The organism is Variovorax boronicumulans (genome assembly GCF_040544675.1).
Lineage (GTDB): Bacteria > Pseudomonadota > Gammaproteobacteria > Burkholderiales > Burkholderiaceae_C > Variovorax > Variovorax boronicumulans_D.
The window spans coordinates 500,961-552,563 of record NZ_JBEPKK010000003.1; the positions used below are offsets into that span (position 1 = coordinate 500,961).

The following is a 51,603-nucleotide window of genomic DNA, read 5'->3' on the forward strand; positions in this document are numbered from 1 at the left end:
TCGGTCGTGCGCCAGCTGATGAGCGGCAAGGAAGCCATGGTGTACGTGGTGCGCCGCGGCGAGGAAACACTCTGCGCCAAGGTCTACAAGGAGGCCGACAAGCGCAGCTTCCGCCAGGCCGTCGACTACACCGAGAACCGCCGCGTCAAGAACACCCGCGAGGCGCGCGCCATGGCCAAGGGCACGAAGTTCGGCCGCCAGGTCACCGAAGCCATCTGGCAGAGCGCCGAGGTCGATGCGCTCTACCGCCTGGCCGCTGCCGGCGTGCGGGTGCCGACGCCGCACAACTTTCTCGAAGGCGTGCTGCTGATGGACCTGGTGACCGACGCCAACGGCGACGCCGCCCCGCGCCTGAACGACGTGGCCTTCTCGCCCGAAGACGCGCTGCGCCACCACGCGAGCCTGCTGCGCGAAGTGATGCGCATGCTGTGCGCGGGCGTGGTGCACGGCGACCTCTCGGAGTTCAACGTGCTGCTGGCCGAAGACGGCCCGGTCATCATCGACCTGCCGCAGGCGGTGGATGCGGCGGGCAACAACCACGCCAAGCGCATGCTGCTGCGCGACGTGGAAAACCTGCGCAACTTCTTCGGCCAGTACGCGCCGGGCCTCTTGCGCACGCACTACGGCGACGAGATCTGGCAGCTCTACGAGCGCGGCCTGCTGCGGCCCGAATCGGAGCTCGCGGGCACCTTCGTGCGCGAGACCGGCCCTGTCGACCTCAGCAACGTGCTGCGCGAGGTGGACGACGCGCGCGCGGAAGAAGCGGCGCGCCTGGTGCGGATGCAGACGCCACGACAATAGCGGGCCGACGACGCCCGCCCGATGACTTCTCTTCACGCCCCGCCGCACCCTGCCCAGCCCAGGCGCCACACGGTTTCCACCACAGTCCGCCAGATCGCCAAGGCCGCGGCCTTCGTGGCGCTGGGCCTGGGCCCGGCGGCCCACGCAGCGGGCATCCGGCTCGAAGATGCCCGCGGCACCACGCTCGAACTGCAGGCGCCGGCCAGGCGCATCGTCTCGCTGATGCCCTCGCTCACCGAAACCGTCTGCGCGCTCGACGCCTGCGACCGGCTGGTGGGCATCGACCGCCATGCCAACTGGCCGGCCTCGCTCAAGGGCCTGCCGCAGGTGGGCGGCATCGACGACGCGAACGTCGAACGCATCGTTGCGCTCAAGCCCGACCTGGTGCTGCTGCGTCCGCGCAGCCGTGCCGCCGAACCGCTGGAGCGCCTGGGGCTCAAGGTGCTGGCGCTGGACGCCAAGACCCATGCCGACATGCGCCGGGTGATGGAAACCCTGGCCCGCGCCACCGGCCGCGCGGGGGCCGGCGAGGCGTTCTGGAAAAAGATCGACGCCCGCCTCAATGCCGCGCGCGCGCGCGTGCCGCTGGACTGGCAGGGGCGGCGCGTTTACTTCGAGGTGCACGGCGGCATGGCGGCGGCCAGCGAAAGCTCCTTCATCGGCGAGACGCTGGCGCGCCTGGGCTTGGCCAATGCGGTGCCGGGCACGCTCGGGCCCTTTCCCAAGATGAGCCCCGAATTCGTGGTGCGCGCCGATCCTGACGTGCTCATGGTGTCGGCGCTGGGCGAAATCTCTGCCATGGCCACCCGACCCGGCTGGTCGGCCATGTCCGCGGTGCGGCGCGGGCGCATCTGCAGCTTTGCCTCGGCGCGCTTCGACCTGATGATGCGCCCCGGCCCCCGGCTGGACGAGGCGGCCGATGCCATCGTGGGCTGCCTCGAATCCCTGGGCAGTCCGCGGCCTTGAGCCCGGGCATGGGCTTCCCGTCAGGGGCCTGACGTACCATCCGCCTACCTTGAATCCCCCGTCCCTCCACACCACGCCGCCCAGCCCGGTCGACTCCGCCGAGGCCATCGCGCGCGATGTGGCGGCCGTGGGCCGCATCAGCGCGGTGCCCTCGCTGCTCAAGATCATCTGCCAGAACACCGGCATGGGCTTCGCCGCCGTGGCCCGCGTGACGGACGGCACCTGGACCGCCTGCGCGGTGGAAGACACCATCGCGTTCGGCCTCCTGCCTGGCGGCCAGCTGCAGGTGAACAGCACGCTGTGCATGGAATCGCGGGCGGCCCGGCTGCCCGTGGTGATCGACCACGCGAGCACCGACCCCCAGTACCGCGACCACCACACGCCGCGCATCTACAACATCGAGAGCTACATCTCGGTGCCCATCGTCTTCACCAACGGCGATTACTTCGGCAACCTCTGCGCCATCGACCCCCGGCCGGCGAACGTGTCCGACCCGCGCACCGTAGCCATGTTCGCCGCCTTCGCCGACCTCATCGCGCGCCAGCTGGAAAACGAAGACCGCCAGGAGCGCGCCGAGGTGGCGCTGCAGTCCGAGCGCGCCAACGCCGAGTTGCGCGAGCAGTTCATCGCGGTGCTGGGCCACGACTTGCGCAACCCGCTGTCCGCCGTGGGCGCAACGGCCGACCTGCTGATTCGCCGCCAGTCCGAGCCCGACCTCGTGAAGCTCGGCACGCGCCTGAAGTCGAGCACGCGCCGCATGTCGGGCCTGATCGACGACGTGCTGGACTTCGCGCGCGTGCGGCTGGGCTCGGGCATGAACCTGGCGATCCGCGAGGCCGACTTTCTGGCCTCGGGCCTTCGCGACGTGGTGGACGAGGCGCGGGCGTCCAACCCGCAGCGCGACATTCGCGACGAACTGTCGATCAACGGCGTGGTGCGCTGCGACCCGGCGCGCATCCAGCAGGTGCTGTCCAACCTGATCGGCAATGCGCTCACGCACGGCGGAACGGACGACCCCATCGTCGTGCGCGCCGCGATCCAGGACGACCGGCTGGAGCTGTCGGTGAGCAACGGCGGCGACCCCATTCCCCCTGACGATCTGCCGAAGATCTTCCAGCCCTACTGGCGCCCCGCCAACAGCAAGCCCGGCGGCGGGCTGGGGCTGGGCCTGTACATCTGCGCGGAAATCGTCGCCGCGCATGGCGGCATGCTGGAAGTCACCTCGAGCGCACCGGAAGGCACCCGCTTCGTGGTGACCCTGCCGGTCGCCTGATTCATTTTTTTTCGACAGTCAGCAGCAGGTCATGAGCAAGCCCGGCATCGCGGTCGTCCCCGCCACGGAATTCACGCGCGGCGAACTCACCGCCCTCTGGAACCGGGCCTACGAGGCCTACTTCGTGCCGGTGCAGTTCGACGAGGAGCGCTTCGCCCGGCATCTGCGGCGCGCCGAGGCGGACCTGGCGCTGTCGCGGGTGATGGCGGTCGACGGCGTGGCCTGCGGCATCTCGCTCGCCGGCCGGCGCGGCGAGCGCGGCTACCTTGCGGGCTTCGGCATTGCGGGCTCCCACCGGCGCCAGGGACTGGCCGGCCGGCTCATCGCCGCGCAGGCCAGCGCCTGGTCGGAGGCGGGGCTGCATCGCGTCTGGCTCGAAGTCATCGAACAGAACCCGGCCCGCGCGCTCTACAGCAGTGCAGGCTTCGAGGAACTGCGCACGCTCGACGTGCTGGAAGGCAGCTTCGAGGCAAGCGCCGACGCCGTACAGCCGCTGAAACTGGCGCTGCCCCGCGGCGATCTCGCGGCCGTGCACGCGATGTGCGCCGAGGTGTCCCGCCCCACATGGCGCCGCGAGCTGCCAACCGTGCTGGATGCCATCGACCGCGAAAACGCCGTGGCGTTCGGCGTGAGCCGGGGCGCCGCCATCGTCGGCTATGCCGTGATGCCACCGCCCGCCGGGGACAACCCCGGCGCGCTGCTCGATGCCGCCGCCATCGACGAGGCCGCCGCGCACCAGCTGCTCGACGCCCTGGCCGCCGCGCGCCCCGGCATCCGCTGGCGGCTGGTGGACGAGCCCACCGGCAGCCCGCTATTCAAGGCAGCCACCGCGCGCGGCGCGACGGCTGTCATCCGACAGATCGACATGGCATTGACCTTGCATCGGCCGGTCAACGCCGCACCCTCCCCATGAAATCCCGCCACAAGCAGAACACCTCGTCCACCCCCTTCATCCGGGTGGGCCCCAGCGGCGTCCACGGCCTGGGCGCCTTCGCAACGCGCGACCTGCCCGCGCAGGCCTTCCTCGGCCTCTACGAGGGCCGCCGCTATTCAAAGGAAGAAATCGCCACCAAGGTCTGGAACGACCAGCTCACCTACCTGTTCACGCTGTCGAACCACGAGACCATCGACGGCGCCAAGGGCGGCAACGGCACGCGCCACCTGAACCACGCCTGCGAGCCGAACTGCGAGGCGGTCGAGGAATACGACGAAGCCGGCGAGCTGGTGCTCAAGTTCCAGACGCTGGTGGACGTGGATGCGGGCGACGAGCTCTTCATCGACTATTCGCTCACGGCGGACGACGGCTCGCCGCCGTCGAAGTACCCCTGCCATTGCGGCTCGCCGAGCTGCCGCGGGACGATGCTGGCGCCGGTGGAAACGCCGGAACCCGAAGCGGCCGGCGCGGTGGATGCGATGGGTGCGGCGGGGTCGGTCAGCCCGGCTGGTTCCTGAGGCTGCGCAGCTGCTCCTCGGCGCGATCGAGCTCCGAGCGCAGCGCGCGTATCTCCTGCTCCAGCTTTTCGATGTGTGCTGCGCGGCTCTGTGCCGGCGCGGTGGTCTTGCAACGCACTTGCAGCGCCTCCAACGCTTCGCCCAGTTGGTGGCGCCGCAGCATCTGGCCCCTGGCGCGCGCGAGGTCCATGTCGCGCTCGAGCGCGGCCTCCTGCGCCTTGCAATCCGCGCCGTCCGACGGCTCGGCCGGCTGCATCGTCGGCGTGCTTGGCGCGGTTTGCGCGAAAGCGGGCATCGCCAGCGTCAATGCAAAGGCCAGGAGGAAGGTTTTTGGAGACATGCCGTAAGGTACCCGAACTCTCGCGCGAGAAACCCGCGGGTCCGTGGTGGCTCTGGCAGTGCACCGACGGCCCTGCTTGAGCTCAGGCCGTCCGCTCCGCAGTGAGGTACCGCGCCTCCCACCGCACGGCCAGCTGCTGCGCGCGGCGCAGCGGCACGCGCGCGGCTTCGAAATCGACCACGCACACGAAATCGGCGGCTTCGGGCCGCGCGGGGGTTTCGTTGCTCCGGCCATCGGTCAGCAGCCACAGCCAGCGTTGGCGTGCCGCGCTGTGGGCCAGCAACTGCTGGGCGCGCTGCACGCCGAGCGCGAGCGGCGTGCCACCGCCGGCCGCAATAGGCGCGACCCAGTCGTCGTTCCAAGCGCTCGCGCGGCGCGGCGGCAGGCGCAGCTCGACCACATCGCCCGCAAAGCACAGCAGCGCCACATGGTCACGCCGTCGGTAGGCCTCTTCCATGAGCGACAACAGCAGGCCCTTGGCGCGTGCCAGGTTGCCGTCGCTGCGCATCGAGGCCGAGCAGTCGAGCAGGAAGCAATGCAGTGCGCCGCTGCGCGCCTGCAGCGGACGGCGGCGCAGATGTTCCGCGCGCAGCGTGTCGGCGCCACGGGCCGCGAAGGTGCGCGGCCAGTCGAGCGCAGACCCCGGCGATGCGGCGCCGTGCCATGCGTCCCTTTGCCTGCCCTGCCTCCAGTCGCCCTGGCGTGCGCCAGCGGGTTCGGCGTGCCGGAGGCTCAGGCTTTTTTTGGGGTGGCCTGCGATGCGGTTTGCGCGGCTTGTGCAGGGATCAGCGGCCGCAGCGGCTTGACGCGTTCGATGCCCACGGGCTCGGGAGGCAATGCGCCCCAGTCGCCATCGCCACCGCCGTCCCCCTCACCGGCTGCGGTGTTGCCCTGGCCCGCGCCGCGCGCATCCGGCCGGCTGGCTGCGTCCTGTTTCTGCGGAACCTGCGCGGGGGCCGCGCCCTCGGCCTGCGGCTTGCGGCGATGCAGCAGCACCGCCTCGGCCACGCGCTGCACATGGTCGGCGGTGATCGCCGCAGCGCCGTCCCAGGCCGCGAGCGCACGCGCCGAGCGCAACATCACGAGGTCGGCGCGCAGCCCGTCGACCTGCGACGCGATGCACAGCGTGCCGACGGCTTCGTGCACCTCGTCGCCGTAGGGCAGCACCTTTGTGTCCGCCACGATGGCGCGGGCTGCGACGAGCGCTGCCGCGAGCTCGGCTTCGGCCTGTGCATGGGTTGCACGAAAGCCTTGCGGATCGGCATCGAACGCGAGCCGCGCGCGCACGATGGCCTGCCGCTCGGCGGCATCCTCGATGTTGCGCAGTTGCACGCACAGGCCGAAACGGTCGAGCAGCTGCGGGCGCAGCGTGCCCTCTTCCGGGTTCATGGTGCCGACCAGCACAAAGCGCGCCGCATGCCGGTGCGAGATGCCGTCGCGCTCCACCACGTTGACGCCGCTGGCCGCCGCATCGAGCAGCGAGTCGATCAGCGCATCGGGCAGCAGGTTGATTTCGTCCACGTACAGCACGCCGCCGTGCGCACGCGCCAGCAGGCCCGGCGCGAACTTGAGCGCATGGCCCGCGAGCGCCTGCCCGAGGTCGAGCGTGCCGACGAAGCTTTCGAGGCTGGCGCCCAGCGGCAGCGTGACGAAGGGCGCGCCGGGCAGCAGCTCGGCCAGCGCGCGCGCCGCCGTGGTCTTGGCCGTGCCGCGCGGGCCTTCGATGAGCACGCCGCCCAGGCCGGGATCGACCGCGGCCAGCAGCAGCGCCTGCCGAAGCTGCGGCTGGCCGGTGATCGCGGCAAAGGGAAAAGGCACCGGCATCGGGGCGGCAGTGGTCATCGCAAGCTTCCTTCCATCTGCTGCTCCTGATCGAGCAACAGGTTTTCCAATTGGGTCCGGTAGTCGCCGGGCGACTGCCACAGGCCGCGCTGCATGGCCTCGAGCAGGCGACTGAGCATGTCGTGCAGCGCGCGCGGATTGTGTTCGTTCACGAAGTCGCGGGTGTGGTCGTCGAGCACGTAGGCATCGGCCACCATCGCGTACTGGTGATCGCCGACCACGCGCGCGGTGGCGTCGAAGCCGAAGAGATAGTCCACCGTCGCGGCCATCTCGAAGGCGCCCTTGTAGCCGTGGCGCTTCACGCCGGCTATCCACTTCGGGTTGACCACGCGCGCGCGGATCACCCGGCTGATTTCTTCCTTCAGCGTGCGCACGCGCGGCGCCTGCGGGTTGCCGTGGTCACCGTGGTACATCGCGGGCTGCCGGCCGCTCAGGTGGCGCACGGCGGCGGCCATGCCGCCCTGGAACTGGTAGTAGTCGTTGGAGTCGAGCAGGTCGTGCTCACGGCTGTCCTGGTTCTGCATGACGACGTTCATGGCGCGCAGGCGCCGCACCAGCGCACCGCCCGCCGGCACGCCGTCGCTGCCCTGCCCGTAGGCATGGGCGCTGCCGCCGACATAGGCGTTGGAGAGGTCGCTGTCGGTCTGCCAGTCGCCGTGGTCGAACAGCGGCTGCAGGCCCGAGCCGTAGCTGCCGGGCGCGGAGCCGAACACGCGCCAGCCGGCCTGCGTGCGCGCGGCCTCGGGGGCAAGGCCTTCTGCTTCGAGCGCCGCGCTTTCGCGAAGGATTCGGGCACGGATCGGGTTGCGCTCGGCGTCTTCGTCTTCCTGCGATGCGACGGCTTGCACCGCCGCATCGAACATCTGCACGGCGTTGGGAAAGGCATCGCGAAAGAACCCCGAGATGCGCAGCGTCACGTCTATCCGCGGACGCCCGAGCCCGACCGTGGGCAGCACCTCGAAATCGACCACGCGCTGGCTGCCTGGCGCCCACTTGGGGCGCACGCCGATCAGTGCGAAGGCCTGCGCCAGGTCGTCGCCGCCGGTTCGCATCGTAGCGGTGCCCCAGACCGAGAGGCCCATCGCCAAGGGGTAGTCTCCGTGCTCCTGCATGTGCCGCTCGACCAGCTGGGCAGCGGACTTCAGGCCCAGCATCCACGCGGTGGGCGTGGGGATGGCGCGTGTATCGACTGCGTAGAAATTGCGGCCAGTCGGCAGCACGTCGGGCCGGCCGCGCGAGGGCGAACCGCTGGGGCCGGGCGGCACGAAGCGGCCTTGCAGCGCGCGCGAAAGCTGAAGCAGCTCCTGCGGGCCGCAGGCGTCGAGTGCCGGTGCGAGGCTTTGTTCGATGCGGCGCATCACGGCCGCACTGTGCGGCATGTCGTGCGGGCAGGCGTTGTCTTCCAGCAGGCGCTGTGCAAGAAGCTCCAGCCGCTCACGCGTGTCGCCGTGATGCCGCCACGGGTCGGTGCTCACCGATTGCAGCAGCACCGGCCGCGCGCCTTGCCACGGCTTGGCCGCATCGATGTCCAGCGGGTCGAAGGCTTCGCCCGGCAGCAGGTCCTGCGCCATCGCGCCCAGCAGCCCGGCATTCGCACCTGCACCGTCCGCAGACGGGTAACGCGCAAGCGCGAGCAGCGTGTCGCGCCGCAGCCGCTCTTGCGGCGAAGCGCCGAACACATGCAGCCCGTCGCGGATCTGCGTTTCCTTCAGTTCGCACAGGTACGCATCGACGCGCGCGAGCACCGCATCGTCTTCCGCACCCGGCATGCCCAGCTCCTCGACCAGGTGCTGCGCGCGCACCGCAGCGAGGATCTGCGCGCGCAGCACTTTCGCGCGCCGCGCATCGACCAGCAGCGCGTCGTAGTACTCGTCGACCTGCCGCTCCAGGTCCTGCAGCGGGCCGTGGTTCTCTGCGCGCGTGAGCGGCGGCATCAGGTGGTCGATGATCACCGCCTGCGTGCGCCGCTTGGCCTGCGCACCCTCGCCGGGGTCGTTGACGATGAAAGGGTAGACGTTCGGCAGCGGCCCGAGGATCGCGTCAGGCCAGCAGGTCTGCGACAGCGCCAGGCTCTTGCCCGGCAGCCATTCGAGGTTGCCATGCTTGCCGACATGCACGACCGCATCGATAGCGAACACGTCGCGCAGCCAGAAGTAGAAGGCGAGGTAACTGTGCGGCGGCACGAGTTCGGCGTCGTGATAGCTCGCATAGTCGGCGGCGCCCAAGGTGCCGAGTGCGCGTGCCGGCTGGATGCCGACGAACACGCGGCCCAGACGAAGCCCGGCAATCATGAAGCGGTCCTGCCGCAGCATCGGGTCTTGCTCGGGCGTGCCCCAGCGCGCGTCGATGGCTGCGGCCATGCCTTCGGGCAAGGCAGCGAGCCGGGCACGGTAGTCGGCGAGTGCGTAGCTCTGCCAGGCGGGCCGCGCGGCCCATTGCGCCGGATCGTTCGCGATGCCTTGCTGCAGCTTCTGCATCAGCGCATCGCCATCGACCGGAATCGTATCGTCGAGCACATAGCCCTCGGCCTGCATCGAGCGAAGAATCGCGATCACCGAGGCCGGCGTGTCCAGCCCCACGCCGCTACCGATGCGCCCCTCACTGCCGGGGTAGTTCGCCAGGATCAGCGCAATGCGTTTGTCGGCCGCCTTCAGGCTGCGCAAGCGACACCAGCGCCGCGCCAGTTCGGCGACAAAGGCGATGCGGTCCGGCTCGGGCTGGTAGTTCACCACCTCGGTCTGCGTGAGTTTGCAGCGGTGCGAAAGGCCCTTGAAACTCACGGCGCGCGTGATGATGCGGCCGTCCATTTCGGGCAGCGCGATCTGCATCGCGATGTCGCGCGGCCGCAGGCCCTGGCTGTCGGCCAGCCAGTCTTCGCGGTTGCCGCCGCTCACGATCACCTGCAGCACCGGTGCATCGCCGGCCAGCGCGAGGGCTTCGCCTTTGTCATCCTGCGCGCCCTGCCCCAGCGCGGCGAAAGCGGTGGTGTTGAGCACCAGCTGCACATCGTGCTCGCTGCACAGGCCCCGGAATGCAGAGAGGCACAGCGGGTCTTTCAACGAATCGAGCGCGACCGGCAAAGCGTTCAACCCTTCGGCATGCAGCGCAGCAGCAAGCGCATCGAAGGCCGCCGTGTTGCCCGACAGCAGGTGCGAGCGATAGAACACCAGCGCCACCACCGGCGCATCCGCATGCCAGCCGGCGCGCAGGTCGTCGATGCCGACGACCGTGTGCGCGGCATGAATGCCGCGCGGCACATGCAGCGCCACCTGCGGCAGGCTGCGCGGCGGCAGCGGCGCCTCGCCATGGCCCAGGCCATGGAAGGCCACCGCGCGCAGGAACTGCATCGCATTGCCCGCGCCGCCCGTCCGCATGTACTGCCAGAGCTGCCGGCTCACCGCACGCGGCGCGGTGCTGCGTGCGAGCAGGTCTTCGTCTTCCTGCAGGTCGCCCGAAAACATCGCAAGCTGCTGGCCCTTGCGCCTGGCGAGCTTCTCCAGCTGCTGCAGGCCGTAGGCCCAGGCCGATTCCGCGCCCAGGTGATCGACCACCACCACGCGCGCATGCTGCAGCACCTCGTCGATGTACAGATCGAGCGAGGCCGGCTGGCGCAGGTACATGAGGTTGGCCAGCCGCAGCGACGGATAGCCGGGGTCGGTGGCCGCCAACGCCGTGCGCGCGGCTGCGAGCAGCGCGAGCGTGGTGTCGGCCGAGCTGAGCACCACGATGTCGCCCGGCGTCTGGTCGAGCCGGGTGACGACGCTGTCGTCTTCGACGAAGCGTCCGGGCTGGGTGCTCAGCAGGTGCATGCGTTCAGGCCGTCAGACGGTCGCGGCCATTGCGCGTTCCAGCGACTCGCGCAGCACGGCCTCGTTCAGGTCTTCGCCGATGAACACCAGGCGCGTGCGCTGCGCTTCGCCGTCGCGCCAGCGGCGGTCGAAGTGATGGTCGAAGCGGCGGCCCACGCCCTGCACCAGCAGGCGCATCGGCTTGCCCGGAACCGCGACGAAGCCCTTCACGCGGTAGATGGTGTGCTGCTCAACCAGCGCAGCAAGCGCGGCCAGCAGCACCTCACGGTCTACCGGCGGCAGCTCGATCACGAGCGAGTCGAACTCGTCGTGGTCGTGCTCTTCCTCGTGGTCGTGGTGGCTCTCGCGCAGGTGGATGGTGGTTTCGGCCGCACGGCTTTGGCCCAGCAGCAGCGCGAGCGGCAGCCGGCCTTCGGTGGCGGCGACGATCTTCACTTCGGGCGGCAGCTCTTCACGCACCAGCGCCTCGACCTGCGCGCGCATGGCGTCGTCCATCAGGTCGGTCTTGTTGAGCACCACCAGGTCGGCGGCCGAGAGCTGGTCTTCGAAGAGCTCGTGCAGCGGCGATTCGTGGTCCAGGTTGGGGTCTGCGCGGCGCTGCGCATCGACGGCTTGCGGGTTCGCGGCGAACTGGCCCGAGGCGGCGGCCGGGCCGTCGACCACGGTGACCACCGAATCGACGGTGAAGATGTTGGCGATGTCCGGCCACTGGAAGGCCTGCACCAGCGGCTTGGGCAGCGCGAGGCCCGAGGTCTCGATGATCACCGCATCGATGTCGCCGCGGCGCTCGGCCAGTTGCAGCATCACGGGCAAGAACTCTTCCTGCACGGTGCAGCAGACGCAGCCGTTGGCCAGTTCGTAGAGCGCGCCTTCGCGCTCGTTGCCCTCGTCGTCGCAACCGATGCCGCAGCCGCGGAGGATCTCGCCGTCGATGCCGAGCTCGCCGAACTCGTTGACGATGACCGCGATACGGCGGCCTTCGGCATTGCCCAGGATGTGGCGCAGCAGCGTGGTCTTGCCGCTGCCGAGGAAGCCGGTGACGATGGTGACGGGGATCTTGGCGTTGCTTGCTTGGGGGGTCATGAGAGTGTTCTTTCAGGCGCCAGTGGCCAGGAAGTGGGTAACGACGAAGCGTCGGCGCAAGGCCGACGATGCCGAAGAAGCCGACGAGCAAGGCGCGCAGCGGCGCCCTCGCAAGCGTGGAGACGGGCTCGGATCAGACGCCGCCGTACAGACGGCGCTCGACGAAGGCCGTGCCCTGCAAACGGCGCCAGCCCTTGGCGGCTGCCAGCACACCCAGGTCGACCAGCGGCTCGACGAGCACGACGGTCATGTAGGCGGCGCCGAAGCTGGCGATCTGGCTCAGGTTTTCAAGGCCGGTGCCGCGACCGTAGAGCGCCCAGAACCCGACCCAGACCACGATGCCGCCCTGGTAAGCCACCGACAGCTTGAAGGCCTGCTGATAGCTGAGTTCCACATAGGCCAGGTTCTTCGGAATGATCCGCTGCGCCAGCGCGGCCGTTGCGAACAGGGGCACCAGCAGGGTGGTGACGTTCATGCCGTACTGCGGCAGGTCCTGCTGCGCGAAGAACACGCTCTGGATGAGCAGCCCGCCGGCCAGGCCAATGGCCGCGGGCGCGAGCCCGAACACCAGCAGCAGGGTCGTGCCCAGGATCAGGTGCACCTCGGACACGCCCACGGGATGGTGCGGAAAGACCTCGAAGAAGCAGAACACCAGCGCCACCGCAATGGCCGAGCGCAGCACCAGGGCCGCAGGGCCGTCCTTGACCACGGTGTCGAAAGCCACTTTGGCGGTGTAGGCCAGCGCGGCGGCTGCCGTCGCGTAGCTGAGGAAAATCTTGGATCCGTCGACCAGACCGGGTTCGATGTGCATGGTGCACCTCCTGAAATGCACCGCAGTGCGAAAGTTGATTGTTGGGGGATGGGCCGGCTCGCGCAAGCCCTTGTCATGAACGCTGGAGCGTGCGCTGCACTCCTCTGGCCGGCGCCGGCCGACGCTTGCGCCGCAGCCGGCGCCAGCCGATCACCACGCCGCTGGCCGAGGCGACCGTGCCGACGATCGACAGCAGCCACACGACGATGTCCCAGGCCGGCCGGTGCTGGATGAGCCACGGAAAGTCCAGGCTGTGCGCGGCGTTGAAGAGCCAGCGGCGCAGGCGCGAATTGCTGTCGTTGCTTCCGGCAACCTGCCCGCTCGCGGGATCGATGTAGATCCAGCTGCGCGCGGCATCGTCGAATTCGAGCCGCCAGACGGGCACGGTGCGCGCGCGGTGGTGGCCGTACCAATGGAAGTCTTCGCGCGCCTGCAGCGTGGTTCGAATCACGTGGACACCGGGACGCAGGCGTGTTGCGGCGCGCACGATGTCTTCGCGGCCGATCACCGCCGGCGTGCCGGAGGCGGCCTCCACCACGCGCACGCGGGCCTGCGCATCGCGCAGTTGCAGCAGCGGCTTGCCGTCGAACCACATCAGCAGCGCCTCGCGGGGTGCTGCGGCGCCCTCGCCCGCCGGCCCTTGCGCGGGAGGCCACGGGAACGGCGAGGCACCGGCACCGGCGTAGCGCGCCATCGCCGCCGCATCGCCAGTGCCGCGCTGGAACCAGCCGTTCGGGTTCATCGAAAGCCAGCCGCTCACGATCCAGGTCAGCAGGAAGAAGCCGCCCACCAGCCCCGCGATGTGGTGCCAGGCCATCCAGCCGGTGTACGGCGTGACCGCGCCGTGGCGATAGCGCCCGCGCAGCCGGATGCGCAGGACGCCGATGACGATGCCCGTCACCGCCGAGACGATGCTGGCCGCCGAGAGGTACACCACCACGTCGTGCCACAGCGGCGGATCGGCACGGATCGGCGTGAAGTAGATCCAGTGCGGCACCGAGCCCAGCCAGTTCCAGAAGCGCTCGGCGCGGTGGGTGTCGCGCACCACTTCGCCGGTGCGCGAGGACACGTAGAGCTCGGTGCCGGCCGCGTCGCCGATCTCGATGCGGTGCAGCGGGCGCATCGGGTCGAGGCCCTGCGGCACGGTCCACTGGTCGCGCTCGAGCGTTTCGGCCCAGCGCGCGCCGGGCTGGCCCGAGACATCGCGGGCGATGGCTTCGGCCTGCGCCGCGTCGACGCCACCGAGCAATCGGCCATCGCGCGCGGACACCGCATGCCGGCCGCCGCGCGCATCGACGATGCGCCACACCGGGAACGGCTCGGCGCCGCCGCCCTGCATCTCCAGCGCCATGCGCCGCGGCGGCTGCGCGCGCAGTGCCTCGGGCAGCGCGGCAAGCGCCTGGGAAGGCGTGACCACCGTCTGTTCGAAACGCACCGGGCCGAGCCCGGCAAGCCGCTCCGGGTCTGTGAGGTTGGGATACCCCACGTACATCATCACCACGCCCGAGACGAACCACATGACGAACAGCAGGCAGCCGCCGATGCCCAGCCACCGGTGCGTCCAGTAGAGCCAGGGGCGGATGCGGGGCCAGGCGCGGCGCCATGCGGTGGTCATGGAGCGGTGCCAGTCAGAAGCTCACCAACGCCGACAACTCGACCGACCTTGGCCGCCCCAGCAGCCACTGGTTGCCGCTGTTGGAGAACGACACCGGGTAGATGCGGTTGGCCAGGTTGTAGGCGCGGAAGGCCAGCTTGAGCGAAGGGTTGGCCTGCCAGCTCAGGCCCGCGTCGGCCACGGTGTACGAGCCGATCCTGCGCGAGTTGGCCGCATCGACCTGGCGCGGGCCGACGTAGCGCACGCCGAACTCGGCTTCCCACTGCGGCAGAAAGCGCCAGTGAAGCCAGAGGTTGGCGGCCTCCTCGGGCACGCCGAAGGGCGTGTTGCCGTTGCGCGAAACCAGGCGGCCGCCGACCAGCTCGTTGAAGTCGTCATAGCGCGCACGCAGCTTGGCGACGTTGGCTTCGAGCCTGAGCGTGGAACTCAGCGCCAGGTCGAGCGTGGCCTCGATGCCCTCGGACGACTGCCGGCCGACCTGCTGGCTCACGGTGGGGTCGTTCGCATCGCGCGAGAGCAGCTTGCTCTTCTCGATGCGGTAGGCCGCCACGGTCCATGCGCCGCGGCCCTCGGCCAGCTGGCGCTTGTAGCCGATCTCGACCTGCTTGCCGGTGCTCAGCTCGAAGGCCGCCTGCGCCACCGTCGTGGTGGCCAGCGAGCCCAGCGGATCGGCGGCCCGCGCCACCTGCGCATAGAAAGACTGCGATGCATCCGGCGCGTACACCACGCCCAGCCGGCCCGTGCCATAGACAAAGGTCTTCTGGAAGTTGTTGGCCGCATTCAGCAGATCGGCGCGCGCAATCTTCGCGTGGTCCCAGCGCAGGCTGCCCACCACCGACCACTGCGCGTTGAATGCCAGCTTGTTTTCGGCGAAGAAGGCGTAGGTGCTGGTCTGGGTGGTGTAGCGCGGCGTGTAGGCCACCGGCGAGGTGTAGACGCCGGGGTTGAAGACGAAGGGGTCGACCACCGAACGGCCGCCGTACGGCGAATCGTTGGTGTGCAGGAAATCGATGCGGTTCGCGTCGAAGCCCACCAGCACCTGGTTCTTCAGGCCGAACAGCGAATGCCTGAAGGTGGCGTCGGTGCGGTTGCCGATCTGCTCCTGGTCGTGGCCGATTTCCAGGTAGTCGCCGCGCGTCACGCGGCGCGTGGCGGCGTTGTAGCTGTAGGTCTCGCTGTTGCGCCAATGGCGCTTGCTGTCCAGGCGATAGAGCTGGCTGCGCACGGTGACGGCGTCGGTGGGCGTCCACTGCGCGTCGAGGCGGGTCCAGCGGTCGCGGTACTTGATCTCCGCGTCGTCGAGGTTGTAGTTCTGCTCGCGGTTCAGGCTGCTCACGCGGCCGTTGATGAGCGGCACGCCGAAGTAGCGCTGCGGTGCCTGGCGGCCCTCGTCGTGCGAGAGCGTGAACTGCAGCCGCGGCGACACGTCCAGCCGCACCGCGCCGCCGACCGCCAGGCTCTCGGCTTCGCCGCGCACCATGAAGCCGTCAGTCTTGCGGTGGCTGATGTCCAAGCGGTACGACAGCCTGTCGTTGATCGCCCCGCCGCTGCCGAAGGCGAGCTGGCGCGTGGCATCGGAGCCCACGGTGACCAGCGCCTCGTTCTGGATGGCACCGCGCGTGGGTTTCCTGGGCACCACGTTGACCGCACCGCCAATGGCGCCTTCGCCGAACATCACCGACGCGGCGCCGCGCAGCACCTCGATGCGGTCGACCGACCAGGTGTCGAACGGAAAGGTGACGGTGCCCGCGCCAGCGTACAGGCGCGTGCCGTCGAACAGCTGCATCACCGAGCCGTGGCCGGTGAAGCCGCGCGCCGCCAGCGCGCTGCCGCCGTTGCCGGGGCCGGGCGAGCCGGTGATGCCGGTGGCGCGGGTCACGGCCTCGACCACCGACACGTCGCCGCGCGCGCGGATGGTGTCGCCCGTCAGCACCTCGATGCTCGCGGGGGTTTCCAGCGGCGTGAGGCCCAGGCGGCTGGCGGTCTGCGAGGGCTCGTCGATGGCCAGCGGCGTGTGGCGGCTGGCCTCGACCTGGACCGGCGCGAGGCTGTTGTTGTGTCTGTCGGGGTCCGTCGCTTCAGCCGGCTGCGCCAGGGCACCGGTGGACCCGAAGGCCAGACCCAAACCCAAACGCAACCCCAGTGAAAGACCCGAAAGACGCGCCCCTTGCCGCGGCGCGCCCGTGCGATCGCGCGCAGGCGATGCTTGTAGCCCCATGTGCTTTCCCCTCCGGCCTGCGTCCCCGCAGGCTCCCGACCGATTGAGGACGCAGAAGGAGGCGGCACAGGGCGGACCGCCTCGCGCAAGGGCAAAGCGGCATGCCCGGAGCCGCACTCCCGCAGCGTCCGAAGGCGGTTGCGAAGGCCGGTATCCGGGCTTGCGGAGCGCTTCGATGGCACTGTGCGTGCGCATCGGAGCCGAAACCCTCGCCTTCCCACGCCATGAGAGGCGCAGTGGCTGCCGACGCCGCGAGGGGCATCGACTTGAGGGTTTCCAGATCCGCTTACCGTTGCGGGGGCAGCGCAGGCATGGCGTTGTCGTTGAAGACGTAGCGCACCTGCTTCCCGTTTAACCCCGAGGCCACCAACTGGCGTGGCATGCGGGGCACCTTCGAACCGTGCGGGTGTTGCGGCTACAAGAGCCCGCGCACCCGACCGGCGGGATTATAGGGAGCGCCCCGCCGGCAAGGCCGCGCACCGGGCCTCGTCGGTCGCCTTGCCATCGGCGCCGCACAGCCGCCGCATTGCCGCCACGCCGGCCACCAGCGCGTTCGAGTAGGTGGCATACGGCTCGTGGGCGGCCTCCAGCGGCTCGTAGACGTGGCGCTGGTCGTCGGGGGCGCCATGGTGCAGCGCATCGCCGTCGGCCGCCGCCGCCTCCATCAGCACCCAATAGAACTCCCCCTGTTCCAGCTCGTGGACAGTGAGTGCGATGTTTCTGGGTGCGGGCATGGGGAGGGGCCGGTGAAGAGAGATGGGCAGCGAGCAAGGAGGCTTACTTTGAATGAAGTGGAGCCCAGGGCGGTTGACAGCTCCCGGGCCTGTCCTACAGAGCCTTCGTGAAGTGCGACCTAATGTTGTCCTAATAAATTCTTCTTCCGGACCCAGGAGACCTCACCCATGAAGCACTTCACCCTTGACTCCAGCATGCAGGCCGCGATTGGCGGGGCGTTCTATCCGACCGGCTTCTCGATGGTGATGTTCCCCAGCGCCGAAGACGCGGAGCGCATCGGGCGCCAGCTCGTCGACAGCGGCGTGAGCGGCGACGACATCTACCTGCTTCCCCCGGCCACGGTGCTGGCGCAAATCACCCCCACCGTGAGCGATGCCGACAACCCGCTGCCCTCCGCAGGCACCGAAGGTGCCACGGTGCGCGCCTACACCAAGCTCGCGCGCGAAGGGCATGCCGGCCTTCTGGTCAAGACCGAGGACGAAGATGCCGCAAGCCGCCTGATGGAAGTGGTGCGCACCGTGCCGTACTCCATTGCGCAGCGCTACCGGATGCTGGTGATCGAAGACCTCTGAAGGCGCCGTCGGCCACCCTATTCTTTGTTCAGACCGGCATGGCCGTCGCAGCCGCGCGCTGCACCACGTCGCGCGCCATGGCTTGCGCAAGTTCATGCTCGCCGAGAAACACGGTCACGGCCGTCTCTTGCGTCAACAACTGGGCCTCCTGCTCGTTGTGGCTGCGGATCACCGTTTGAATCGCGGGGTTGAGGGTGCGTGCGGTCTCGATCATCTGGCGCACGTTCATGGCGTCGGGCGTGGCCACCACCAGCACGCGGGCGCGCGCAACATGCGCCTGGATCAGCACGGCCGGGTCGGCCGCATCGCCCCACACGGCGGCAACACCGGCCTCGCGCAGCTTTTCGACCAGTTCGCGGTTCTGGTCGGCCACCACGTAGGGAATGTCGTTGGCCTCCAGCGCGGCCGCGATGCGGCGCCCGACCCGGCCGTAGCCCACCAGCACCACCTGCCGGGACAGGTACCGTGCCTCGGTGCTGATCGGCAGCTCGGCCAGCGGGTCGTCGCGCGATTCGAGCCCGCGTGCGAACGATGAACGGGCGTGCAGCCATTTCTGCACCGGCACGATCAGGCTGAACCACAGCGGATTGGTTGCAATGGAGATCAGCGCGCCCGCCAGCACCAGGCTGCGCCCCTCGACCGGCAGCAGCCCGAGCGCCACGCCCAGCCCCGCCAGGATGAAAGAGAACTCGCCGATCTGCGCCAGGCTGGCGCTCACCGTGAGCGCCGTGCCCAGCGGGTAGCGAAACACCAGCACCAGCGCGCAGGCCGCGAGCGACTTGCCCACCACGATGACAAGCACCACCGCCAGCACCTGCAGCGGGCGCTCGATGAGCACCGAGGGGTCGAACAGCATGCCCACCGACACGAAGAACAGCACCGCGAAGGCGTCGCGCAGCGGCAGGGATTCCTGCGCCGCCCGGTGGGCGAACTGCGACTCGCGCATCACCATGCCGGCAAAGAAGGCGCCCAGCGCAAAGGACACGCCGAAGAGCGCCGCCGACGCGAAGGCGATGCTCACCGCCGCCGCCACCACGCACAGCGTGAACAGCTCGCGCGAACCGGTGCGCGCAACCTGCCAGAGGATCCACGGGAACACGCGCCGCCCCACCACCAGCATCAGCGCGACGAAGCCCCCAACCTGCAGCAGCGTGAGGCCCAGCGTCTGCCACAGCGGGTCGGCGGGGCCGCCGTTGTTGTCGGGGGTGCCGCCCAGCGCGCCGGCCAGCGGCGGCAGCATCACCAGCACCAGCACCATGGCGAGGTCTTCGACCACCAGCCAGCCGACCGCGATGCGGCCGGTGAAGGAATCGAGAATGCCCAGGCTCTCGAGCGCGCGCAGCAGCACCACCGTGCTGGCCACCGACAACGCCAGCCCGAACACCAGCGCCGCGCCGGGGCTCCAGCCCCACCACAGCGCGAGGCCGCCGCCCAGCAGCGTGGCCACGGCGATCTGCGCCAGCGCGCCGGGCACCGCGATCTTGCGCACCGCCAGGAGGTCGTCGAGAGAAAAATGAAGGCCCACGCCGAACATCAGCAGCATCACGCCGATTTCGGACAGCTGCGCGGCAATGCCCGCGTCGGCCACGAAGCCGGGAGTAAACGGGCCGATGATCACGCCCGCCAGGAGGTAGCCCACCAGCGCCGGCAGCTTCAGCCGGGCCGCGAGGAAGCCGAACACCAGCGCCAGCCCCAGGCCAGCGGCGACTGTGTTGATGAGCGAGACGCTATGGGGCATCGCTGCATTTTGCAGGAACGATGCCCGTCCTTTGTTTCACACGGCCTTCCGGGCGGCCGTTCGCAGCGGGCCTGGCGATGTGCCTGCCTGCCGCGCGAACCGGCTGCCGGGTTGGGCGGGCCTCAGCCGGCCATCTTGCTGTCGCGCGCGGCTTCCAGCACCTCGGGCTCCTGCGACTCCACCCAGCTCTCGTTGTTGAGCCCGGCCTGCAGCCGCTCGGTGTCCAGCTCGTTGGTCCACTTGGCCACCACGATGGTGGCAACGCCGTTGCCGATGAGATTGGTGAGCGCGCGCGCCTCCGACATGAAGCGGTCGATGCCCAGGATGAGCGCAAGCCCCGCCACCGGCACATGCCCCACCGCCGACAGCGTGGCCGCCAGCACGATGAAGCCGCTGCCCGTGACGCCGGCCGCGCCCTTGGAGGTGAGCAGCAGCACCGCCAGCAGCGTGACCTCCTGCATGAAGGTCATCGGCGTGTTGGTCGCCTGCGCGATGAACACCGCCGCCATCGTCAGGTAGATCGAGGTGCCGTCCAGGTTGAACGAGTAGCCCGTCGGAATGACCAGGCCCACGCAGGTCTTCTTGGCGCCCAGGTTCTCCATCTTTTCCATCATGCGCGGCAGCACCGATTCGCTGGAGGAGGTGCCCAGCACGATCAGGAGTTCTTCCTTGATGTACTTGATGAACTTCCAGATGCTGAAGCCGTGGAACCGCGCAATGAGCCCCAGCACCACGAAGATGAACAACAGGCACGTCAGGTAGAACGTGCCCATCAGCTTGCCCAGCGAGAACAGGCTGCCCACGCCGTACTTGCCGATGGTGAAGGCCATGGCGCCGAAGGCGCCGATGGGCGCAAGCTTCATGATGTAGTTGACCATGCCGAAAAGCACGTGCGAGCCCTTCTCGATCACGTCGAACACCAGCGTGCCGCGTCCGCCGAACTTGTGCAGCGCAAAACCGAACATCACCGCGATCAGCAGCACCTGCAGGATTTCGCCCTTGGCGAAGGCGTCCACCACCGTGTTGGGGATGACGTTCAGGATGAAGTCGACCGTGCCGGTCATCTTGCCCGGGCCGGTGTACGCGGCAATGGCCTTGGTGTCGAGCGTGGCCGGGTCGATGTTCATGCCCGCGCCGGGCTTGAGCACATTGACCAGCACCAGGCCGACCAGGAGCGCGATGGTGCTCACGACCTCGAAGTACAGGAGCGCCAGGCCGCCGGTCTTGCCGACCTTCTTCATGTCTTCCATGCCGGCGATGCCCACCACCACCGTGCAGAAGATGATGGGCGCAATGATCATCTTGATGAGCTTGATGAAACCGTCGCCCAGCGGTTTCATCGACTCCCCGACCGAGGGGTAGAAGTAGCCCAGAAGTACGCCGATGATCACCGCGGTGATCACCTGCACGTAGAGGGAGCGGTAGAGCGGGAGCTTTCTGGCGGGTGTGTTTGTTGTGTGTTCCATGACTTGCCTCCGGAGGGTTGAGAACTGTAGGGCTGGTATCAGGCGTTTTCCATTCGTAGAAGCCACATCGCAGAAATGAAAAAACCCGCCGAAGCGGGTCTTTCGAATCAGGTTGCAGTCAGCATGCTCAGTGCATGTGAAGGCCGCCGTTGACCGAGAAATCGGCCCCCGTGGAGTAGCCGCCCTCGTCGGTTGCGAGCCACGAGATGATCGAGGCGATTTCGCTCGGCTCGCCCAGGCGCTTGACCGGGATGGTGGCCACGATCTTGTCGAGCACTTCCTGGCGGATCGCCTTGACCATGTCGGTGCCGATGTAGCCCGGGCTCACGGTGTTGACCGTCACGCCCTTGTTCGCCAGCTCCTGCGCCAGCGCCATCGTGAAGCCGTGCATGCCGGCCTTGGCGGCCGAGTAGTTGGTCTGGCCCGCCTGGCCCTTGGCGCCGTTGACCGAGCTGATGTTGATGATGCGGCCCCAGCCCTTTTCGACCATGTCGCCCACCACCTGCTTGGTGACGTTGAACATGCTGTTGAGGTTGGTCTCGATGACCGCGCTCCAGTCCTCGGGCGTCATCTTGAGGAACATGCGGTCGCGCGTGATGCCCGCGTTGTTCACCAGCACGTCGATGGGGCCGTGCGCTGCCTTGGCGGCCGAGAATGCCTCGACGGTGGATTGCCAGTCGCCGACGTTGCCCACCGAAGCGTGGAACTCGAAGCCTTCGGCCTTCTGTTCGGCCAGCCATTTGGCGTGGTCGCGCGTGGGGCCGCAACCGGCGACCACGGTGAATCCGTCTCTGTGCAGACGCTGGCAGATGGCTGTTCCGATGCCACCCATGCCTCCGGTGACATATGCAACTTTCTTGCTCATAAATTTCCTTGATGTTTGCTTGGCAAAAGCCTGAACGGCCGCCTTCACTCTAGCGATTTTCACGCCATCGACCTCTGAGGAAAACACTGAGCCAAGCTTGCAACCAGCTGTCACGGCGCGCCTGCGGATGCAACCTCTATATGCTCGCCGTGGGCGCCACAGCCTGTGTGCTTTGCCCCGCGTTGCCACCAAGGAGTTCGAAAGTATGAATTTCGGGATCATCGTATTCCCCGAGGTCGAGGAACTCGACTTCGTCGGCCCCTGGGAAATGCTCACCATGTGGAGCAAGATTGCCGCAGGACCGCAGAACTGCCTGATCGTCGCGGAAAAGCCCGGGCCGGTGACCTGCGCCAAGGGTCTTTCGATCAACCCGCATGTCTCTTTTGCCGAGTGCCCGCGCCTGGACTGGCTGCTGGTGCCCGGCGGCATGGGCACCCGGCGCGAGGTCGACAACCCCGCGATGCTGCAATTCCTTGCCGCGCAGGCGCCGGGCTGCAAGGCGCTGCTGTCGGTCTGCACCGGCGCCTTCGTGCTGCACGCCGCGGGCCTGCTCTCGGGCAAGACCGCGACCACGCACTGGGGTTCACTCGATCGCCTGCGTGCGCTCGGCGACGTGAAGGTGGTCGAAGAGCGCTTCGTGCAGGACGGCGACGTGTGGACTTCGGCGGGCGTCTCGGCCGGCACCGACCTGATGCTCGCCTTCATCGCCCATACCGCGGGCGACGAAGCCGCCGCCAAGGTGCAACTGCAGGCCGAGTACTACCCCGCGGACACGGTGTACGGCAGCACGGCAAGCCACGAGCGCGCGCCGGCGTATGTGCGGCGGCCGGGCGGCACGCTGCGAAAGACGGTGTGAGCGCTGCTACACCTTCGCCCGAGTTGGAGCCGCTGTCCGTGCTCGCCGCCCGCGTCGGCGCGACGCTGCGCGAACGGCGGCAGACCGTGGCGGTTGCCGAGTCTTCGGCCGGTGGACTGGTATCGGCCGCCCTGCTCGCGATTCCCGGTGCGTCGGCCTTCTTTCTCGGCGGCGCGGTCGTCTATTCGCGGCGTGCCGGCAAGGCGCTGCTGGGGCTGACGCGCGAAGACATCGGCGACATGCGCGGCGAAACCGAGCCCTATGCCCGATTCATCGCAGCCCGCATCCGCGACAGCCATCGCGCGACATGGGGAATCTGCGAAAGCGGCGCGGCCGGGCCTTCGGGCAGCCCGTACGGCGACGCGCCCGGGCATGTGTGCGTCGCCGTTGCCGGCGCGGTCACGGCGAGCCGGACCCTCGAGACCGGCGACACGGACCGCCCGGCGAACATGGACGTGTTCGCGCGGCAGCTCCTTGCGCTGTTCGACGAGACGCTGCGGACTCAAGACACCTCCGCCTGACCCCGTCGCCCCTCGGGCGCGAAGCGTCGCGATGTGCTTGAGATGACGATGCCCGCAAACACCATCACCAGCCCGAAGACCAGGCTCCACCGCACAGGCTCGTTCATCAGCGCCCATCCCGCGAAAGCGGCCGCGATCGGATTGATGGTGACCGACAGCGCCACCAGCGTCGGCGTCGTCCTGGAGAGTGCATACGACCACAGGAAGAAGCCGACCGCGCCGCCGAATACCCCGAGATAGGCGATAGCCATCCACTGTGCGCTATCGAACTGCGCCATCGGCGCATAGCCGCCGCGCCATGTGCTGACCGCTATCAGACACAGGGCACCGCTGCCCATGGCCGCCAGCGTGAACGGCATCGGACCGCACTCCCGAATCACGGGCCGGGACCATACGCTGTAGAACGCCATGCACAGGGCCGCCCCGAGCATCGTGAGATCACCGCGCCATGCACCGGGCGGAGCCGCCGCAAGGCCCGAGATCAGCGCCATGCCCACACCGCCCATCGCTACCAGGACACCGACCGATTTGCGCGCCGTGAGCCGCTCGATCCCGAGCAGCGCCGCTATCGCCATCGTGAGCAGCGGCAGGGTCGACAGCGCGAGCGCACCGCGTGCGGCCGTCGTGAAATGCAGCGAGAGGTTGAACAACGTGGGAAACGCGCAGAAGAACAGCAGCCCGAGCGCGACGACCTTCGGCACCACTCGCCGCCGCGGCCAGTTCTGCCGCATGACCATGGCAACAGGCAGCAGCAGAACGAAGCCGATGCCGAAGCGCAGCGATCCCAGCGCCAGCGGATCGATCGCGCCCGCGACGAAGCGTGTTGCGCCAACGGCCACGCCGCCCATGGCGCTCGACACGATGGCGGCCAGCAAGCCCGAAAGAAGTGCACTCACCGACGTCCTTGTGTCTGGTTGGTCAGTAGATGCTAGATACAGGTTTTTGATAAGGCAATGGAATAAGCTTGATGAACTTCATCACCGATCTCGATGGACTGCCCCATGCTTGACCCCGAACTCCTGAAAACCTTCATCACCGTCGCCGAGCAGCGCTCATTCACTCGCGCGGCCACGCAGTTGAACCGCACCCAATCCGCGGTGAGCATGCAGGTCAAGCGCCTGGAAGAACTGCTAGGCACCCCGCTGTTTGCAAGAACCACCTCCCAGGTCGCTCTGAAGCCTGCCGGCGAAGCCCTGCTGGGCTATGCGCATCGCATCCTGGCCCTGAACGACGAAGCGCTCGGCCGGATCCGCGAGCACCAGAACGAAGGCCAGGTGCGGCTGGGGGTCATGGACGACTTCGGCACCGCCATCGTGCCGGCACTGCTCGCAGCCTTCGGCCAGCGCTACCCCCGCATCCAAGTGAGCATGGAGACCGGGCTCACCGCGAAGATGACCGGCCGCCTCGGTGAAGATTTCGACCTCGTGATTGCCATGCATCCCAAGGGCCAGGGCGGCGGCGATTTCCTGCGGCACGAGCAAGCGGTCTGGGCGGCCGCACCCGACCACATGATCGACGGGCTGGACCCTTTGCCGGTCGCGCTCTACCCCTCGGGCTGCCTGTTCCGCGAATGGGCGATGGCCGCGCTGGACAAGGCCCACCGCCCCTGGCGGCTGGCGTTCGTCAGCCACAGCAGCGCGGCCGTCGAAGCGGTGGTGGCACAAGGGCTGGCCGTGAGCGTGTTCAAGGCCGGCACCTTTCCGAAGGGGCTGCGCGCGCTGTCGAAGGACGACGGCATGCCCCGGCTTCCGCAGGCGGACATCCGCCTGCATCGCGCACCGTCGCTGACGGAAGCCGGCGCCCTGCTTGCCGCACACCTGGCCGCGCAGATTCGCGGCGGCACGGGAGCGCTGAAGGGCTGGTGAAGAGCCGGGGGTTCAATCCGCCTGCACCCCCGCAGCGCGGATCACCTTGCCCCACTTGTCGATCTCCGCCGCCAGGTGCGTGCGCAGGCCCTCGGGCGTGACCTTGTCCATCGGCGCGGCCTCGGTGCTCAGTTCGGCAAAGCGCGCCTTCACCATGTCGTCCTGCAGCGCGGCGCGCAGGGCGGTGTTGAGCCTGGCCACCACCGCCGGCGGCGTGCCCTTGGGCGCGTACACGCCGTGCCACACCTTCACGTCGAAGCCCTTGAGCCCCTGCTCGTCGAGCGTGGGGATGTTCGGCATGCTCGACAGCCGCTGCGGCGTGGTCACGCCGAACACCTTCACGCGGTTGCCGTCCTTGATGACCGGTGCGGTCTGCGTGGTCTGGTCGCACAGCAGGTCGACCTGCCCGCCCATGAGGTCGTTCAGCGCGGGGCCGGCGCCCTTGTAGGGCACGGTCGTCAGCTGCACGCCGATCTGGTTCATGAAGAGCAGGCCGCACAGCTGCGACACCGCGCCCACCCCCGCATTGGCGAGCGTGACCTTGTCCCTGTTGGCCTTCACGTAGCTCAGCAGCTCCTGAAAGTTGTTGGCCGGAAAGTCCTTGCGCGAGAGCAGCGTCATCGGCACGTCCATCACCTGGCCGATGTATTCGAAGTCCTTGAGCGGGTCGTAGTTGAGCTTTTTATAGAGCGCGGGCGCGGTCGCCATGCCCATGTGATGGATGAGGATGGTGTAGCCGTTGGGCGCCGCCTTGGCCACGCGCGCCGGCGCGATGGTGCCGCCGGCGCCCACGGTGTTTTCCACGATCACCGTCTGCCCGAGCGACTTGCCCATGGGAATGGCCAGCATGCGCGCCACCACGTCGGTGGGGCCGCCGGCCGAGTACGGCACGACCATGGTGATGGGTTTGTCGGGCCATGGCGACTGCGCGGCGGCGGGCGACTGCATGGCCGCGAGGCTTGCGCCCAGCGATACGGCCAGCAGAGTTCGCGTTTTCCAGTTGTTCTTCGGGTTCATTTCTTTGTCTCCTGGGGTTGTTGGATCTGTCTTCTTCGTTCGGAATCAGGGCGGCGACTGCGCATCGAGCGCGAGCAGGCGCTCGGCCAGGCGCACCACCGGCGCATCGACCATGCGGCCATCGAGGCTGACCACGCCGCCGCCGGCTGACCGGATCGCATCGATCACCCGACGCGCCCATGCGAGCTCATCGGTGCTGGGGCCGAGCGCGGCGTGCACCGGGGCGACCTGGTCGGGGTGGATGCACAACTTGGCGCCGAAGCCGCCGCGGCGCGCGCGCGCAGTGTCCGCGGCCAGGCGTTGCGCGTTGCGCCAGTCGGCTGTCACGCCGTCGATGGGAGCGGACAGGCCCGCGCGGCGCGTGGCCAGCAGCAGTGCCAATCGCACCGGCACCAGTTCGGCTTCGTCCGCATCGCAGGCGAGGCCGACGTCGGCCTGGAAATCCAGATTGCCGAAAGCGAGCCGGAGCACCTGCGGCGCCGCGGCGAGTTCATACACTGCTGCAAGGCCCACCGCCGATTCGATGAGCGGCACGAGCAGGCCATCCGGGCCGACGGCCTCAGCCAACAGGCGCAGATCGTCGGCACGCTCGGCCTTGGGCAGCACCACGCCCGCGATCAGCCCTTGAGCAACCAGCGCAGCCACCGCAGTGCGGTCGTCGTCATGCCACGGAGTGCCGCTGGCGTTGATGCGAACCAGTAGGCGCCGGCGGCCCGCATCGGGCAATGCGGCGAACGAGACCGCGAGCCCTTCGCGCGCCGAGACCTTGCGCTCAGGCGCGACCGCGTCTTCCAGGTCGACGATGACACCGCCCGTGCCTGTAGCCAGCGCCCGCGCATGGCGCTCGGGCCGGTCGGCCGGCACGAACAGAAAGGTGCGCGCCAGCGTGAGCGGCGAGCTCAAACCGCCCTCGCCTCGCGCAGCGCCGCGATGTCCGCGTCGCTCCGCCCGAGTCCGCGCAGGATCGCCTCGGTGTGCTCGCCGACCGCCGGAATCGCGTCCATCCGGTAGTCGAACGCGCTCTGGCGCCCCGCCGGCAGCAAGGCCGGAATATCGCCCGCCGGCGAGCCCACCTGCCGCCACCGGTCGCGCGCCTGCAGTTGCGGATGCGACCACAAGCCGGCCATGTCGTTCATGCGCGCATTGGCGATCTGCGCGGCATCGAGGCGCTCAAGCACCTGCGCTGTGCTCAGCGCGCCGAAGCTCTCCACGATGATCGCGCGCAGCGCCTCGCGGTGTTCGTTGCGCCGCGCATTGCTGTCGAAGCGCGCATCGCTTGCGAGCCCCGCCTGCAGCAGCACCTTCTCACAGAAGGCGCGCCACTCGCGCTCGTTCTGCAGGCCCAGCATCACCGTGCCGCCGTCGCCCGCGGGGAACGGGCCGTAGGGATAGATGGTGGCGTGCGACGCGGCGCTGCGCGGCGGCGGCGGTGCGCCTTCGTAGGCGTAGTACATCGGATAGCCCATCCACTCGGCGAGCGACTCGAGCATCGACACGTCGATGTGCGAGCCCTTGCCGGTCTTTCCGCGCTGGAGCAGCGCCGCGAGGATGCCGGTGTACGCGTACATGCCGGCCGCGATGTCGGCGATGGAATTGCCCGACTTGCACGGGTCTTCGGGCGTGCCGGTGACCGACAGAAAACCAGCCTCGCTCTGGATCAAGAGGTCGTAGGCCTTCTTGTCGCGGTACGGGCCGTCTTCGCCGTAGCCAGAGATGTCGCAGACGATGAGGCGCGGATGCTTCGCCTGCAGCGCTTCGGCACCCAGCCCCATGCGCGCGGCCGCGCCGGGTGCGAGGTTCTGCACCAGCACGTCGGCATCGGCCACCAGTTCCTGCAGCACCGCGAGCGCGGCGGGTTGCTTCAGGTCGAGCGTGAGGCTTTCCTTCGAGCGGTTGACCCACACGAAGTGCGAGGCCTCGCCGCCCACGCGCCCGTCGTAGGCGCGCGCGAAGTCGCCCACTTCAGGGCGCTCCACCTTGATGACGCGGGCGCCCAGGTCGGCCAGCTGGCGGGTGCAGAACGGCGCGGCAATCGCGTGTTCGAGCGAGATGACGGTGATGCCGTCCAGGGGTCTTGTCATGTGTGTCTTTCTCGATGCTTCAGGCGAGCACGGCGGTGGCCTGCATCGTGAGCCAGCCGTCGGCGTCTTCGCCCCACAGCGCGAAGGTCTTGCCATCGGCTGCCGGCTTGCCATGCACGCGGAACGGTGCGATATCGAAAGTGGGCCGCACCGCGCGGAACTCGAAGCGCGCGAGCTGCGCGCCCGGCACGTTGCGCCGCAGCAGGTCGACCAGCAGCGTCGCGATCAGCGGGCCATGGACGATCAGGCCCGGATAGCCCTCGACCTCGGTCACATAGCGCCGGTCGTAGTGGATGCGGTGGCCGTTGAAGGTCAGCGCCGAGTAGCGGAACAGCAGCACGTCGTCGGGCACGATCTCGCGGCTGAAGGCGGCGTCCTTCGGGGCGGGCGTGGGCGGCGGCGCCTTCTCGCCGGGCGCGGCGGCGGCGCGGTAGACGATGTCGTGCTCCTCGGTCAGCGCGAGGCCGCGTTCGTTGCGCACCTCGTGGCGCACGAGCACGAACACCAGCTCGCCGGTGCGGCCCGCCTTGTGCGTGACCGAGGCGATGGTCGAGGTGCGCTCGATGCTGTCACCGACCTGCAGTGGATTGCCCGCTTCCCAATTCAAGCGCCCGCCCGCCCACATGCGGCGCGGCAGCGGCACGGGCGGCAGGAAGCCGCCGCGCTTCGCATGGCCGTCCTCGCCGATCTCGGACTGGCGGTGGTGCGGCAGGAAGTACAGCCAGTGCCAGAGCGCGGGCAGATGCGTGCCGGCTTCGGGCGGCGCATCGTCGCGGTCGAGCGTGGCGGAGAGCGCGTGGACCGGCGCTGCGGTGATGTCGTCGGCCAGCGTCTCGCTGCGGCCTTGCCAGGCCTGGAGCTTGGCGAGCGCGTCGGCATCGATCAAAGGGGTGGAATTTTCGGCGTTCATGGGTTCTTCAATCGACCGCAGCGCCGGAGGCCTTGACGATCCGCGCCCACTTGGCGATGTCGTCCTGCAGCAGTTTTGAAAACTGGTCGGGCGTGGTGGGCGCCGCGATCTCGACGCCTTGCTGGTCGAGCTTGTCGCGCAGGTCCTTCGCGGCCAGCGCCTTGCGCGTTGCGTCCTGCAGGGTGGCGAGCACATCGGCGGGCACACCCGTGGGCGCGAACAGGCCGATCCACAGCGTGCCGTTGTAGCCCGGCACCGCCTCGGCGATGGTGGGCACGTCGGGCAATACCGGCGAGCGCTTGTCGCCGCTCACCGCCAGCGCACGCAGCTTGCCGGCCTTGATGTGCGCGAGCGCCGACGGCAGGCTCGCGAACACGATCGGCAGCTGGCCGCCCAGCACATCGTTGATCGCGGGCGCCACGCCCTTGTACGGCACATGCTGCAGCGAGATGCCCGCCATGCTGTTGAGCATTTCGCCCAGCAGGTGGTTGAGCGTGCCGTTGCCGGCCGAGGCGTACTGGTAGTTGGCGCCCTTGGCCCGTGCGAGCTTGAGGAATTCGTTGAAGTCCTTGGCGGGGAAGCTCTGGTTGACCAGCAGCACGTTGGGCACCGCGCCGATGATGCCCACGGGCTTGAAGTCCTTCACCGGATCGAAGCCCGGATTCTTGTAGAGCGCCGGATTGATCGCCTGGCTGCTGCTGATGGTCATGAGCAGCGTGTAGCCGTCCTTCGGGCCCTTGGCGACCAGCTGCGTGCCGATGTTGCCACCCGCGCCGGGCCGGTTGTCGACCACCACGCTCGCGTTGTTCATCACCTCGCCCAGCTTCTGACCGACGAGACGGCCGACGATGTCGTTGGTGCCGCCCGCCGCCTGCGGCACGACGAGCGTGATGGGGCGCGAGGGATAAGGCTGCGCGGCTGCGGGGCCTGCTGCGATCAGCGTGGCTGCAGCGAGCGAAAGAAGCGCGATCGCGCGGAATTTCATTGTCTTTGTCTCCATGGCCGCATCGTGGTCCGCCGGGCGCGCGCGCGCAATCTGCGATTTCGGAACTCAGGCTTCTGAAATTCCGAAGGCTCGGGCTACGATGCGCCATGCTTTTCGACCTGACCGACCTGCGCCTTTTCGTTGCCACCGCCGAGCTGGGCAACCTCACGCGGGCCGCCGAACGGCAGCACATGTCGCTTGCCGCGGCCAGCGCGCGCATCAAGGCGCTGGAGACGCAGTCGGGCCTGCAGCTGTTGCAGCGCGAGGCCCGCGGCGTTCGGCTGCTGCCGCCGGGAGAAGCCTTTCTGCACCATGCCCGGCTGGTCCTGCGCCAGACCGAGCAACTGCGCGCCGATCTGCTCGAATACGGCGGCGGCCTGCGCGGCCACCTGCGCGTGTTCGCCAACACCACCGCGGTGACCGACTTCCTGCCCGAGATCCTGCCGGGCTTTCTGGCGCGCAACCCGCGCATCAACGTCGACCTTCAGGAAAAACCGAATGCTCAGATTCCGCGCGGCGTGCTCGACGGCCACGCCGACATCGGCATCGTCGCGGGCCGCGTCGACACGCTGGGGCTGGAGGCGATCCACTTCAGCACCGACAGGCTCGTGCTCGTCACCTCGCGCAAGCATCGCTTTGCGAAGCGGCGAAGGATCTCGTTCGCCGAGACGCTGGACGAAGACGCCATCGGCATGCAGCAGGGCAGCACCCTGCAGGCCTTTCTGGCGCAGATCACCGACAACCTCGGCAAGCGCCAGAAGCTGCGCATCCAGCTGGGCAGCTTCGATGCGATGTGCCGGATGATCGGCAGCGGCGTCGGCATTGGCGTGGTGCCCGAGTCGGCGGCGCGGCGCAACCAGGAGAGCATGCAGCTCGCGCTGATCGAGCTCAGCGATGCGTGGTGCGTGCGGGAGCGCTACCTGCTGGTGCGGGACCGCGCGGCGTTGCCGGTGTATGCGCAGGCGCTGGTGGACACGCTGTGCCGGCACTATGCGGCGGACGGAGCGGAGGCCTGAAAGCCTTTTTATCGAGGCCTTGCGCCTACTTGTGGCCGGAAGCTGATGCCTGCAGCCTCATCCCCATTTTCTGTGCACAACTTTGGGGACAACTCATGTGGAGCCTTGTAAAACGAACTTAACTCGTTGTTTTATAAAGGGATTCCACACATTGCTCAAAAATCAGGCGGTGTACAAGTCGGGCTGCGCGGCCCGTGCCCTCGGCCTCGCGGCGCTCAGCCCGGCACCCCAACCTTGTCCTGCGTCCGGGTGTCGAAGTCGCTGGCGTCGTGGCGCTCGTGCAGCTGGCTGGCAGGCTGGCCCCAGGCGCGGTTGACCATGCGGCCGCGCTGCGCCGCGGGGCGCTGCGCGATCTCGTCGTTCCAGCGCAGCACGTTCTTGTATTCGCTCACCTGCAGGAACTCGCCCGACTCGTAGAGCTGCCCCTTGGCGAGCGCGCCGTACCAGGGCCAGACGGCGATGTCGGCAATGGTGTAGTCGTCGCCGCCAAGGTAGCGGCTTTCGGCCAGCCGGCGGTCGAGCACATCGAGCTGGCGCTTGACCTCCATGGCGAAGCGATCGATGGCGTACTCGATCTTCGTCGGTGCATAGGCGTAGAAGTGCCCGAACCCGCCGCCCAGGTAAGGCGCGCTGCCCATCTGCCAGAACAGCCACGACAGGCATTCGGCGCGCGCCGCCGGCTCGGTCGGCAGAAACGCGTTGCCGAACTTCTCGGCCAGGTACTGCAGGATCGCGCCGGACTCGAACACGCGGATGGGCGTGGCGCCGCTGCGGTCCATGAGCGCGGGGATCTTGGAGTTGGGGTTCACCGCCACGAAGCCGCTGCCGAACTGGTCGCCCTCGCTGATGCGGATCAGCCAGGCGTCGTACTCGGCGCCCGCATGGCCCAGCGCCAGCAGTTCTTCGAGCATCACCGTCACTTTCACGCCGTTGGGCGTTGCCAGCGAATAGAGTTGCAGCGGATGCTTGCCCACCGGCAGGTCCTTCTCATGGGTGGCACCCGCGATCGGACGATTGATGTTCGAGAAGCGGCCTCCGCTTTCCCTGTTCCAGGACCAGACGGTAGGCGGCGTATAGGCGGTCGTGCCATTCATGCAATGAATCCCAGGAGTGCTACAGACGATGATCATTCTCTATGACTGCGCCACGGCGCCGAGTCCCCGGCGCGCGCGCATCCTGCTTGCAGAGAAGGGCATTGCCCACGAGACGGTGCAGGTCGATCTGGTTCGTGGTGAGCAACTGGGCGAGGCTTACCGCGCGGTCAATCCGCAATGCACGGTGCCGGCGCTGCGCACCGAAGAAGACGGCCTGCTCACCGACAACGCCGCCATCGCGGCCTGGCTGGAGGCACGCTACCCCGAGCCGCCATTGATGGGCCGCACGCCCGCCGAAAAGGCGGAAATCGCCAGCTGGAACTGGCGCATCGAGTTTGAGGGTTTGCTGGCCATTGCCGAAACGCTGCGCAACGGCTCACCGGCCATGGCCGACCGGGCCTTGCCCGGCCCTGTGAACTATGCGCAGATTCCGGAACTGGCGCAGCGAGGGCTCGCGCGTGTGCAGCATTTCTTCGAGACGCTGAACGAGCGGCTGGCCGGCCGCGAGTTCATCGCCACCGACCGCTTCAGCCTGGCCGACATCACCGCCGTGGTGGCGGTGGATTTCGCGCGCATCGTGCGGGTCAAACCCGGGGAACAACACCCCGAGCTCGTGCGCTGGCGTGCTGCAATGGGCGAGCGGCCGTCGATGTCGCGCTGAGCGGCAAAGACGGCGCGCCTGCGATCAGCGCTCGATAGTGAGCGCGACGCCCATGCCGCCGCCGATGCACAGCGAGGCGATGCCCTTCTTGGCGTTCTGGCGCTGCATTTCGTGCAGCAGCGTCACCAGGATGCGGCAGCCCGACGCGCCGATCGGATGGCCGATGGCAATGGCACCGCCGTTCACGTTGACCTTGTTCACATCCCAGCCCATTTCGCGGTTCACCGCGCAGGCCTGTGCCGCGAAGGCTTCGTTGATCTCGAGCAGGTCGAGGTCGGCGGCCTTCCAGCCGGCGCGTTGCAGCGCCTTGGTCGATGCGGGCACCGGGCCCATGCCCATGATGGCCGGATCGAGGCCGGCGGTGGCATAGCTCGCGATGCGACCCAGCGGCTTCAGGCCGAGTGCGGCCGCCTTCTTGGCCGTCATCACCATCACGGCGGCGGCGCCGTCGTTCAAGCCCGAGGCATTGCCCGCGGTCACGCCGCCCGCCTTGTCGAAGGCGGGGCGCAGGCCGGCCAGGCCTTCGGCATTTGTCTTGCGGTTGATGAACTCGTCCTGGCTGAAGATGATCGGGTCGCCCTTCTTCTGCGGAATGCTCACGGGAACGATCTCGTCCTTGAACTTGCCGGCGTCCTGCGCGGCCGCGGCCTTGGTCTGGCTGCCGAGTGCCAGTTCGTCCTGCGCGGCGCGGTCGATGTTGTACTTCTTGGCCACGTTCTCGGCGGTGATGCCCATGTGGTACTGGTTGTAGACGTCCCACAGGCCGTCCACGATCATGGTGTCGACCAGCTTCCAGTCGCCCATGCGCTGGCCGTTGCGCGAGTTGGGCAGCACGTGCGGCGCCATGCTCATGTTCTCTTGCCCGCCGGCGATCACGATTTCGCTGTCGCCGGTGGCTACGGACTGTGCCGCGAGCATCACGGCCTTCAGGCCCGAGCCGCACACGGCGTTGATGGTGAGCGCCGGGGTTTCCTTGGCGCCGCCGCCCTTGAGCCATGCCTGGCGCGCGGGGTTCTGGCCGGCACCGGCCGCCAGCACCTGGCCCATGATGGCCTCGCCGACCTGGTCGGCCGTGAGGTTGGCGCGTGCCAGCACTTCCTTGATCACAAGGGCGCCCAGCTCGGTGGCCGAAATGCCTGCGAGCGAGCCGCCGAACTTGCCCACCGGCGTGCGTGCGGCCGAAACGATGACGATGTCTTCCATGGAGTTCTCCGTTGAGGTGACTGAATAAAAAATCTTCTGCCGGCTTCAGGCGCGAATGACGCCACGCAAGAGCCTCAGGCCGGGAACACCGCGGAACCGGCTTTGCCGGGCCGCTGGTGTTGCCCCCGGAAGGGGGTTGGAGGCCACACGAAGTGGGCAAGCCTGGGGGCGAGCCATGTTATGCCCTTGCCTTGACGTAGCGGCCCGGCGCGGGCTCGATGGCCTTGTAGGTCTTTCCGTTGCCGTAGGCCTTGGGTGCGGCAACCTGCTTGCCCGCGTGGCCCTTGAGCCATTGTGCCCAGTCGGTCCACCAGCTGCCGGGATGCTCCTTCGCACCGGTCAGCCATTCGGCCTGCGTCTTCGGGAACTTGCCGTCTTCGCGGATCCAGTGGCTGCGCTTGTTCTTGGCGGGCGGATTGATCACGCCGGCGATGTGGCCCGAGGCGCCCATGACAAAGCGCTTCTTGCCCGGCAGCAGCTGCGTGGACGCATAGGCGCCGCCGATGGGCACGATGTGGTCTTCGCGCGAGCCGTAGATGTAGGCCGGGATGTCGATGCGGCCCAGGTCGATCTTCTGGCCGCAAACCGTGAGCGCATTCGGCTTGGCGAGCTTGTTCTCGTGGTAGGTGTTGCGCAGGTACCAGGTGTAGAACGGGCCCGGCAGGTTGGTGGCGTCGCTGTTCCAGTAAAGCAGGTCGAAGGGCGGCGGCGTTTCGCCCTTGAGGTAGTTGCCGACCACGTAATTCCACACCAAGTCGTTGGGTCGCAAAAAGCTGAAGGTCGAAGCCAGGTCGCCACCGGGCAGCAGGCCGCCCTTGCCCAGTTGCATTTCGCGGTAGGCGACCATCTGCTCGTCCACGAAGATGTCCAGGATGCCGGTGTCGCTGAAGTCGAGGAATGTGGTGAGCAGCGTCACAGAGGCCACCGGCTTCTCGCCGCGCGCCGCGAGCACGGCCAGCGCGGTGCTCAGGATGGTGCCGCCCACGCAGAAGCCCAGTGCATTGATCTGCTTGCTGGCCGTGATCTCCTGCACCGTGTGGATCGCCTTGATGGCTGCGTTCTCGATGTAGTCGTCCCAGGTGGCCTTGGCGAGCGACTCGTCGGGGTTGCGCCAGCTCACCACGAACACGCGGTGGCCCTGGTCGTTCGCATAGCGGATCAGCGAGTTCTCGGGCTGCAGGTCGAGGATGTAGAACTTGTTGATGCACGGGGGCACGAGCAGGAAAGGCCGCTCGTACACCTTGGCCGTGAGCGGCTTGTATTCGAGCAGCTGGAAATATTCGTTCTCGAACACCACCGCGCCTTCGGTGGTGGCGACGTTGCGCCCCACTTCGAAGGCGCTTTCGTCGGTCATGCTCAGATGGCCCTGCTTCACGTCGTGCAGCAGGTTCTGGATGCCCTTGGCGATGCTCTCGCCCTGCGAATCGATGGCTTTCTTCTGCGCCTCGGCGTTGAAGGCCAGCGAGTTGCTCGGCGACGAAGCAGCCATCCATTGCTCGACCGCAAAGCGCAGGCGCGACTTGGTCTTTTCATCGGCCTCGATGGCCTCGGCCATGTTCAGCATGGTGCGGCCGTTCAGAAGATAAACGGCAGCCGAGAAGGCCGCGAGCGGGTTGCTGCCCCAGGCGTCGGAGGCAAAGCGCTTGTCGCCCTCGGGCCTGGCCTGGAAGCCCTGGCCCCATAGCGCCGTGGCCTCGGCCACATACTGCTGCTGGATCGATTGAAGCTTTTCAGGGTCGATGGCGATCCTGGGCATGTCGGGCATTTGGGCGCCCTGCGGCATCTGCCACAGCGGCGTGCCGCCGACATCGAAGGCGGTGCCTCCCTGGGTGGCGGACTGCCGGAACGACGCCAGCGCCTGGGTCCATCCCTCTGAAAGTGCCTTCTGAAAGGGCGCGAATGCATCCGCCCCCGTCGCTTGTTGCTTCATCATGTCTCCTGGTCCTCGCCTGAATCGAATCCGGATGGGTGCGTGATTTGAGTATCCTGCATTCACAAGGCACTCACAACGCCGCTGTTTCCCTTATACCGACTGAAACATCCAGTGTTTATTCATCTGATCGTCATCGGCTGGCTCTACGTTGTCGTGATGATGGCGGTGGCCGAAGCCACCAACACCAACGGCACCGTGCTGGGCGCCATCTTCACATTTCTTTTGTATGGTTTGGGCCCGGTGGCACTCGTGGTTTACCTGATGGGCACACCGGGGCGGCGCCGCGCGATCAAGGAGCGCGAGGCCCAGGCGCAGGAGGCCGCACGCCTTGCGGCACACCAAGCCAACGAGGCTGCAAGAACGGCCAAGGCCGATTCAGACCTTCCAGACCAGCGCGGCGAATCGCCCGCTGACGCCGTCCCGCCGGTGCGAAAAGAACCGTGACGGGTTGTTGACGGTGCACCATGCATCGCCGCCGTCGTTGCCATACACCGCATCGACACCGGCCGCGCGCAGCCGCTGACGCGCGAGCGCGGGCAGGTCGGCCAGCCATTTGCCCGGTGCCGGCGCGGCCTTGAAACAGTGCGCGGCTTCGGGCGCATGCGCCTCGAAGGCGGCCTTGACTTCCGGCCCGACCTCGAAGGCGCCGGGGCCGATGCAAGGCCCCAGCCATGCGATGACCTTGGCCGCGCCCTGCCCGGCGTCGAAACGCCGGAACGTCTGTTCGAGCACGCCGGCCGCCAGTCCGCGCCATCCGGCATGCGCCGCGGCGATCCGGTGGCCTGCTTCGTCGGCAAAGAGCACCGGCAGGCAATCGGCCACCATGATCGTGCAGGCCAGGCCGGCCGTGGTCGCGGTGCAGGCATCGGCCGCGGTGCCGTCGCGCACGGGGTCCTCGGCGGCATCGAGCGAGACGACGCCCGTGCCGTGCACCTGCTGCAGGAACACCGGCCGCACGGCGGCGGCACGCTGCAGCCGCGCGCGGTTTTCGCGCACATGCGCAGGGTCGTCACCGACGTGGTCGCCGAGGTTGAGGCTCGCGTAGCGCCCCAGCGAAACACCGTCGTCCCGCGTGGTGCACACGGCGCGCACGTTGGGCGGCGCCGGCCACTCCGGCACCAGCCAGCGCGGCCCGTGCGGGTCCATGGCGGTTGCGGTGCTCAATCAGGCTTCCGCGTCGGGCGCCTGCGAAGGCTGTGCGCGCTGGAAGGCGTCCAGCTGCATGCAGGCATCGAAGGCGGCCATGCTGCGCGGCAGTTCGCTGAAGTCGCAGTCGAAGCGGCGGCCGTTGAAGACCTGCGGAACCAGGCAGCAATCGGCCAGCGTCGGCGTGTTGCCGTAGCAGAAGGTGCTGGCCGGGTACTGCGCAAGCTGGCGCTCGAAGGCCACCATGCCTTCGCGCACCCAGTGGCGGTACCAGGCGTTCTTGGCTTCGTCCTCCAGCTTCAGGTCTTTCACGAGGTACTTGAGCACGCGCAGGTTGTTGAGCGGATGGATCTCGCAGGCAATGGATTGCGCCAGCGCACGCACATGGGCCCGGCCCGCGGGGTCGCTGGGCAGCAGCGGCGGCTCGGGGTGCGTTTCATCGAGGTATTCGATGATGGCCATCGATTGCGAGAAGCGCTCGCCTTCGTCTTCGAGCAAGGGCACCAGCTTGTCGGCCGAGAGCGCCGCGTACGGGCCGGTGCGGTGGTCGCCGCGCGCGATGTGCACGGGGATGTAGTCGAAATCCAGGCCCTTCAGGTTGAGCGCGATGCGAACGCGAAAAGAGGCGGATGAGCGGAAGTAGTTATGCAGCTTCATGATTTTCCAAGCATAGCGCCGGCAGGCGAATCAGCAGCGCGGTGTGGCTTCGAGCACGCAGCGGAAATCGTGCAGCCCGGCCTTCGGTGTGATGCACTGCCATTCGTCGAGGATGCGGCGGGCCTCCGTCTCCTGGCGCGCGGCGATGCCGATGTGCCACGGGCCCGAGGCCTGCGGCGGTTCGCCCGGCGCATGGTTGTGAACCCCGTCGGGCCGGCCTTCGGAGCAGGCCTTGCAGAGCACCTGGATGCTGGTGGTCCAGTTTTCGGCACTGGCATCGGCGGCCTCGAAGCGCCGGACCAGCGCATCGATCTCTTCCGGCGTCGCATCGTCGATCGTGACCTCGTAGGTCGAATAGTCCGAGGGCGCGATCAGTTCCAGCGCATCGAACACCGGCACTTCGCGCTCGCCGCGCTTGCGGTAGCCGTTGGCCGCGCCGTCGTGCAGCACCAGATCGCCATAGCGGTGGCCGCAGGCGGGCGACGGCACGTTGCGCAGGATGGCGCGCGCCGGGTCGATGCGGTCCGACCACACGACTTCGCTGGCCTCGTCGCCATGCACGCGAATGGGCGTGAGGCCGATGAAAAAGTCGATCGCGCCTTCGCCCTCGGGAATGCCGATGCCGTACTGCCGCCAGGCCCGCCGCGCGGTGGGCCAGTCGCCCAGCGCGGTGGCCGCGATGCCCAGGTTCCACAGCGCGCCTTCGTTGCCGGGGTCGCAATGCACGGCCCTGGCGTTGGCTTGCAGCGAGGCGGCCCATTCGCCGCGGTACTTGTGGATGAGGCCGGCGTTGTACCAGGGGACCGCCCACCCGGGATGGATCGCGCTCGCCTGGGCATAGGCTTCGAGGGCGCCGTCCTGGTCACCCTCTTCGTCGCGCCGGCGCCCGAGTTCGTTGAAGGCGGTGGCTTTGCCGGCTTTGCCGAATCGGATGGGCATGGTGGTGCGGGGAGAGTCGGATTGAAAAAACGCAGGGCGCCTATTGTGGGCCGGCTTGAGGTCCGCGGCCAGCGCGTCGGCAGCGCCGCGCGGCCTCTGGCACACTGCCGGTCTCCCTCTCCCGCTCCCCCGTTTCGCTGAAAAAGGACACCTCGCAATGGCTTCCGAGTTTGTTTTCGCCCCGCCCGCCACCGTTTCGGTCCCGGTGGCCGGACAGCCCGCCCGCTTTCCGGTGCACCGCATCTACTGCGTGGGCCGCAACTACGAAGATCACGCCAAGGAAATGGGTTTCACCGGCCGCGAACCGCCCTTCTTCTTCATGAAGCCCACCGATGCGCTGGTGGTGGTCGACGAAGGCCAGACCGGCACCATGGCCTACCCCTCGCTCACCAACAACCTGCACCACGAAATCGAACTCGTGGTCGCCATCGGCACCGGCGGTAAAAACATCAAGGCCGCCGATGCGCACAAGCACATCTACGGTTACGCCGTCGGCCTGGACATGACGCGCCGCGACCTGCAGGGCGAAATGAAAAAGCAGGGCCGCCCCTGGGACATCGGCAAGGGCTTCGAGCAGAGCGCGCCCATCGGCCCGATCGTGCCGGTGGCACAGGCCGGCGACGCCGAGAACGCCGAAATCTCCTTGCAGGTCAACGGCACCGACCGCCAGCGCAGCACCGTGGGCAAGCTGATCTGGAACGTGGCCGAAACCATCGAGCACCTGTCGGCCGCCTGGGAGCTGCAGCCCGGCGACCTGATTTACAGCGGCACGCCCGAAGGCGTGGCGGCGGTGGTCTCGGGCGACACGCTGGTGGGCCAGGTCGCGGGCCTTCCGACGCTGACCGTCAAGATCGCCTGAAGACGGCAGCACCGCCCATGCTCCTGCGCGTTCCCATCAAGCATTGCAAGAACTGCGGCACCGCGGTGGTCTACCGCATTCCGGACGACGGCGACACCAAGCCGCGCGCCGTCTGCCCGGCCTGCCACACCATCCACTACGAAAACCCGCTGAACGTGGTGGGCACCATCCCGGTCCTGGGCGACAAGGTGCTGCTGTGCAAGCGCAACATCGAGCCGCGCTGGGGCAAGTGGACGCTGCCCGCGGGCTTCATGGAGCTGGAGGAATCGACCGCCCAGGGCGCCGCCCGCGAAACAGTCGAAGAGGCCGGCGCCAACTTCGAAATGCAGGGCCTGTTCGCGGTGATCAGCGTGGTGCGCGTGGGCCAGGTTCACCTGTTCTACCGCGCGCGGCTGCTGGACGACACCTTCGATCCCGGCCACGAAACCATCGAGGCGAAGCTCTTCACCGAGGAAGAAATCCCCTGGGACGAGATCGCCTTTCGCACCGTGCGCGAAGCACTGGAGCGCTTCTTCGAAGACCGGCGGCGCGGCAGTTTCGACCGCGTGCACGAACTCAGCATCGTTTGAACAACAGCCTCATGAACAAGACATTTCGCGCCGCCCTCTTCTGCTCTGCCAGCCTCGGCCTTGCGCTGGCGGCCACCATGGCCAGGGCGGAGACGGTGGGCGAAGTGGACACCGCCTTCAAGCTCATCGGCCCCGACCACAAGATCGTGATCGACGCCTACGACGACCCCAAGGTCAGCGGCGTGACCTGCTATGTCTCGCGCTCCAAGACCGGCGGCATTGCCGGCGCCTTCGGCGTGGCCGAGGACAAGGCCGAGGCTTCCATCGCCTGCCGCCAGGTCGGCCCGGTGAGCATCACGCAGCCGCTGCCCAAGCGCGAAGAGGTCTACAGCGAGCGCCTGTCGGTGCTATTCAAGCGGCTGCGCGTGGTGCGCATGGTCGATGCCAGGCGCAACACGCTGATCTATCTCACCTACTCCGACCTCCTGATCGACGGCTCGCCGAAGAACAGCGTGACCGCGGTGCCCATCGATCGCGGCACGCCGATTCCGCTCAAGTAGCCCCCGCCCTTTTTCCCTCCGGGTTTCTGAGGGAGGGGGCGCACGAGTTTGCTAGCATCTGTCGGCCCCGGCGCGACACGCGCGCCAGACCGCAGGAACCCTCCGCAACGAACCCGTTCCACCCAGCGCCATGCATCTTCAGACTTTTGTTTTCCGTGCCGGCGCCGCAGCGCTGGTAGCCGCGGCCCTCGCGGCCTGTACCACGCCCCTGCCGCCCGACCGCCCCGTTCCGGTGGTCACGCCGCCGGTGCAGAAGCAGGCGCTGTTCATCCGCCCGGCCAGCGGCACCACCATTGCGCGCTTCGACGGCGTGCGCACCAAGGGCATCGACATCGCGGGCAGGCTGGGCGACCCCATCGTGGCGTCGGCCGACGGCCGTGTGGTGTACGTGGGCGGCGATCTGCCGGCCTACGGCAACATGGTCATCATCAAGCACAACGATATTTTCCTCACCGCCTACGCGCATGCGCAGACCCTGCTCGTCAAGGAAGGCACGGTCGTGCGCCAGGGCGAGAAGATCGCCGAAATGGGCAAGAGCAACACCGACCGCGTGAAGCTGCGCTTCGAGATCCGCAAGAACGGCGTGGCCGTCGATCCCGAGCCCTACCTCAACGGCCAGCTCTCGCAGTAGCTAGGTGTGAAGCTTCACACCTGGTAGGCGCGAGGGGCGCCGGTTCAGAGCAGGCTCTCCGGCACCAGCGGTGCCAGAAACTCAAGCTTCCAGCGCGCCCAGAAATGCGTCTCGGGCTCCGTGTGCAGGATGGTGTCGGCCGCATCGCCCGACGCCGGGCTCACCCATTCGATACCGCCCCCCGGGCCCAGCTGCAGCTGGTAGGCGCCGTCCAGCCGGATGAAGCCGATCAGGCTGGTGAGTTGCTGCGCGATCTGCGGGCTGAAGATGAAGATGCCGATCTCGGTGTTGTGCAGCTCGGAGCGCGGATCGAAATTCATCGAGCCGATGAACACGATGCGGCGGTCGATCACCGCCGACTTGCCGTGCAGCCGCCCGCTCGCCGAGGCATACATGCCGAAGCGCCGGGTTTCCTCCACCCGCTTGGGGCTCAGCTCGTAAAGCTCCACTCCCAGCCGCAGCATCTGCGCGCGGTAGCGCCGGTAGCCGGTGTGCACCAGCGATTCGTCGGTGGCCGCCAGCGAGTTGGTCACGATGCTGTAGCTCACGCCGTTGTCGCGGATCATGCGGATCGACTCCATGCCGCCGCGCCCCGGGATCAGGTAGGGCGTGGTCTGCATGATCTCGCTCTGCGCGCCGCGCAGGTAACGCCGCACGTTGTGGAGCACGCTGTCGGTCGCTTCGTCGGCCGGCAGGCCGCGCCCCTCCGGCGTGGGCGCGAGGGCCTTGGCCGGCGGGTCGGCATAGGCTTCGGCGCGTGCCCACACCAGCTTCAGCGAGCCCGTGTCCAGGTCCTGGGCCAACGGGTTGTTGCCCAGGAGGTCGGTGGAGCCGGGTTCCTCGGGGTGCAGCGTTTCGGGCCCGCTGGTGAGGCGGTCGAAGCGCTCGCGCAGTTGCTGCGGGGTCTGGCCGCCTTCGGTCACCAGCGCCTCGACGGGGTACACGTAGGGGCTGTTCCAGTACATGTCGAACAGCGACGACAAGCGCGGCACCACGGCGCCGGCCACCAGCGTGTCGATGTCGATGAAGTTCGAGCCGCCGTCGCGCAGGAAGTACTCGTTGGCGATGTTGCGCCCGCCCAGCACCGCGAAGGTGTCGTCCACCACGTACAGCTTGTTGTGCATGCGGCGGTGCACGCGGTCGAAGTCCAGCAGCGACGCCGCCCAGCGCGTGCTCAAGCGTTCACGCCCGGCCGGAAACGGGTTGAAGAAGCGCACCTCCACATTCGGATGCGAGGCGAAGCTGCTGAACAGCGGGTCGGCGCCCGCCGTGTAGAGGTCGTCCACCAAGAGGCGCACGCGCACGCCGCGGTCGGCCGCATCGCGCAGCGCGCGCAGCAGGTAGCGGCCGGTTTCGTCGTTCTGCACGAGGTAGTACTGCACGTCGATGGAGCGCTGCGCGCGCCGCGCGAGCTCGATGCGCGCATGCAGCGAGAACTGCGGCATCGGCAGCAGGCGGAATCCGCTGAGCGCTTCGCCGGGCGGCGCGGCCGCCTTCACCATGCGGCCGAGCACGGTGTCGGCACCGTCGGTGACGGCCGTCGAGGGCCGGCGCTCCACGTCGGTCGGAAGGCCCGCGCAACCGGCCAGGCACAGCAGCACGGCGACGCCGGCGATCAGGCACGCCAGCCACCCGGCGCGCGGTTTGTCAGTCCGATCCGGAATGTGAGGCATGGAAGCGAGCAGATGTAGAGCGCAGGAAAAAACGCAGGGAACGGAGCGTCGGCGACCTCCGCGGCAGACGGTTTTCTACCATGTGCAAGGCACTTGGTGCCGGAGCCGCTGCGGCGGCTTTCGTTCCAGACACCGCGCTTCAAATTGGCGTCAAACCACCGCGCCGGGCTGGGTGAAGTGATCGATGTCGAGCGGCCGGTCACCCAGGACCCCCGGACCCGTGTCCACCTGGGGAACCCATTGCCTGACGAAGTGGTCCGCGCGCACCTTCGTGCGCTCGAGGGCGGCCTCCCACGACAGTTGCTGAGTGATCACCAACGCGCAGCGCGGAACGCCCGCGTGGCTCAGCTGCGCAAAGCCCGCATAGCTGCCGTGATGCGTGCGAACAAGCTCGACCCAGCATGCCCAGCCGGCTGGTACTTCGATGACTAGGCGCAACTTGTCCATGATGTCTTGACGATAAGTCTTTTGTACCTTTATTCCATCAGTGAATCCCTTGGTATTCGTTCGCCCCTTCATGGGATGTGAGAAAGCGTGGTCTTCGGTATGCCGCGCATCCGCACAAACCCTTGGCGACCGGAATGCGTCGACTGGGGGCGGGTGCGGCGCGTTGAGCAACAAGGCTTCTTGCAGATCTGCGAAGACATGGCAGGCGAGTCCTGACGCGCGTGCAGGACGAACGGCTACATTCGGGCCAAGGTTGGCAGTTCACACTCCACAACAGGCTCCAAGGCAACCAAGCAAAGAACCGGGTACTCATCATGAAAAAACTAGCGCTCCTGGCATTCCTCGGCCTCATGGGCTCCCTCCCGGCCACGGCCCAGACCTACGAGAACGACCGCCGCTATTGCGCGAGCGGCCGTTCGGGCCTGGACTTCAACGCCTGCATGTGGCGGCTGCAGAACGACCGCGAGCGCAACGACCGCAGGGAATACGAACGCCGCGACTACGACCGCAGGGACGATCGGCGCGGTGACCGTTGGCAGGAGCCCGCGCCCGCCTATGTGCCCCAGTACCAGCAGCAGCCGCAATGGCAGCGGCAGCAGCAACCCAAGCTGAGCGACATGCAGCAGCGCGCCCTGGACAACTGCAACTTTCTGCAGCCGCGCGACCAGCCGCGTTGCCGCGCGACGGTGATGTCGACGGTTCGATAGGCGCTTTCTCCAAGCCTCCCGCGCTTTTCACTCTTTCACGTTTCGCACCGGCCCCGCACAACCCCAGCGGGCCGGCCTCGCCCATGACGCTCGACCTGTTCGACGACCCTCCCCGCGCCGCGCGCGAGGCGATCAGCGCCGGGGCGTTCGTCCTCCCCGGTTTCGCACTGCCGTTTGCCGAAGAACTGCTCCCGGCCGTTCGAGCACTCGAGGAACGGGCGCCCTTTCGCCACATGCTCACCCCCGGCGGTTTCACGATGTCGGTGGCGCTGACCAACTGCGGCGCTCTGGGCTGGACCAGCGACCGCCGCGGCTACCGCTACAGCCCCACCGACCCCGTCACCGGCGAGCCCTGGCCGGCCATGCCGGATTCGTTCACGCGCCTCGCCCGCGAGGCCGCATCGGCCGCCGGCTTCGAGGGGTTCGCGCCCGATGCCTGCCTGGTCAACTGCTACGAGCCCGGCGCGCGCCTGTCGCTGCACCAGGACAAGGACGAGCGCGACCACGGCGCGCCCATCGTCTCGGTGTCGCTGGGCATGCCGGCCGTGTTTCTCTTCGGCGGCCTTGCGCGCACCGACAAGACAGTGCGCATTCCGCTGCGGCATGGCGACGTCGTGGTGTGGGGTGGGCAAGACCGCTTGCGCTATCACGGCGTGCTGCCGCTCAAGGACCAGCCGCACCCGGCCTTCGGCAGCGTTCGCGTCAACCTCACATTCCGCAAGGCAGGCTGACGGCGCATGCAGCAGACCGCGACCCCTGAAACGAACAGCCCCGGCAACGCCATCCGCGCGCTCTACGTCGCGCTGTGGCACTTTGCCGAGGGCGCGCGCGGGCAGTTGCTGGCCGCGACCGCCTTGCTGGCCAGCTCGCAGCTGATTCGCCTGGCGCTGCCCTACCTCGCGGGCCAGGCCATCAACGCGTTGCAGCGCGCGGACTTCGGCGGCGCCGGCCGATGGATCGCCACGCTCGCCGCGGTGTACGTCGGCGCCTGGGCGCTGCACGGGCCGGGCCGCATCCTGGAGCGCAACGTGGGCCTCAAGGTGCGCGAGCGGCTGGCTGACGAGCTCTATGCACGCATCGCCGCCGCGCCGCTCGCCTGGCACGACGGCCATCACTCGGGGGAACTGCAGCACCGCGTGCACCAGGCCAGCCGCGCGTTGGCGGACTTCGCGCAGAACCAGTTCATCTGGCTCACCAACGCGGTCAACTTCGTCGGGCCGCTGGTGGCGCTGGCCCTGCTGTCGCGCACCAGCGGCGCGACAGCCCTCGCGGGCTATGTGCTGATCGGCCTGGTGATCGTGCGCATCGACCGCGCATTGATGAAGCTCGCGCGTGCCGAGAACGACGCTGACCGGCGCTATGTGTCCGCGCTGCTCGACTTTCTGGGCAACGCATCGACCGTGATCGGCCTTCGGTTGCAAGGTGCGTCGCGCCTGTTGCTGCGCCGTCGCATGGCCGCCATCTCACTGCCGCTCAAGCGCACCGTGGTCCTCAACGAGGGCAAGTGGTTCGCGGTCGACCTGATGGGCCTGGCGCTCACCTGGGGCCTGGTCGTCATCTACGTATGGCAGGCGCGCACGCCGGGGCAGGCGGTGATGCTGGGCGCGGTGTTCATGATTTACCAATATGCGCAGCAGGCGGCCGGCGTGGTGACTTCGGTGGCCGCCAACTTCAGCTTCTTCGCGCGCATGCACACCGACTACACGAGCGCCGAACCGATCTGGCGAGCGCCTTCGGGCGAGGTCGCCGCTTCTGCGCCCGAGGAAGTGCCCATGCATGAGCGCATCGACGCGGGCGCGACATGGACGCAGCTCGGCATAGAGGGCCTGCACTGGAACTACGCGCCGCGCGGCGAGCCCGTCGGCGATGCCGCAACGCAGCCGCCCCGCAGCGGCCTGCACGACATTGCGCTCACCCTTCGACGCGGCCAGCGCGTGGCCCTCGTCGGCCCGAGCGGCGGCGGCAAGAGCACGCTGCTGCGCGCGCTCGCCGGCCTCTATCCGCCGCACGCCGGCACGCTCACGCTCGACGGCGGAGCTGTCGATTGGCCGCGATTGCGCCGCCTCGCCACGCTGATTCCGCAGGAAACCGAACTCTTCGAGGCCAGCGTGCGCGAGAACCTGGCCTTCGGCCAGCCCGCGAGCGACGAACGGCTGCTCGCCGCACTGCACACCAGCACCTTCGACGAAGTATTGAAGGCGAACCACGGCGACCTCGACACCGCCGTGTCCGAGCGCGGTTTCAACATGTCCGGCGGACAGCGCCAACGCCTGTGCCTGGCGCGAGGCGTGCTCGCGGCGGAAGGCAGTTCGTTGCTGCTGCTCGACGAACCCACCAGCGCGCTCGACGCCGCCACGGAAGCCCGCGTGCTCGAACGCATCGCTCAAGCATTTCCTGCTGCCTGCCTGATCGCGTCGATTCACCGCCTCAGCCTGCTCGAGCGCTTCGATACGGTGGTGCTGATGGAGGCCGGCCGTGTGCTCGACCACGGCCCGCGCAACGCGGTGCTGGCGCGGCAGCCTCTGCTGCAGCGCATGGCCGGGACCGATCAGGCCTGACCGCGCCCGTCGCCGGTGCGGTCGTGCACCCAGCGCACCGCCTGCTGTTCGGCATGGCGCAAGGCCTCGGCCTCGGTGGCGTAGGAAGCTTCGGAGGTGTCGTTGGGCAGTTCGATGTCCTCTCCCTTGCCTTCGCGGGCCTCGCAGCGCACGACGGGCCGGTAGGTCTGGTCGTCGATGCGCTCGGCACGGCAAAGAAAGAACCAGCCCCTGTAGGTGAAGGTGGCCAGGCGCTCCTGGGTGGTCGGCTCTTCGTTGGCGGACTTTTCGTCGGCGGGTGTTGTCGTGCTTTGCATGGCGTGTCTTTCGTGGGTTGTCTTCATTCAATCTGCGGCGGTGCCGCGCGCGTGCGCGTGGGAACCGGCCCACGACGGGCGTCGGCAAAGAGGCAGCTGGACAGCGCCCATCCGCAGGCTACGGTGGCGCCATGGACATCCTTTCTCTCATCCAATGGCCCGCCTTTGCCGCTTCCGTCGCCGCCGCATGGCTCGTGGGCTCCAACGCCAAGGGGCGGCGCAACATCGGCTTCTGGGTGTTCCTTGCAAGCAATGTGCTGTGGGTGGTGTGGGGCGTGCACACGCAGGCATGGGCGCTCATTGCGCTGCAGGTGTGCCTGGCGGCCCTCAATGTGCGGGGCCTTTTCAAGACCGAAACCGATTGACGCCTGCCACTCTGGCAGCGTCATGCGCAGAACTCCTACGCACTGCGCGTGCCGTGCTGCGCATCTTGGAGTTCCCCACATCCCATTCATTCAACAGGAGCCCACGATGCCCAACACCACCAAGCGCGCAACACCCGATGCATGCAGCCTGCTCGATACAGACCACAAGAACGTGAAGAAGCTCTTCACCGCCTACGACGAACTCATGGGATCGAAGGCAGCCAGCGCGACTGACAAGAAGCGCGAACTGGCCCAGCAGATCTGCATGGAGCTCACCGTGCACGCGCAGATCGAGGAAGAAATCTTCTATCCCGCCGCGCGCGAAGCCATCAAGGAAACCGATCTGCTCGATGAAGCCGAGGTGGAGCATTCAACCGCCAAGGACCTCATCGCCCAGATCCAGGACGCCGCCGACATCGACGAGATGTTCGACGCCAAGGTCAAGGTGCTCGGCGAGTACATCGACCACCATGTGAAGGAAGAACGCAACGAGATGTTCCCCAAGGCCCGCGCCGCGAAGGGCCTGGACCTGGTGGCCATGCGCGAACAACTGATGGCGCGCAAGGAAGAACTGATGACGGAACTGATGGGCGAGCCGGCCTGATGCAGTACCCGACGCGGACCGCAGCCGCGATCCGCTGTCGGCGCAGGACGACACGGCCGTGCGCCGTGTGTCCTCAGGCCTGCTGCGAACGAGCGGCTACGGTCGATCCATCTTTTCTTCACCACCTCTCTATCCACAGGAGATCGACTCAATGACCGCCACCACTGGAAACACAGAAAAGCTTTGGGAGCTGATCAAGGACACCCGCTTCGGCATGCTCACGCACCGCCACGCCGACGGGCAGTTGCACAGCCATCCGCTGACTACGCAGAACAAGGACATCGACGAAGGCGCAACGCTGTACTTCTTCGTGCCCAAGACCGGCGACATCGCACGCCACGTGGCCAGCGACCCGACAGTGAACATCGCTTATGCCAACACCGACGCGGACAGCTATGTGTCGGTAGCCGGCCACGCCGCGCTGCTGGAAGACCCCGCGAAGAAAGAGGCGCTCTTCAACCCCATGGCCAAGGCCTGGTTTCCCGACGGCCCGACCGACCCGAACCTCGGCCTGCTGGCGGTGAGCATCCTGTTCGCCGAGTACTGGGACGTGGACGACAGCAAGATGGTGCAGCTCTACAAGATGGCCAAGGCCGCCGTCACCGGCGAGCCGCCAAAGAATCTGGGCGAACACAAGAAGGTTTCCGTTTCCTGATGGGAGGGACGCTGACGACGACGCCAGCGCACCCGCATCGCTGGCAGTTCATCCGGGCCGGAGGCGTCGATCAGGTCGTCTTTCGCACGGGTGAAGACATCGCCCGCGTGGGCGAGCTCGACCAGAAGCTCTGGGTTGCCCTGGCCTGCCCCACGCGCGGCATCGACTTCGACCCACGCACGCTCGACCTGATCGATGCGGACCGCGACGGCCGCGTGCGCCCGCCCGAATTGGTCGCGGCCTGCGAGTGGGTGTGTGCGCGACTGCGAAACCCCGACGTGCTGCTGCAAGGCACCGACGTGCTGAAGCTGGCCGACCTCGATGCCGACAACGCTGATGGCGCTCGCCTCATCGAGGAAGCACGCCGCCTGCTGCAGATCCAGGGCAGGCCCGATGCGGCCACCCTCACGCTGGCCGACATTGCCGACCGCGGTGAACTGCTCGCGGCCATGCGCTTCAACGGCGATGGCGTGATCACGCCCGAGACGGCGCAGGACGAGGCGTTGCACGCCACGCTGGCCGAGATCATGCGCACCCACGGCAGCGTGCCCGACCGGCACAAGGCAACGCCCGGCGTGGACCGCGCCCGCGTCGAGGCCTTCTTCGCCGAGGTGCAGACCGCTCGCGACTGGCATGCCAAGGCCGATGCGGGCAACACCACGCTGATGCCGCTGGGCGAGCCCACACTCGATGCGGCCGACGCCACGCGCAAGGTGCAGGCCAAGCTCGACGATTTCTTCGCGCGCTGCCGCGTCGCCGCCTTCGACTGGCAGGCCGTGACCGCGCTGAACCCTTCGCCCGAGGCCTATGACGCACTGGGCGCCAGCAAGCTCGACCTGGGCGCCGAGCCGATTGCGGACTTGCCGCTGGCCCCGGTCACGCCGCGCTGCGTGCTGCCCTTGCACGGCCACAGCACCAACCCCGCGTGGACAGAGGCCGTCGCCGTGTTCGCCGAGCGCGCCGTGACGCCGTTGGTGGGCGCGCGCGAGGAACTCTCAGAGGCCGAGTGGCTGGCCATCAAACAACAGCTTGCGCCGCTGCAGGCGCTGATAGCGCAGCGCCCCTCCAATGCCGCGGCCTCGCTGCCGCTGGAGAATCTCGACGCCCTTCTGCAAACCCGCGAGGCGGTGTTGCAGTTGCTGCACGACGACGAAGCCGCCGAGGCGCACAACAAGCTCCTGGTCGATCTGGAAAAACTCATTCGCCTGCAGCGCGATCTGTTGGTACTGCTCAACAATTTTGTGTCGTTCAAGGCCTTCTACCGGCGCGAGGGCGCGATCTTCCAGGCCGGCACGCTGTACCTGGACGGCCGCAGTTGCGAGCTCACGGTGCAGGTGCAGAACACCGCCAAACATGCGGTGCTCGCAGGCCTTGCCAAGACCTGCCTGGCGTACTGCGACTGCACGCGGCAGGGCGAGAAGATGAGCATCGTCGCGGCCTTTACCGCCGGCGACATCGACTTTCTTTTCGTGGGCCGCAACGGCGTGTTCTACGACCGCCAGGGCCGCGACTGGGACGCCACCATCACCAAGCTGATCGAGAACCCGACCAGCGTGGCGCAAGCCTTCTTTGCGCCCTACAAGAAGTTCGTGCGCGTCATCGAGGAGCAGGTCGCCAAGCGCGCCGCCGCCAGCGAAGCCGCCGGGGCCGGGAGCCTGACGGGCCTGGCGACCAAGCTCACCACCGCCGACCAGCAAGTCGCGGCCGCCGGCGCCGCCAAGGTGCCGACCGCCGTGCCGCGCCCTGCGGGCCGGGTGGATGTGGGCACGGTCGCTGCCATCGGCGTGGCGCTGGGGAGCATCAGCGCGGTGCTGGTGGCGATATTCGGCAAGTTCATCGACCTGGGCCAATGGATACCGGTGGCGTTGATCGGCCTCGTGGCGGCGATCTCCGGCCCGAGCATGCTGATCGCCTGGCTCAAGCTGCGCCAGCGCAGCCTGGGGCCGATCCTGGACGCCAGCGGCTGGGCGATCAACGGGCGCATGAAGGTGAATGTTCGGCTGGGCGGCATGCTGTCGCAGACCGCGCGCGTGCCGCCCGGCGCGCGGCGCATCGCGGGCGACCCGTACGCAGAGCGCCACGGCAAGACGGGCCTGGCCGCGGCGGTGGTGCTGGCGCTTGCGCTGCTGGTGCTGGCCTGGCGCATGGATTGGCTCGACAACCGGTTGCCCGCTGCGCTGCAGCATTCACCCACGGCGGCGCTGTCCTCGGATATCTTTTCGCACCGACTCGCACTAGAGTCCACAAACACCACCCGCCCTTCGGAGACCTCATGAAACGCAGCTTGCAACACGCACTCACCCGCCCCACCGTGCTCGCGGCAGTCGGACTCGCCGCGGTGCTGCTCGTTGCGGGCTGCGCAAGTTCTCCCCCCACGATCCCTCCGGTCAAGCAGGTGGACCTGTCGCGCTTCATGGGCGACTGGTACGTGATCGGCAACATTCCCACGCGGCCGGAGCGCAACGCGTTCAATGCGGTGGAGTCGTACAGCCTGAAGCCCGACGGAACCATCGACACGCGCTTCCGCTTTCGCGAGGGCGCCTTCGACGGGCCGCTGAAAACAATGAACCCCAAGGGCAGCGTGGTGCCCGACACGGGCAACGCGGTGTGGGGAATGCAGTTCATCTGGCCGATCAAGGCGGAGTACGTGATCGTCGATCTGGACCGGGACTATCAGCTCACCATCATCGGCCGCAGCGATCGCGACTACGCGTGGATCATGGCGCGCACGCCTTCGATTCCTGATGCTGCTTATGACGCGGCTGTTGGGCGGCTGACTGCGCTTGGCTACTCGACGGAGAAGCTGCGTCGGGTGCCGCAGCGGTGGCCTGAGGAGGCGGGGGCTGCTGTTCGCTGAGTTTTTGTTTTTGTCCGTGGGGGCGCCCGGCCTGCGGTACAGCCCCAACAGCCCCGCTGTGCCGGCCGCTTTGCGGCTTCCCTGCGGTGCTCGCGTTTCGCGGGGTCTCGCAGAACTCGCCTGCGGCTCAAACAGCTGCGAGCCCTGATCCGCGAAACGCTGCGCTCCTCGGCGGCACAGAGGGGCTGTTGGGGCTGTACCGCAGGCCGGGCGCTTGCTGTGGCGTTGAGGCCGATGCCCTCACCCCTGCCCTCTCCCAGAGGGAGTAAAACCGGAAAGCGGGCGCCAAAGTGGGGTGGTCAACAACCGCGCTGACGGCGGCGATGGGTGCTGTGCCCTTGGGCGGCCGTTGAGGCACCGCCGAGCAGCGCAGCGACGGGCGGATCAGGGCTCGCAGCTGTTTGAGCGGAAC

At 67.9% G+C, this 51,603-nt stretch carries 51 protein-coding genes and 1 riboswitch (1 of these 52 cut by a window edge); of the genes, 24 read left to right on the forward strand and 27 right to left on the reverse strand.

Annotation, left to right across the window (positions count from 1 at the left end; genetic code table 11):
• The 5 genes in view from ABIC90_RS08340 to ABIC90_RS08360 are tightly spaced (at most 49 nt apart) and all read left to right on the forward strand, a layout consistent with a single transcriptional unit that may run on beyond the window.
• A protein-coding gene (locus tag ABIC90_RS08340; protein ID WP_354353614.1) for a PA4780 family RIO1-like protein kinase crosses the window boundary here: on the forward strand, positions 1–801 show its 3' portion. 51 nt of this gene lie to the left of the window's left edge; the window shows 801 of its 852 coding nt (coding positions 52–852); the start codon falls outside the window, past its left edge; it ends in the stop codon at positions 799–801.
• A 21-nt stretch (positions 802–822) separates the two neighbouring features.
• Positions 823–1,767, forward strand: a complete 945-nt coding sequence (locus ABIC90_RS08345; RefSeq protein ID WP_354353615.1) for an ABC transporter substrate-binding protein — start codon at positions 823–825, stop codon at positions 1,765–1,767.
• Positions 1,768–1,816: 49 nt separating this feature from the next.
• Positions 1,817–3,040 (forward strand): GAF domain-containing sensor histidine kinase, encoded by a 1,224-nt coding sequence (locus ABIC90_RS08350; RefSeq protein ID WP_354353616.1) that lies wholly within the window; start codon positions 1,817–1,819, stop codon positions 3,038–3,040.
• Between the two features lie 31 nt (positions 3,041–3,071).
• Entirely contained in the window at positions 3,072–3,953 is an 882-nt protein-coding gene (locus tag ABIC90_RS08355; RefSeq protein ID WP_354353617.1) for a GNAT family N-acetyltransferase, read from the forward strand.
• The gene (locus ABIC90_RS08360; protein ID WP_354353618.1) at positions 3,950–4,492 is read left to right on the forward strand and encodes an SET domain-containing protein; all 543 of its coding nucleotides are present in this window, start codon (positions 3,950–3,952) and stop codon (positions 4,490–4,492) included. Before ABIC90_RS08355 ends, ABIC90_RS08360 begins: the two co-directional genes overlap by 4 nt.
• On the opposite strand, the gene ABIC90_RS08365 is transcribed toward ABIC90_RS08360, so the two are convergent.
• From ABIC90_RS08365 to ABIC90_RS08405, 9 genes are all read right to left on the reverse strand, one after another.
• Positions 4,473–4,832: a DUF1090 family protein gene (locus ABIC90_RS08365; RefSeq protein WP_354353619.1), complete on the reverse strand. Its 360-nt coding sequence runs from the start codon at positions 4,830–4,832 to the stop codon at positions 4,473–4,475. The two genes, ABIC90_RS08360 and ABIC90_RS08365, sit on opposite strands and share 20 nt — an antisense overlap.
• A gap of 82 nt (positions 4,833–4,914) precedes the next feature.
• Complete coding sequence (locus tag ABIC90_RS08370) at positions 4,915–5,424, reverse strand: vWA domain-containing protein (protein WP_436318183.1); 510 nt, start codon at positions 5,422–5,424, stop codon at positions 4,915–4,917.
• 140 nt (positions 5,425–5,564) lie between these two features.
• Complete coding sequence (locus ABIC90_RS08375) at positions 5,565–6,674, reverse strand: ATP-binding protein (protein ID WP_354353620.1); 1,110 nt, start codon at positions 6,672–6,674, stop codon at positions 5,565–5,567.
• Positions 6,671–10,483, reverse strand: coding sequence for a cobaltochelatase subunit CobN (gene cobN, locus ABIC90_RS08380; RefSeq protein WP_354353621.1), 3,813 nt, complete (start codon positions 10,481–10,483; stop codon positions 6,671–6,673). The genes ABIC90_RS08375 and cobN overlap by 4 nt, the downstream gene beginning before the upstream one ends.
• 12 nt (positions 10,484–10,495) lie before the next feature.
• Positions 10,496–11,566 carry a cobalamin biosynthesis protein CobW gene (gene cobW / locus ABIC90_RS08385; RefSeq protein WP_354353622.1) on the reverse strand — a complete coding sequence of 357 codons (1,071 nt, stop codon included), beginning with the start codon at positions 11,564–11,566 and terminating at the stop codon, positions 10,496–10,498.
• Positions 11,567–11,699: 133 nt separating this feature from the next.
• Positions 11,700–12,377, reverse strand: a complete 678-nt coding sequence (locus tag ABIC90_RS08390) for an energy-coupling factor ABC transporter permease (RefSeq protein ID WP_354353623.1) — start codon at positions 12,375–12,377, stop codon at positions 11,700–11,702.
• A gap of 73 nt (positions 12,378–12,450) precedes the next feature.
• The gene (locus ABIC90_RS08395) at positions 12,451–13,992 is read right to left on the reverse strand and encodes a PepSY domain-containing protein (RefSeq protein WP_354353624.1); all 1,542 of its coding nucleotides are present in this window, start codon (positions 13,990–13,992) and stop codon (positions 12,451–12,453) included.
• 13 nt (positions 13,993–14,005) lie between these two features.
• Positions 14,006–16,210 (reverse strand): TonB-dependent receptor, encoded by a 2,205-nt coding sequence (locus ABIC90_RS08400; RefSeq protein ID WP_436318177.1) that lies wholly within the window; start codon positions 16,208–16,210, stop codon positions 14,006–14,008.
• 128 nt (positions 16,211–16,338) lie between these two features.
• Positions 16,339–16,619, reverse strand: a riboswitch (cobalamin riboswitch).
• A gap of 37 nt (positions 16,620–16,656) precedes the next feature.
• Positions 16,657–16,944 (reverse strand): hypothetical protein, encoded by a 288-nt coding sequence (locus tag ABIC90_RS08405; protein WP_354353626.1) that lies wholly within the window; start codon positions 16,942–16,944, stop codon positions 16,657–16,659.
• A 168-nt stretch (positions 16,945–17,112) separates the two neighbouring features.
• Here ABIC90_RS08405 and ABIC90_RS08410 point away from each other — a divergent pair, with 168 nt between their 5' ends.
• On the forward strand, positions 17,113–17,517 hold the full coding sequence (locus ABIC90_RS08410) for a hypothetical protein (RefSeq protein WP_354353627.1): 405 nt from the start codon (positions 17,113–17,115) through the stop codon (positions 17,515–17,517).
• A gap of 28 nt (positions 17,518–17,545) precedes the next feature.
• Here ABIC90_RS08410 and ybaL read toward each other — a convergent pair whose 3' ends face one another.
• The 3 genes from ybaL to phbB form a co-directional block, all read right to left on the reverse strand.
• Positions 17,546–19,255: a YbaL family putative K(+) efflux transporter gene (ybaL, locus tag ABIC90_RS08415; RefSeq protein ID WP_354353628.1), complete on the reverse strand. Its 1,710-nt coding sequence runs from the start codon at positions 19,253–19,255 to the stop codon at positions 17,546–17,548.
• A 122-nt stretch (positions 19,256–19,377) separates the two neighbouring features.
• On the reverse strand, positions 19,378–20,721 hold the full coding sequence (locus ABIC90_RS08420) for a dicarboxylate/amino acid:cation symporter (RefSeq protein WP_354353629.1): 1,344 nt from the start codon (positions 20,719–20,721) through the stop codon (positions 19,378–19,380).
• 127 nt (positions 20,722–20,848) lie between these two features.
• Complete coding sequence (gene phbB / locus ABIC90_RS08425; RefSeq protein ID WP_013542260.1) at positions 20,849–21,586, reverse strand: acetoacetyl-CoA reductase; 738 nt, start codon at positions 21,584–21,586, stop codon at positions 20,849–20,851.
• A 205-nt stretch (positions 21,587–21,791) separates the two neighbouring features.
• On the opposite strand from phbB, the gene ABIC90_RS08430 reads away from it, so the two are divergent.
• Both ABIC90_RS08430 and ABIC90_RS08435 read left to right on the forward strand, forming a co-directional pair.
• On the forward strand, positions 21,792–22,442 hold the full coding sequence (locus tag ABIC90_RS08430) for a DJ-1/PfpI family protein (protein WP_354353630.1): 651 nt from the start codon (positions 21,792–21,794) through the stop codon (positions 22,440–22,442).
• Complete coding sequence (locus ABIC90_RS08435) at positions 22,439–22,963, forward strand: CinA family protein (protein ID WP_354353631.1); 525 nt, start codon at positions 22,439–22,441, stop codon at positions 22,961–22,963. Before ABIC90_RS08430 ends, ABIC90_RS08435 begins: the two co-directional genes overlap by 4 nt.
• Here ABIC90_RS08435 and ABIC90_RS08440 read toward each other — a convergent pair.
• Positions 22,945–23,859, reverse strand: a complete 915-nt coding sequence (locus tag ABIC90_RS08440; protein WP_354353632.1) for a DMT family transporter — start codon at positions 23,857–23,859, stop codon at positions 22,945–22,947. The two genes, ABIC90_RS08435 and ABIC90_RS08440, sit on opposite strands and share 19 nt — an antisense overlap.
• 105 nt (positions 23,860–23,964) lie before the next feature.
• Between ABIC90_RS08440 and ABIC90_RS08445 the strand changes: the two genes are divergently transcribed.
• Positions 23,965–24,828: a LysR substrate-binding domain-containing protein gene (locus tag ABIC90_RS08445; RefSeq protein ID WP_354353633.1), complete on the forward strand. Its 864-nt coding sequence runs from the start codon at positions 23,965–23,967 to the stop codon at positions 24,826–24,828.
• A 12-nt stretch (positions 24,829–24,840) separates the two neighbouring features.
• Here ABIC90_RS08445 and ABIC90_RS08450 read toward each other — a convergent pair whose 3' ends face one another.
• From ABIC90_RS08450 to ABIC90_RS08470, 5 genes are read right to left on the reverse strand one after another with little or no spacing between them, the layout of a single operon-like run.
• Positions 24,841–25,845, reverse strand: coding sequence for a tripartite tricarboxylate transporter substrate-binding protein (locus ABIC90_RS08450; protein ID WP_354353634.1), 1,005 nt, complete (start codon positions 25,843–25,845; stop codon positions 24,841–24,843).
• A 45-nt stretch (positions 25,846–25,890) separates the two neighbouring features.
• Positions 25,891–26,748, reverse strand: coding sequence for an HpcH/HpaI aldolase/citrate lyase family protein (locus tag ABIC90_RS08455; RefSeq protein WP_354353636.1), 858 nt, complete (start codon positions 26,746–26,748; stop codon positions 25,891–25,893).
• The gene (locus ABIC90_RS08460; protein WP_354353637.1) at positions 26,745–27,926 is read right to left on the reverse strand and encodes a CaiB/BaiF CoA transferase family protein; all 1,182 of its coding nucleotides are present in this window, start codon (positions 27,924–27,926) and stop codon (positions 26,745–26,747) included. Before ABIC90_RS08460 ends, ABIC90_RS08455 begins: the two co-directional genes overlap by 4 nt.
• A gap of 19 nt (positions 27,927–27,945) precedes the next feature.
• The gene (locus tag ABIC90_RS08465; protein ID WP_354353638.1) at positions 27,946–28,836 is read right to left on the reverse strand and encodes an FAS1-like dehydratase domain-containing protein; all 891 of its coding nucleotides are present in this window, start codon (positions 28,834–28,836) and stop codon (positions 27,946–27,948) included.
• A gap of 7 nt (positions 28,837–28,843) precedes the next feature.
• On the reverse strand, positions 28,844–29,821 hold the full coding sequence (locus tag ABIC90_RS08470; RefSeq protein WP_354353639.1) for a tripartite tricarboxylate transporter substrate binding protein: 978 nt from the start codon (positions 29,819–29,821) through the stop codon (positions 28,844–28,846).
• Positions 29,822–29,928: 107 nt separating this feature from the next.
• Between ABIC90_RS08470 and ABIC90_RS08475 the strand changes: the two genes are divergently transcribed.
• Positions 29,929–30,837 carry a LysR family transcriptional regulator gene (locus ABIC90_RS08475; protein ID WP_354353640.1) on the forward strand — a complete coding sequence of 303 codons (909 nt, stop codon included), beginning with the start codon at positions 29,929–29,931 and terminating at the stop codon, positions 30,835–30,837.
• A 215-nt stretch (positions 30,838–31,052) separates the two neighbouring features.
• Here ABIC90_RS08475 and yghU read toward each other — a convergent pair whose 3' ends face one another.
• A complete protein-coding gene (gene yghU, locus ABIC90_RS08480; RefSeq protein WP_354353641.1) occupies positions 31,053–31,931 on the reverse strand; it encodes a glutathione-dependent disulfide-bond oxidoreductase in 879 nt (292 codons plus the stop codon).
• 28 nt (positions 31,932–31,959) lie between these two features.
• Here yghU and ABIC90_RS08485 point away from each other — a divergent pair, with 28 nt between their 5' ends.
• Positions 31,960–32,592 (forward strand): glutathione S-transferase family protein, encoded by a 633-nt coding sequence (locus ABIC90_RS08485; protein WP_354353642.1) that lies wholly within the window; start codon positions 31,960–31,962, stop codon positions 32,590–32,592.
• Positions 32,593–32,616: 24 nt separating this feature from the next.
• Here ABIC90_RS08485 and ABIC90_RS08490 read toward each other — a convergent pair whose 3' ends face one another.
• Both ABIC90_RS08490 and phaC read right to left on the reverse strand, forming a co-directional pair.
• Positions 32,617–33,795 (reverse strand): acetyl-CoA C-acetyltransferase, encoded by a 1,179-nt coding sequence (locus ABIC90_RS08490; protein ID WP_354353643.1) that lies wholly within the window; start codon positions 33,793–33,795, stop codon positions 32,617–32,619.
• Between the two features lie 178 nt (positions 33,796–33,973).
• Positions 33,974–35,725: a class I poly(R)-hydroxyalkanoic acid synthase gene (gene phaC / locus ABIC90_RS08495; RefSeq protein WP_354353676.1), complete on the reverse strand. Its 1,752-nt coding sequence runs from the start codon at positions 35,723–35,725 to the stop codon at positions 33,974–33,976.
• 114 nt (positions 35,726–35,839) lie between these two features.
• Between phaC and ABIC90_RS08500 the strand changes: the two genes are divergently transcribed.
• On the forward strand, positions 35,840–36,172 hold the full coding sequence (locus ABIC90_RS08500; protein WP_354353644.1) for a hypothetical protein: 333 nt from the start codon (positions 35,840–35,842) through the stop codon (positions 36,170–36,172).
• Here the strand turns inward: ABIC90_RS08500 and pgeF are convergent.
• From pgeF to ABIC90_RS08515, 3 genes are read right to left on the reverse strand one after another with little or no spacing between them, the layout of a single operon-like run.
• Positions 36,104–36,874 (reverse strand): peptidoglycan editing factor PgeF, encoded by a 771-nt coding sequence (gene pgeF / locus ABIC90_RS08505; RefSeq protein WP_354353677.1) that lies wholly within the window; start codon positions 36,872–36,874, stop codon positions 36,104–36,106. The two genes, ABIC90_RS08500 and pgeF, sit on opposite strands and share 69 nt — an antisense overlap.
• An 18-nt stretch (positions 36,875–36,892) precedes the next feature.
• Positions 36,893–37,531, reverse strand: coding sequence for a maleylacetoacetate isomerase (maiA, locus tag ABIC90_RS08510; protein ID WP_354353645.1), 639 nt, complete (start codon positions 37,529–37,531; stop codon positions 36,893–36,895).
• 30 nt (positions 37,532–37,561) lie between these two features.
• On the reverse strand, positions 37,562–38,470 hold the full coding sequence (locus tag ABIC90_RS08515) for a tetratricopeptide repeat protein (protein WP_354353646.1): 909 nt from the start codon (positions 38,468–38,470) through the stop codon (positions 37,562–37,564).
• Between the two features lie 157 nt (positions 38,471–38,627).
• On the opposite strand from ABIC90_RS08515, the gene ABIC90_RS08520 reads away from it, so the two are divergent.
• The 4 genes from ABIC90_RS08520 to ABIC90_RS08535 all read left to right on the forward strand — a co-directional run bounded on the left by ABIC90_RS08520 (position 38,628) and on the right by ABIC90_RS08535 (position 41,029).
• Entirely contained in the window at positions 38,628–39,329 is a 702-nt protein-coding gene (locus ABIC90_RS08520) for a fumarylacetoacetate hydrolase family protein (RefSeq protein WP_354353648.1), read from the forward strand.
• A gap of 17 nt (positions 39,330–39,346) precedes the next feature.
• Complete coding sequence (locus ABIC90_RS08525; protein ID WP_354353649.1) at positions 39,347–39,898, forward strand: NUDIX hydrolase; 552 nt, start codon at positions 39,347–39,349, stop codon at positions 39,896–39,898.
• A gap of 11 nt (positions 39,899–39,909) precedes the next feature.
• A complete protein-coding gene (locus tag ABIC90_RS08530; RefSeq protein ID WP_354353650.1) occupies positions 39,910–40,398 on the forward strand; it encodes a CreA family protein in 489 nt (162 codons plus the stop codon).
• Positions 40,399–40,528: 130 nt separating this feature from the next.
• Positions 40,529–41,029 (forward strand): murein hydrolase activator EnvC family protein, encoded by a 501-nt coding sequence (locus ABIC90_RS08535; protein ID WP_354353651.1) that lies wholly within the window; start codon positions 40,529–40,531, stop codon positions 41,027–41,029.
• Between the two features lie 44 nt (positions 41,030–41,073).
• Here the strand turns inward: ABIC90_RS08535 and ABIC90_RS08540 are convergent, their stop codons facing one another.
• Complete coding sequence (locus ABIC90_RS08540; protein WP_354353652.1) at positions 41,074–42,702, reverse strand: phospholipase D family protein; 1,629 nt, start codon at positions 42,700–42,702, stop codon at positions 41,074–41,076.
• Positions 42,703–42,852: 150 nt separating this feature from the next.
• The gene (locus ABIC90_RS08545) at positions 42,853–43,149 is read right to left on the reverse strand and encodes a hypothetical protein (protein WP_354353653.1); all 297 of its coding nucleotides are present in this window, start codon (positions 43,147–43,149) and stop codon (positions 42,853–42,855) included.
• 314 nt (positions 43,150–43,463) lie between these two features.
• On the opposite strand from ABIC90_RS08545, the gene ABIC90_RS08550 reads away from it, so the two are divergent.
• The 3 genes from ABIC90_RS08550 to ABIC90_RS08560 all read left to right on the forward strand — a co-directional run bounded on the left by ABIC90_RS08550 (position 43,464) and on the right by ABIC90_RS08560 (position 46,414).
• Positions 43,464–43,856, forward strand: a complete 393-nt coding sequence (locus ABIC90_RS08550; protein WP_354353654.1) for a hypothetical protein — start codon at positions 43,464–43,466, stop codon at positions 43,854–43,856.
• Positions 43,857–43,939: 83 nt separating this feature from the next.
• Positions 43,940–44,587: a DNA oxidative demethylase AlkB gene (alkB, locus tag ABIC90_RS08555; protein WP_354353655.1), complete on the forward strand. Its 648-nt coding sequence runs from the start codon at positions 43,940–43,942 to the stop codon at positions 44,585–44,587.
• Positions 44,588–44,593: 6 nt separating this feature from the next.
• The gene (locus ABIC90_RS08560; protein WP_354353656.1) at positions 44,594–46,414 is read left to right on the forward strand and encodes an ABC transporter ATP-binding protein; all 1,821 of its coding nucleotides are present in this window, start codon (positions 44,594–44,596) and stop codon (positions 46,412–46,414) included.
• On the opposite strand, the gene ABIC90_RS08565 is transcribed toward ABIC90_RS08560, so the two are convergent.
• Positions 46,405–46,710 (reverse strand): hypothetical protein, encoded by a 306-nt coding sequence (locus tag ABIC90_RS08565; protein WP_354353657.1) that lies wholly within the window; start codon positions 46,708–46,710, stop codon positions 46,405–46,407. The two genes, ABIC90_RS08560 and ABIC90_RS08565, sit on opposite strands and share 10 nt — an antisense overlap.
• A 131-nt stretch (positions 46,711–46,841) precedes the next feature.
• Here ABIC90_RS08565 and ABIC90_RS08570 point away from each other — a divergent pair, with 131 nt between their 5' ends.
• The 5 genes from ABIC90_RS08570 to ABIC90_RS08590 all read left to right on the forward strand — a co-directional run bounded on the left by ABIC90_RS08570 (position 46,842) and on the right by ABIC90_RS08590 (position 51,191).
• On the forward strand, positions 46,842–47,075 hold the full coding sequence (locus ABIC90_RS08570; RefSeq protein ID WP_354353658.1) for a hypothetical protein: 234 nt from the start codon (positions 46,842–46,844) through the stop codon (positions 47,073–47,075).
• 106 nt (positions 47,076–47,181) lie between these two features.
• Positions 47,182–47,679, forward strand: coding sequence for a hemerythrin domain-containing protein (locus tag ABIC90_RS08575; protein WP_354353659.1), 498 nt, complete (start codon positions 47,182–47,184; stop codon positions 47,677–47,679).
• Positions 47,680–47,830: 151 nt separating this feature from the next.
• A complete protein-coding gene (locus ABIC90_RS08580; protein ID WP_354353660.1) occupies positions 47,831–48,334 on the forward strand; it encodes a pyridoxamine 5'-phosphate oxidase family protein in 504 nt (167 codons plus the stop codon).
• Complete coding sequence (locus ABIC90_RS08585) at positions 48,334–50,610, forward strand: hypothetical protein (RefSeq protein ID WP_354353661.1); 2,277 nt, start codon at positions 48,334–48,336, stop codon at positions 50,608–50,610. Before ABIC90_RS08580 ends, ABIC90_RS08585 begins: the two co-directional genes overlap by 1 nt.
• On the forward strand, positions 50,607–51,191 hold the full coding sequence (locus tag ABIC90_RS08590) for a lipocalin family protein (RefSeq protein WP_354353662.1): 585 nt from the start codon (positions 50,607–50,609) through the stop codon (positions 51,189–51,191). The genes ABIC90_RS08585 and ABIC90_RS08590 overlap by 4 nt, the downstream gene beginning before the upstream one ends.
• The last annotated feature ends 412 nt before the right edge of the window (positions 51,192–51,603 follow it).

Coding starts and splice junctions, on each gene's coding strand:
- ABIC90_RS08345 (WP_354353615.1), top strand. CDS start 823: ATGACTTCTCTTCACGCCCCGCCGCACCCTGCCCAGCCCAGGCGCCAC.
- ABIC90_RS08355 (WP_354353617.1), top strand. CDS start 3,072: ATGAGCAAGCCCGGCATCGCGGTCGTCCCCGCCACGGAATTCACGCGC.
- ABIC90_RS08360 (WP_354353618.1), top strand. CDS start 3,950: ATGAAATCCCGCCACAAGCAGAACACCTCGTCCACCCCCTTCATCCGG.
- ABIC90_RS08365 (WP_354353619.1), bottom strand. CDS start 4,832: ATGTCTCCAAAAACCTTCCTCCTGGCCTTTGCATTGACGCTGGCGATG.
- ABIC90_RS08375 (WP_354353620.1), bottom strand. CDS start 6,674: ATGACCACTGCCGCCCCGATGCCGGTGCCTTTTCCCTTTGCCGCGATC.
- cobN (WP_354353621.1), bottom strand. CDS start 10,483: ATGCACCTGCTGAGCACCCAGCCCGGACGCTTCGTCGAAGACGACAGC.
- cobW (WP_354353622.1), bottom strand. CDS start 11,566: ATGACCCCCCAAGCAAGCAACGCCAAGATCCCCGTCACCATCGTCACC.
- ABIC90_RS08390 (WP_354353623.1), bottom strand. CDS start 12,377: ATGCACATCGAACCCGGTCTGGTCGACGGATCCAAGATTTTCCTCAGC.
- ABIC90_RS08395 (WP_354353624.1), bottom strand. CDS start 13,992: ATGACCACCGCATGGCGCCGCGCCTGGCCCCGCATCCGCCCCTGGCTC.
- ABIC90_RS08400 (WP_436318177.1), bottom strand. CDS start 16,210: ATGGGGCTACAAGCATCGCCTGCGCGCGATCGCACGGGCGCGCCGCGG.
- ABIC90_RS08405 (WP_354353626.1), bottom strand. CDS start 16,944: ATGCCCGCACCCAGAAACATCGCACTCACTGTCCACGAGCTGGAACAG.
- ABIC90_RS08410 (WP_354353627.1), top strand. CDS start 17,113: ATGAAGCACTTCACCCTTGACTCCAGCATGCAGGCCGCGATTGGCGGG.
- ybaL (WP_354353628.1), bottom strand. CDS start 19,255: ATGCCCCATAGCGTCTCGCTCATCAACACAGTCGCCGCTGGCCTGGGG.
- ABIC90_RS08420 (WP_354353629.1), bottom strand. CDS start 20,721: ATGGAACACACAACAAACACACCCGCCAGAAAGCTCCCGCTCTACCGC.
- phbB (WP_013542260.1), bottom strand. CDS start 21,586: ATGAGCAAGAAAGTTGCATATGTCACCGGAGGCATGGGTGGCATCGGA.
- ABIC90_RS08430 (WP_354353630.1), top strand. CDS start 21,792: ATGAATTTCGGGATCATCGTATTCCCCGAGGTCGAGGAACTCGACTTC.
- ABIC90_RS08445 (WP_354353633.1), top strand. CDS start 23,965: ATGCTTGACCCCGAACTCCTGAAAACCTTCATCACCGTCGCCGAGCAG.
- ABIC90_RS08450 (WP_354353634.1), bottom strand. CDS start 25,845: ATGAACCCGAAGAACAACTGGAAAACGCGAACTCTGCTGGCCGTATCG.
- ABIC90_RS08460 (WP_354353637.1), bottom strand. CDS start 27,926: ATGACAAGACCCCTGGACGGCATCACCGTCATCTCGCTCGAACACGCG.
- ABIC90_RS08465 (WP_354353638.1), bottom strand. CDS start 28,836: ATGAACGCCGAAAATTCCACCCCTTTGATCGATGCCGACGCGCTCGCC.
- ABIC90_RS08470 (WP_354353639.1), bottom strand. CDS start 29,821: ATGAAATTCCGCGCGATCGCGCTTCTTTCGCTCGCTGCAGCCACGCTG.
- ABIC90_RS08475 (WP_354353640.1), top strand. CDS start 29,929: ATGCTTTTCGACCTGACCGACCTGCGCCTTTTCGTTGCCACCGCCGAG.
- yghU (WP_354353641.1), bottom strand. CDS start 31,931: ATGAATGGCACGACCGCCTATACGCCGCCTACCGTCTGGTCCTGGAAC.
- ABIC90_RS08485 (WP_354353642.1), top strand. CDS start 31,960: ATGATCATTCTCTATGACTGCGCCACGGCGCCGAGTCCCCGGCGCGCG.
- ABIC90_RS08490 (WP_354353643.1), bottom strand. CDS start 33,795: ATGGAAGACATCGTCATCGTTTCGGCCGCACGCACGCCGGTGGGCAAG.
- phaC (WP_354353676.1), bottom strand. CDS start 35,725: ATGAAGCAACAAGCGACGGGGGCGGATGCATTCGCGCCCTTTCAGAAG.
- pgeF (WP_354353677.1), bottom strand. CDS start 36,874: ATGGACCCGCACGGGCCGCGCTGGCTGGTGCCGGAGTGGCCGGCGCCG.
- maiA (WP_354353645.1), bottom strand. CDS start 37,531: ATGAAGCTGCATAACTACTTCCGCTCATCCGCCTCTTTTCGCGTTCGC.
- ABIC90_RS08515 (WP_354353646.1), bottom strand. CDS start 38,470: ATGCCCATCCGATTCGGCAAAGCCGGCAAAGCCACCGCCTTCAACGAA.
- ABIC90_RS08520 (WP_354353648.1), top strand. CDS start 38,628: ATGGCTTCCGAGTTTGTTTTCGCCCCGCCCGCCACCGTTTCGGTCCCG.
- ABIC90_RS08525 (WP_354353649.1), top strand. CDS start 39,347: ATGCTCCTGCGCGTTCCCATCAAGCATTGCAAGAACTGCGGCACCGCG.
- ABIC90_RS08530 (WP_354353650.1), top strand. CDS start 39,910: ATGAACAAGACATTTCGCGCCGCCCTCTTCTGCTCTGCCAGCCTCGGC.
- ABIC90_RS08535 (WP_354353651.1), top strand. CDS start 40,529: ATGCATCTTCAGACTTTTGTTTTCCGTGCCGGCGCCGCAGCGCTGGTA.
- ABIC90_RS08540 (WP_354353652.1), bottom strand. CDS start 42,702: ATGCCTCACATTCCGGATCGGACTGACAAACCGCGCGCCGGGTGGCTG.
- ABIC90_RS08545 (WP_354353653.1), bottom strand. CDS start 43,149: ATGGACAAGTTGCGCCTAGTCATCGAAGTACCAGCCGGCTGGGCATGC.
- ABIC90_RS08550 (WP_354353654.1), top strand. CDS start 43,464: ATGAAAAAACTAGCGCTCCTGGCATTCCTCGGCCTCATGGGCTCCCTC.
- alkB (WP_354353655.1), top strand. CDS start 43,940: ATGACGCTCGACCTGTTCGACGACCCTCCCCGCGCCGCGCGCGAGGCG.
- ABIC90_RS08560 (WP_354353656.1), top strand. CDS start 44,594: ATGCAGCAGACCGCGACCCCTGAAACGAACAGCCCCGGCAACGCCATC.
- ABIC90_RS08565 (WP_354353657.1), bottom strand. CDS start 46,710: ATGCAAAGCACGACAACACCCGCCGACGAAAAGTCCGCCAACGAAGAG.
- ABIC90_RS08570 (WP_354353658.1), top strand. CDS start 46,842: ATGGACATCCTTTCTCTCATCCAATGGCCCGCCTTTGCCGCTTCCGTC.
- ABIC90_RS08575 (WP_354353659.1), top strand. CDS start 47,182: ATGCCCAACACCACCAAGCGCGCAACACCCGATGCATGCAGCCTGCTC.
- ABIC90_RS08580 (WP_354353660.1), top strand. CDS start 47,831: ATGACCGCCACCACTGGAAACACAGAAAAGCTTTGGGAGCTGATCAAG.
- ABIC90_RS08585 (WP_354353661.1), top strand. CDS start 48,334: ATGGGAGGGACGCTGACGACGACGCCAGCGCACCCGCATCGCTGGCAG.
- ABIC90_RS08590 (WP_354353662.1), top strand. CDS start 50,607: ATGAAACGCAGCTTGCAACACGCACTCACCCGCCCCACCGTGCTCGCG.